48 protein-coding genes and 1 tRNA gene (1 of these 49 running past the window's edge) are annotated in these 57,671 nt (G+C 62.6%); 34 read left to right on the top strand and 15 right to left on the bottom strand.

What is annotated here, in order from left to right; translation table 11 throughout:
- Positions 1 to 1,333: the 3' portion of an FAD-binding protein gene (locus B5G03_RS15455; RefSeq protein WP_087182565.1), read on the top strand. The gene continues 680 nt to the left of window position 1, outside the view; only the last 1,333 of its 2,013 coding nucleotides appear in the window; its start codon lies beyond the left edge, outside the window; the stop codon is at positions 1,331 to 1,333.
- 70 nt (positions 1,334 to 1,403) lie between these two features.
- Here B5G03_RS15455 and B5G03_RS15450 read toward each other — a convergent pair whose 3' ends face one another.
- On the bottom strand, positions 1,404 to 1,973 hold the full coding sequence (locus tag B5G03_RS15450; RefSeq protein ID WP_087182564.1) for a hypothetical protein: 570 nt from the start codon (positions 1,971 to 1,973) through the stop codon (positions 1,404 to 1,406).
- Between the two features lie 23 nt (positions 1,974 to 1,996).
- A complete protein-coding gene (locus B5G03_RS15445; protein WP_087182563.1) occupies positions 1,997 to 2,218 on the bottom strand; it encodes a hypothetical protein in 222 nt (73 codons plus the stop codon).
- A gap of 158 nt (positions 2,219 to 2,376) precedes the next feature.
- On the opposite strand from B5G03_RS15445, the gene B5G03_RS15440 reads away from it, so the two are divergent.
- The 21 genes from B5G03_RS15440 to B5G03_RS15340 all read left to right on the top strand — a co-directional run bounded on the left by B5G03_RS15440 (position 2,377) and on the right by B5G03_RS15340 (position 28,096).
- Positions 2,377 to 3,675, top strand: coding sequence for a M18 family aminopeptidase (locus B5G03_RS15440; RefSeq protein ID WP_087182562.1), 1,299 nt, complete (start codon positions 2,377 to 2,379; stop codon positions 3,673 to 3,675).
- Positions 3,672 to 4,376, top strand: a complete 705-nt coding sequence (locus tag B5G03_RS15435) for a DNA alkylation repair protein (RefSeq protein WP_162613433.1) — start codon at positions 3,672 to 3,674, stop codon at positions 4,374 to 4,376. The genes B5G03_RS15440 and B5G03_RS15435 overlap by 4 nt, the downstream gene beginning before the upstream one ends.
- Entirely contained in the window at positions 4,369 to 5,310 is a 942-nt protein-coding gene (gene gluQRS, locus B5G03_RS15430) for a tRNA glutamyl-Q(34) synthetase GluQRS (RefSeq protein WP_164496676.1), read from the top strand. The genes B5G03_RS15435 and gluQRS overlap by 8 nt, the downstream gene beginning before the upstream one ends.
- A gap of 276 nt (positions 5,311 to 5,586) precedes the next feature.
- Positions 5,587 to 6,372: an ABC transporter permease gene (locus B5G03_RS15425; RefSeq protein WP_087182559.1), complete on the top strand. Its 786-nt coding sequence runs from the start codon at positions 5,587 to 5,589 to the stop codon at positions 6,370 to 6,372.
- A complete protein-coding gene (locus B5G03_RS15420; protein ID WP_087182558.1) occupies positions 6,348 to 7,139 on the top strand; it encodes an ABC transporter ATP-binding protein in 792 nt (263 codons plus the stop codon). Before B5G03_RS15425 ends, B5G03_RS15420 begins: the two co-directional genes overlap by 25 nt.
- A 106-nt stretch (positions 7,140 to 7,245) precedes the next feature.
- Positions 7,246 to 8,310 carry an ABC transporter substrate-binding protein gene (locus B5G03_RS15415; RefSeq protein ID WP_087182557.1) on the top strand — a complete coding sequence of 355 codons (1,065 nt, stop codon included), beginning with the start codon at positions 7,246 to 7,248 and terminating at the stop codon, positions 8,308 to 8,310.
- A gap of 133 nt (positions 8,311 to 8,443) precedes the next feature.
- The gene (locus B5G03_RS15410) at positions 8,444 to 10,021 is read left to right on the top strand and encodes a sensor histidine kinase (protein WP_087182556.1); all 1,578 of its coding nucleotides are present in this window, start codon (positions 8,444 to 8,446) and stop codon (positions 10,019 to 10,021) included.
- Entirely contained in the window at positions 10,018 to 10,689 is a 672-nt protein-coding gene (locus tag B5G03_RS15405; RefSeq protein ID WP_087182555.1) for a response regulator transcription factor, read from the top strand. The genes B5G03_RS15410 and B5G03_RS15405 overlap by 4 nt, the downstream gene beginning before the upstream one ends.
- Before the next feature lie 27 nt (positions 10,690 to 10,716).
- Positions 10,717 to 11,535 (top strand): sugar phosphate isomerase family, encoded by an 819-nt coding sequence (locus B5G03_RS15400; protein ID WP_087182554.1) that lies wholly within the window; start codon positions 10,717 to 10,719, stop codon positions 11,533 to 11,535.
- Positions 11,536 to 11,566: 31 nt separating this feature from the next.
- A complete protein-coding gene (gene nagA, locus B5G03_RS15395) occupies positions 11,567 to 12,721 on the top strand; it encodes an N-acetylglucosamine-6-phosphate deacetylase (RefSeq protein WP_087182553.1) in 1,155 nt (384 codons plus the stop codon).
- Positions 12,722 to 12,924: 203 nt separating this feature from the next.
- A complete protein-coding gene (locus B5G03_RS15390) occupies positions 12,925 to 13,980 on the top strand; it encodes a LacI family DNA-binding transcriptional regulator (protein WP_087182552.1) in 1,056 nt (351 codons plus the stop codon).
- Between the two features lie 191 nt (positions 13,981 to 14,171).
- On the top strand, positions 14,172 to 16,613 hold the full coding sequence (locus B5G03_RS15385; protein ID WP_087182551.1) for a glycoside hydrolase family 3 N-terminal domain-containing protein: 2,442 nt from the start codon (positions 14,172 to 14,174) through the stop codon (positions 16,611 to 16,613).
- A gap of 84 nt (positions 16,614 to 16,697) precedes the next feature.
- Positions 16,698 to 18,113: an MFS transporter gene (locus tag B5G03_RS15380; protein WP_087182550.1), complete on the top strand. Its 1,416-nt coding sequence runs from the start codon at positions 16,698 to 16,700 to the stop codon at positions 18,111 to 18,113.
- A gap of 144 nt (positions 18,114 to 18,257) precedes the next feature.
- Entirely contained in the window at positions 18,258 to 19,874 is a 1,617-nt protein-coding gene (locus B5G03_RS15375; RefSeq protein WP_087182549.1) for a sulfatase family protein, read from the top strand.
- Between the two features lie 67 nt (positions 19,875 to 19,941).
- Entirely contained in the window at positions 19,942 to 21,210 is a 1,269-nt protein-coding gene (locus tag B5G03_RS15370; protein WP_087182548.1) for a glucose-6-phosphate isomerase, read from the top strand.
- 225 nt (positions 21,211 to 21,435) lie between these two features.
- The gene (locus B5G03_RS15365; protein WP_363315485.1) at positions 21,436 to 22,590 is read left to right on the top strand and encodes a class II fructose-bisphosphate aldolase; all 1,155 of its coding nucleotides are present in this window, start codon (positions 21,436 to 21,438) and stop codon (positions 22,588 to 22,590) included.
- A gap of 87 nt (positions 22,591 to 22,677) precedes the next feature.
- Positions 22,678 to 23,514: a triose-phosphate isomerase family protein gene (locus B5G03_RS15360; RefSeq protein WP_087182546.1), complete on the top strand. Its 837-nt coding sequence runs from the start codon at positions 22,678 to 22,680 to the stop codon at positions 23,512 to 23,514.
- Between the two features lie 20 nt (positions 23,515 to 23,534).
- A complete protein-coding gene (locus tag B5G03_RS15355) occupies positions 23,535 to 25,019 on the top strand; it encodes a lactate racemase domain-containing protein (protein WP_087182545.1) in 1,485 nt (494 codons plus the stop codon).
- Positions 25,020 to 25,109: 90 nt separating this feature from the next.
- On the top strand, positions 25,110 to 25,898 hold the full coding sequence (locus B5G03_RS15350; RefSeq protein WP_087182544.1) for a sulfite exporter TauE/SafE family protein: 789 nt from the start codon (positions 25,110 to 25,112) through the stop codon (positions 25,896 to 25,898).
- 131 nt (positions 25,899 to 26,029) lie between these two features.
- Complete coding sequence (locus tag B5G03_RS15345) at positions 26,030 to 27,643, top strand: tetratricopeptide repeat protein (protein ID WP_087182543.1); 1,614 nt, start codon at positions 26,030 to 26,032, stop codon at positions 27,641 to 27,643.
- 33 nt (positions 27,644 to 27,676) lie between these two features.
- A complete protein-coding gene (locus B5G03_RS15340) occupies positions 27,677 to 28,096 on the top strand; it encodes a PaaI family thioesterase (RefSeq protein ID WP_087182542.1) in 420 nt (139 codons plus the stop codon).
- Between the two features lie 63 nt (positions 28,097 to 28,159).
- Here the strand turns inward: B5G03_RS15340 and fliB are convergent, their stop codons facing one another.
- From fliB to B5G03_RS15290, 10 genes are all read right to left on the bottom strand, one after another.
- Positions 28,160 to 29,317: a flagellin lysine-N-methylase gene (gene fliB / locus B5G03_RS15335; protein WP_087182541.1), complete on the bottom strand. Its 1,158-nt coding sequence runs from the start codon at positions 29,315 to 29,317 to the stop codon at positions 28,160 to 28,162.
- 6 nt (positions 29,318 to 29,323) lie between these two features.
- Positions 29,324 to 30,865: a RecQ family ATP-dependent DNA helicase gene (locus B5G03_RS15330; protein WP_087182540.1), complete on the bottom strand. Its 1,542-nt coding sequence runs from the start codon at positions 30,863 to 30,865 to the stop codon at positions 29,324 to 29,326.
- Positions 30,866 to 31,021: 156 nt separating this feature from the next.
- Positions 31,022 to 31,348, bottom strand: a complete 327-nt coding sequence (locus tag B5G03_RS15325; RefSeq protein WP_087182539.1) for a hypothetical protein — start codon at positions 31,346 to 31,348, stop codon at positions 31,022 to 31,024.
- Between the two features lie 233 nt (positions 31,349 to 31,581).
- Positions 31,582 to 32,652 carry a type IV pilus twitching motility protein PilT gene (locus B5G03_RS15320; RefSeq protein WP_087182538.1) on the bottom strand — a complete coding sequence of 357 codons (1,071 nt, stop codon included), beginning with the start codon at positions 32,650 to 32,652 and terminating at the stop codon, positions 31,582 to 31,584.
- Between the two features lie 55 nt (positions 32,653 to 32,707).
- Complete coding sequence (locus tag B5G03_RS15315) at positions 32,708 to 33,130, bottom strand: hypothetical protein (protein ID WP_087182537.1); 423 nt, start codon at positions 33,128 to 33,130, stop codon at positions 32,708 to 32,710.
- A 25-nt stretch (positions 33,131 to 33,155) separates the two neighbouring features.
- Positions 33,156 to 33,584: a hypothetical protein gene (locus B5G03_RS15310; protein WP_087182536.1), complete on the bottom strand. Its 429-nt coding sequence runs from the start codon at positions 33,582 to 33,584 to the stop codon at positions 33,156 to 33,158.
- A gap of 3 nt (positions 33,585 to 33,587) precedes the next feature.
- Positions 33,588 to 34,049, bottom strand: a complete 462-nt coding sequence (locus tag B5G03_RS15305; RefSeq protein WP_087182535.1) for a DUF4860 domain-containing protein — start codon at positions 34,047 to 34,049, stop codon at positions 33,588 to 33,590.
- A 27-nt stretch (positions 34,050 to 34,076) separates the two neighbouring features.
- The gene (locus B5G03_RS15300; protein WP_087182534.1) at positions 34,077 to 34,406 is read right to left on the bottom strand and encodes a hypothetical protein; all 330 of its coding nucleotides are present in this window, start codon (positions 34,404 to 34,406) and stop codon (positions 34,077 to 34,079) included.
- A gap of 12 nt (positions 34,407 to 34,418) precedes the next feature.
- Entirely contained in the window at positions 34,419 to 35,462 is a 1,044-nt protein-coding gene (locus tag B5G03_RS15295; RefSeq protein ID WP_087182533.1) for a type II secretion system F family protein, read from the bottom strand.
- 15 nt (positions 35,463 to 35,477) lie between these two features.
- Positions 35,478 to 36,455 carry a transglutaminase-like domain-containing protein gene (locus B5G03_RS15290; RefSeq protein WP_162613432.1) on the bottom strand — a complete coding sequence of 326 codons (978 nt, stop codon included), beginning with the start codon at positions 36,453 to 36,455 and terminating at the stop codon, positions 35,478 to 35,480.
- Positions 36,456 to 36,790: 335 nt separating this feature from the next.
- Between B5G03_RS15290 and B5G03_RS15285 the strand changes: the two genes are divergently transcribed.
- The 5 genes from B5G03_RS15285 to B5G03_RS15265 all read left to right on the top strand — a co-directional run bounded on the left by B5G03_RS15285 (position 36,791) and on the right by B5G03_RS15265 (position 43,186).
- Positions 36,791 to 38,536 (top strand): ABC transporter ATP-binding protein, encoded by a 1,746-nt coding sequence (locus B5G03_RS15285; RefSeq protein ID WP_087182531.1) that lies wholly within the window; start codon positions 36,791 to 36,793, stop codon positions 38,534 to 38,536.
- Positions 38,529 to 40,427 (top strand): ABC transporter ATP-binding protein, encoded by a 1,899-nt coding sequence (locus B5G03_RS15280; protein WP_087182530.1) that lies wholly within the window; start codon positions 38,529 to 38,531, stop codon positions 40,425 to 40,427. The genes B5G03_RS15285 and B5G03_RS15280 overlap by 8 nt, the downstream gene beginning before the upstream one ends.
- 173 nt (positions 40,428 to 40,600) lie before the next feature.
- Positions 40,601 to 41,992: a Sapep family Mn(2+)-dependent dipeptidase gene (locus B5G03_RS15275; protein WP_087182529.1), complete on the top strand. Its 1,392-nt coding sequence runs from the start codon at positions 40,601 to 40,603 to the stop codon at positions 41,990 to 41,992.
- 106 nt (positions 41,993 to 42,098) lie between these two features.
- Positions 42,099 to 42,656, top strand: a complete 558-nt coding sequence (locus B5G03_RS15270) for a TetR/AcrR family transcriptional regulator (RefSeq protein ID WP_162613431.1) — start codon at positions 42,099 to 42,101, stop codon at positions 42,654 to 42,656.
- 110 nt (positions 42,657 to 42,766) lie between these two features.
- Complete coding sequence (locus tag B5G03_RS15265) at positions 42,767 to 43,186, top strand: DUF2871 domain-containing protein (RefSeq protein WP_087182527.1); 420 nt, start codon at positions 42,767 to 42,769, stop codon at positions 43,184 to 43,186.
- 60 nt (positions 43,187 to 43,246) lie between these two features.
- On the opposite strand, the gene B5G03_RS15260 is transcribed toward B5G03_RS15265, so the two are convergent.
- Together B5G03_RS15260 and B5G03_RS15255 are read right to left on the bottom strand one after the other, a co-directional pair.
- Positions 43,247 to 44,446: a coenzyme F420-0:L-glutamate ligase gene (locus B5G03_RS15260; protein WP_087182526.1), complete on the bottom strand. Its 1,200-nt coding sequence runs from the start codon at positions 44,444 to 44,446 to the stop codon at positions 43,247 to 43,249.
- 247 nt (positions 44,447 to 44,693) lie between these two features.
- Positions 44,694 to 46,175: a DUF1846 domain-containing protein gene (locus tag B5G03_RS15255; protein WP_087182525.1), complete on the bottom strand. Its 1,482-nt coding sequence runs from the start codon at positions 46,173 to 46,175 to the stop codon at positions 44,694 to 44,696.
- 217 nt (positions 46,176 to 46,392) lie between these two features.
- Here B5G03_RS15255 and B5G03_RS15250 point away from each other — a divergent pair.
- A tRNA-Val gene (locus tag B5G03_RS15250) sits at positions 46,393 to 46,469 on the top strand.
- Positions 46,470 to 46,553: 84 nt separating this feature from the next.
- Here B5G03_RS15250 and B5G03_RS15245 read toward each other — a convergent pair.
- The gene (locus B5G03_RS15245) at positions 46,554 to 47,483 is read right to left on the bottom strand and encodes an AraC family transcriptional regulator (protein ID WP_087182524.1); all 930 of its coding nucleotides are present in this window, start codon (positions 47,481 to 47,483) and stop codon (positions 46,554 to 46,556) included.
- A gap of 302 nt (positions 47,484 to 47,785) precedes the next feature.
- Here B5G03_RS15245 and B5G03_RS15240 point away from each other — a divergent pair, with 302 nt between their 5' ends.
- From B5G03_RS15240 to B5G03_RS15215, 6 genes are all read left to right on the top strand, one after another.
- Entirely contained in the window at positions 47,786 to 49,306 is a 1,521-nt protein-coding gene (locus B5G03_RS15240; RefSeq protein WP_087182523.1) for a DUF4127 family protein, read from the top strand.
- A gap of 117 nt (positions 49,307 to 49,423) precedes the next feature.
- Positions 49,424 to 50,713, top strand: coding sequence for a transporter (locus B5G03_RS15235; protein ID WP_206423638.1), 1,290 nt, complete (start codon positions 49,424 to 49,426; stop codon positions 50,711 to 50,713).
- A 102-nt stretch (positions 50,714 to 50,815) separates the two neighbouring features.
- Positions 50,816 to 52,960: a hydantoinase/oxoprolinase family protein gene (locus B5G03_RS15230; protein ID WP_087182522.1), complete on the top strand. Its 2,145-nt coding sequence runs from the start codon at positions 50,816 to 50,818 to the stop codon at positions 52,958 to 52,960.
- Complete coding sequence (locus B5G03_RS15225; RefSeq protein ID WP_087182521.1) at positions 52,953 to 53,606, top strand: hypothetical protein; 654 nt, start codon at positions 52,953 to 52,955, stop codon at positions 53,604 to 53,606. The genes B5G03_RS15230 and B5G03_RS15225 overlap by 8 nt, the downstream gene beginning before the upstream one ends.
- 3 nt (positions 53,607 to 53,609) lie before the next feature.
- Positions 53,610 to 54,944, top strand: a complete 1,335-nt coding sequence (locus tag B5G03_RS15220; protein WP_087182520.1) for an FAD-dependent oxidoreductase — start codon at positions 53,610 to 53,612, stop codon at positions 54,942 to 54,944.
- A gap of 12 nt (positions 54,945 to 54,956) precedes the next feature.
- Positions 54,957 to 57,476 (top strand): glycoside hydrolase family 38 N-terminal domain-containing protein, encoded by a 2,520-nt coding sequence (locus tag B5G03_RS15215; protein WP_087182519.1) that lies wholly within the window; start codon positions 54,957 to 54,959, stop codon positions 57,474 to 57,476.
- The last annotated feature ends 195 nt before the right edge of the window (positions 57,477 to 57,671 follow it).

Here is a 57,671-nt window from a genome sequence, read left to right as displayed (position 1 = left end):
GCTGCTGGCCAATGAGCAGGGCCAGGTGCTCAGCGTGGTGGGCGAGGACCAGAACACTGGTGACCTGACCCGCTTCGATGCTTCCAAGGGCATCATCGTGGCCACCGGCGGCTACTCCGCCAACTCCAAGCTGATGGGCAAGTACGCCGAGAACGGCGCCGACTACCTGATCGGCGGCCCCGCCACCGCGGACGGCAACGGCCTGCTGCTGATGCAGAAGGTGGGCGCTGCCCTGAATGAGGAGAGCATGAGCTACATCCCCACCTTCCCCATGGGCCTGGAAAGCGCCGACAACCCCACCACCGGCACCATCGCCTCCACCTACACCTGGAAAGCCGGCGGCATCGTGGTGAACCAGAACGGCGAGCGCTTCGTGAACGAGTGCGAGGCTAACCCCTCCGTGCGTGAGGTCGCTCTGGAGGAGCAGCCCGGCGCGGTACAGTACGACATCTACACCGACAAGATCCTGGAGGATCTGCGGGCCAACAAGGGCTCAGGCATGTACGATCTGATGTTCGGCAGTGAGGATTCCATGGGCCACCATGTGCTGCAGGAGGCCTCCAGCCTGGAAGAGCTGGCCGAGAAGATCGGCGTGCCCGCCGAGAACCTGATCGCCACCGTGGATGCCTACAACCAGAGCGTGGAAGAGGGCGGCACCGACGAGTTCGGCCGCAGCTACGACGACAGCCGCGATACCTACAAGCTGGCCGTGAACAAGATCGAGGGTGACCACTTCTACGCCGTGCCCCTGCACGCGCTGTGCGTCATGACCCTGGGCGGTATCACCACCAACGAGCAGATGCAGGTGCTGGACGAGAGCGGCAACGCCATTCCCGGCCTGTACGCTGCCGGTGAGGTCGTGGGCGGCATCTGGGGCAAGTTCGTGTCCGGCGGTACCGGTGTGATGGGCCCCATCACCTTCGGCCGCATCGCTGCCCAGAATGTGATGAAGGGCGAGCTGGCCACCGGCTACACCGTGAAGGCTGCTTCCAACCTGCTGGATGAGGAGCTGTTCGTGAAGGAGAAGCCCGCCAGCGAGAGTCTGTTCGACATGAGCAGCGCCACCCTGACCGACGGCGACTACACCGCCACTGTGGACGGCCAGGAAGGCCCCATGACCGTGGCCGTGACCATCGCGGACGGCAAGATCGCCTCCGTGGAAGTGACCGAGAACAAGGAGACCGAGGCCATTGCCGGTCCCGCCCTGGAGAAGGTGCCCGCCGCCATCGTGGAGAGCAACTCCCTGGATGTGGACGGCGTTGCCGGTGCGACCCTGTCCTCCAACCGCATCAAGAAGGCGGTTGCCCAGTGCCTGGAGCAGGCCGCGGGCTGATTCGCCATTCCATAGATTGCACAAACAACAACAAAGGAGCCGCCCAGACGGGCGGCTCCTTTGTTGTTTGTTAGGCTGCGGCTTCTTCGGTAAAGATGACGGTCACGGCCACGCCGGTGTCGCAGCCGCTGTCCTGAAAGTTTTGCCAGTCGGTGGGCACCGGGTCGGTGGAGTTGTCCCAGCCCAGCCGGGCAAGCAGCGGAATCTCCGCCCCGGAGGAGATGGTGGAGCCGGAGGTCAGCGAGGAATAGCTGCACACGCCGGACTCGCTGGTCACGTCCACAGGGCAGGGGATGGCGTAGCGCGTTGTGCCGGTTTCCTCCAGGATGATCAGCTCCGCCTGACTGGCGGTGAGCCGCATTGCAAACTCTGCCTGCCCGGCGGCTGGGCCGGTGAGCAGATTGGTCTTTTCCCAGCGGCCGTCCTGGCAGACCCAGAGATCCACCACCATGGTGTAGGTGCCATCGTTCAGCCGGTACTCCCAGAGGGTGAGTTCATTGTCAATGAGGTCCAGCACCTGCCGGGTCTCCTCGCTCACCGGAGCGGCCTGCAGCTGCATGGGTTCCAGGCCCTTTTCGCAGCCGCACAGCCCGGCGGCAAGGGCGAGGGTCAGCACAAGCAGAAGAAGTTTTTTGGGCATAACGGAGTCCTTTCCGGCGCGGCTCAGGTTTTGTCTTTTGCCCAGAAGCGGAAGAAGCTGGTCATAAGGGGGATATAGGTAACTGCGAACACTGCCCCGGCTGCGCAAATGGCGGGCCGCTGCCAGCGGCGGGGCAGCAGAATGCCGCAGATGAGCCCCACGGAGAACAGGCAGAATTTCACCAGCGCCAGCATCTTCCAGTTGGAAGCGCGGCAGTAGTCGTCGGCAACACGGAACAGTTTCATACAAGGCACCTCCCAAAGGCTTGTGTAAAAACAGGCGGTCTTTCTACCTTGATTGTACCCAATTTACTCAGGCCTGGCAAGGCTGCATTGACGGGCAGCGGGCTGCCGCCGTATAATCGAAGGCAGACAAAACGCTTTTTCAGAGAGGAATGATTGTTATGGCAATCCATCAGGATCTGTTTGCTTACATCGAAAAGAGTCCCACCCCCTTCCACGCGGTGGCCGAAAGCGCCCGGCGGCTGGAGCAGGCGGGCTTTGCTGCCTTGAACGAGACCGAGAATTGGAGCCTTGTGCCCGGCGGCAAATATTACGTGACCCGCAACCAGTCCAGCCTGATCGCCTTTGTGATGCCCCAGGCGGCGGGCGAGGGCTGGCGGATGAGCGCCGCCCACAGCGACAGCCCCTCCTTCAAGGTGAAGGGCACCGGTCAGCAGGCGGGCTTCACCATGCTGAACACCGAGGGCTACGGCGGCATGATCCGCTCCGCCTGGCTGGACCGTCCTCTGGGCATCGCGGGCCGCGTGCTGGTGAAGACCGAGAGCGGGGTGGAGAGCCGTCTGGTGGACCTGGGGGGCGTGAGCGCGGTGATCCCGCACCTGGCCATCCACTTCGACCGCACCGTGAACGACGGCCACAAGTATGACCTGAAAAAGGACATGCAGGCCATCTTCGCCGGAGCGGATAAAAATGCCTGCTACAACGATCTTCTGGCCAAGGCTGCGGGCTGCGCCGCCGAGGATATTCTGGGCGCGGACGTGCAGCTTTATTGCAAGGACAAGGGCCAGGCCGTGGGCGGCGAAGAGGAGTTTCTGCTCTGCCCCCGTCTGGACGACCTGGGCTGCGCCTGGGCCACTTTGTGGGGCTTTTTGAGCGCCCCGGCGGCACGGCAGGGCCGGGTCTGGTGCCTGTTCGACAATGAGGAAGTGGGCAGCGGTACCCGGCAGGGCGCCTGCGGCAGCTTTTTGCCGGACGTGCTGGCCCGGGCCGGGCAGGCCCTGGGCGAGAGCGAGCAGGACCGCCGCCGTGCGCTGGCGAACAGCCTGCTGCTCAGTGCCGACAACGGCCACGCCATCCACCCGAATTTTGCCGAGATGAGCGACCCGGCCAGCCCGGTGAAGCTGAACGGCGGCGTGGTGCTCAAGTTCAACGCCAGCCAGAAATACACCACCAACGGCGTGACCGGCGCGGTGTTCCACAGCCTGTGCGATGTTTCCAAGGTGCCGGTGCAGGAATACTACAACCGGCCCGACCTGCCCGGCGGCTCCACCCTGGGCAACCTGCTGGGTGCTCAGGTGAGCGTGCCCATGGCGGACATCGGCCTGCCCCAGCTGGCCATGCACTCCTGCGTGGAGATGACCGGTGCGAAAGACGTTCAGTGGCTGGCGGACGCCTGCGCCGCCTGGTTCGGTGCGGCCATCCGCTGCACCGGCGACGGCTGCTATCAGGTGGCCCTGTGACCGGCGAGACCCGGGCCTGGCTCGCCGCCCAGGCGGACCCGGCCTACCGGGACTTTCAACACAAGCTGATGCCCGGTGTGGAAAACTACCTGGGCGTGCGGCTGCCGCTGCTGCGCAAGGCTGCCGCCGAGCTGGCAAAAGGGGATTGGTCCGCTGAGCTGGCTGCGCCGGACGAGACCTTTGAGGAGGTCCTGCTGCGGGGCATGCTCATCGGCAAGGCCAAAATGGACTCGGCCGCCCGGCTGGAGCTGGTCCGGCAGTTTGTGCCCTGCATCGACAACTGGGCGGTGTGTGACAGCTTCTGCGCCGGACTGCGGGATGCAAGAATATACAAAGAGGAATATTTTGAACTGATTCAACAGTGTGCCGGTTCGGACCGGGAGTTTGAGGCCCGGTTCGCGGCGGTGCTGCTGCTGACCCACTTCAACCGGCCCGAAGAGTTGGACCGCTGCTTTGAAGCGTACCGGCTTATCCGCCAGCCGGATTACTACGCCTGGATGGGCGTGGCCTGGGGCTACTCGGTGTTCGCGGTCACAGATTTTGAGAAGACCATCGCCGCCATGGAAACGGCACAGCTGCCGGATGTGGTGTGGAACAAAGCTTTGCAGAAGATGCGGGAAAGCTACCGCATCGCGCCGGAGCAGAAGAACTGGGCAGCGCAGCATGGGCGCGGCCAAAGGGGGAGAAAGCAGCATGAGTGAGACCGGGCGGTTTGCCCCCAGCCCCTCCGGGCGGATGCATCTGGGCAACCTGATGTGCAGCCTGCTGGCCTGGCTGAGCGCCAAGCAGGCGGATGGCCGGGTGGTGCTGCGCATTGAAGACCTGGACAAGGCCCGCTGTCCCCGAATCTATGCGGACCAGCTGGAGGCGGATCTTTCCTGGCTGGGCCTTGTGTGGGACGAGGGCGGCTCCAAGGGCGGGCCGGACGGCCCCTACTACCAGAGTCAGCGGGATGAGATTTATCATTCCTACTATCAAAAGCTGGCTGAGCAGGGGCTTGTGTATCCCTGCTTTTGCAGCCGTGCCCAGCTGCATGCGGCCAGTGCCCCCCACCGGGAGGACGGCACCCCCGTTTATCCGGGCACCTGCCGCCGGCTGACGGAGGAGCAGCGCCGGGAGCTGGAAGCCCGGCGCAAGCCCGCCATGCGCCTGATCGTGCCGGACAAAACGGTGGAATTCACCGACGGCCATCTGGGGCCGTACCGGGAAAACCTGAAAACCGATTGCGGCGATTTTGTGCTGCGCCGGTCGGACGGAGTGTACGCCTACCAGCTGGCAGTGGTGGCGGACGACGCGCTGATGGGGGTGACCCAGGTGGTGCGGGGAGCCGACCTGTTGGAAAGCACCCCTCGCCAGCTGTACCTCTACCGGCTGCTGGGCCTGCCTGCGCCCCGGTTTTACCACCTGCCGCTGCTGCTGGCGGAGGACGGGCGGCGGCTCTCGAAACGGGACGGGGACGTGAGCCTGGAGCAGCTGCAGAGCCGCTACACCGCGCCCGAGATCATCGGGCGGCTGGCCTTTCTGGCGGGGCTGCTGGACAAGCCCGAGCCCGCCCGCCCCGAGGAGCTGCTGGCGGTATTCGACTGGGACAAGGTACCCTGCACCGACGTGCGTTTGCCCCGGAATTTGTTCTGAAAAGCTTGATAAACTTTTCCCGGCTTACAAAAGAATAACACAGCCCATTGGCCCACCTGCGCAAAGCAAGATGGGCCTTTTTGTTGCATCTGCCCAAAAGGGCTGATAAAATGGGAAGAAAAACCAAGAAAAGGTATCAAAGAATTTCATACTTGTGGAAAGCTCGGCCGCATCCTACAATAAAAGCAGAAAAACCGGTCCCATGCCAGCGGTGAGGTGCACGGCCACAGGGCGGGGCAGCGAAAATGAATCTTGAGAAAAAGGAGCTTGTCCGCAATGAAGAAAAGCAAATTGCAGTCGGATGCAAAGTGGATGAACCGGTTGTGGCTGTTCATCTCCTTCGCAACGGCGATGGTCCTGTGGTACATACTTTCCATTCTGCCCAGCACCGCCCGATGCTTCCCCAATGTGGTGGTCGTGCTGCAGCAGATCCAGGTCATGATCGACCGTGGCTGCCTGTTCACCGATATCGGCAGCAGCTTGATTTCGGTGTTCGCCGGTTACGCGCTGGGCTTTGTGATCGCCCTTCCGGTGGCCATCCTGATGGCCTGGTACAAGCCGGTGCGCAACATCCTGGAGCCCTGGATCCAGTTTGTGCGCAACATCCCGCCCCTGGCCTACGTTCCCCTGGTGGTCATCGGCGCGGGCGTTGGCCGCAAACCTCAGATCATCGTGATCACCCTGGCCACCTTCCTCATTATGTGCGTGACCATCTACCAGGGCGTTATCAACATCGACGAGACCCTGATCAAAGCCGCCCGCATCCTGGGCGCATCGGATAAGGACATCTTCATCCGGGTCATTGCCCCGGCCACCCTGCCCTTCATCCTCACCGCCGTCCGTCTGGGCGCCGGCGTTGCCCTGACCACCCTGGTGGCTGCCGAATCCACCGGCGCTTCCGCAGGCTTGGGCATGCGAATTCGTACCCTGAACAACAGCTTCGAGACCGCTCCCATGCTGCTGTACATCATTATCATCGGCATCATTGGCATCACCATCGAGAAAATCATCAAAACTTTGGAAAGGAAGCTGACGGGATGGCAGGAAAAGAGAGAGATATAAAGGTCAAGATTGAGAATGTGGTCAAGAAATTCAATGGCCGCAACGGCGAAATGGTCGCCCTCAATGGTGTGAACCTGGATATCCATGAAAACGAATTTATCACGGTCGTCGGCCCTTCCGGCTGCGGCAAATCCACCCTTTTGAACATCATCGCCGGCCTGCACGAGCCCACCAGCGGCCGGGTGATCTGCAACGGCAAGGAAGTCCATGGCACCGGCACCGACCGGGGCGTGGTGTTCCAGCAGTACGCCTTGTTCCCCTGGCTCACCGTAAAGAAAAACATCAAGTTCGCGCTGGATATGCGCGGCGTGAAGGGCGAGCAGGCGGAGGCCGAGATCCAGAAATACCTGAAGATGGTGGACCTGGAGAAGTTTGCGGACCACTACCCGAAGGAGCTGTCCGGCGGCATGAAGCAGCGCGTGGCCATCGCCCGTGCCTACGCCGCCAACCCCCAGGTGCTGCTGATGGACGAACCCTTCGGCGCTCTGGACGCCCAGACCCGTACCCAGCTGCAGACCGAGCTGCTGGACACCTGGGAAAAGGAGCAGAAGACCTGCTTCTTCATCACCCATGACGTGGAAGAGGCCATCATCCTGGGCCAGCGCGTGGTCATCATGAGCGCACGCCCCGGCCGCATCAAGGATATCGTGGACATCGACATCCCTTATCCCCGCACCCAGGAGACCAAGATGAGCCCCCGCTTTTTGGAGCTGAAGAACTACATCTGGAGCCAGGTGTATCAGGAGTACCTGGCAGTGCGCAAGTAACGGCAAAACGGTACCCATCCGGGCCGTGGGCACGAAACAGCCGGCCCGGATCAAATATTCCGGCGCGCCCCCAGGGCCGCCGAAACCACAACAGGAGGAAACAATCATGAAAAAAGCGTTATCCCTGCTCATCGCGGGCTGCATGGCTCTGAGCATGGCCGCCTGCGGCGGCTCCGGCGCATCCACTGCCACCAGCACCGGCGGCGCTTCTTCCGGCAGCGCCCCCGCTTCCACCGCCTCTGAGGCTTCCACCGGCGAGAAGACCAAGGTTGTTGTGGGCTACATGCCCAACTACGGCAGCCTGGCCGAGGTGGTTTCCGCCCAGCACAACGGCTACTTTGAGGAGCAGGGCCTGGAAGTGGAACTGATGGAGTTCGCCGACGGTCCCACCATCATCGCCGCCATGGAATCCGGCAGCGTTCAGGTGGGCTACATCGGCTCCGGCGCTCATAAGCTGGCCATCCAGGGTCAGGCCAAGATCTTCTGCATGGCCCATGTGGGCAACGCCGACGCAGTGGTCACCGACGCCTCCAAGGGCATCGAGACCATCGAGGACCTGAAGGGCAAGATCGTTGGTTACTCCTCCGGTACTTCCAGCGAGCAGATCCTGAAGTACGCTCTGGAAGCCCACGGCATGACCATGGACGACATCAAGGCTCAGGAGATGGACGCCTCCGCTCTGGTGACCGCCATGCTGAGCGGCAGCCTGGACGCCTGTGCCGCCTGGAGCCCCATGACCTTCACCATCCAGGAGCAGATGGGCGACAACTACAAGGTCCTGGCCGACAACATGATGTTCTCCGACCAGTCCGCCGCTGTTTCCAGCTGGATCGTGACTCCCAAGTATGCTGAGGAAAACGCCGACACCATCCTGGCCTTCACCAAGGCCCTGATGAAGGCGAAAGACTTCCGCGCCGACGAAGCCAACTACGAGCAGATCGCCCAGTGGGTGGCCGACCAGACCAAGACCGATTACGAGACCTGCTACCAGCAGCGCGGCGACGCCGAGTGGCAGACCAGCGCCGAGTTGATCGAGTCCATCAACGACGGCAGCATGGAGAAGATGTATAAGGTCCAGCAGGACGACTTCCTGAAGAATGGCCAGATCGAGGCGGAGGTACCGGTATCCGACTATGTCATGTTCGACAACATGCTGGCCGCTGCCGAATAAAGCCTTTACAAAACGCCCTGCGCGCTTTACACTGAAATAGGAAAAGCGCCCGGATTCCTCCGCGGGACCCGGGCGCTTTTTGGTATGATTACTGAAAACGTGTTCGGGTAAAAGGAAAGGGGGAGAGCGGCGCATGGTCCTGATCCTGATGGTTCTGCTGCTGGCGGGCAGCGGTGTGCTGCTTGCGGTGCGCCGCTCCAAGGAAAGCTGGCTGGTGCTGGGGCTGGTGCTCTCGCTGGATGTATTCCTGCTGGGCATCCTTACCTACATCGCCAAAAAGGGCGGCATCGGCAACCAGATCGAGACGCTGTTTTATCTGACCAGCGATGTGCGCCGCTTTTTCCAGTATCGGGTGATGACGCTGGGCCAGCTGGGCTTTTTTGTGGCGGTGGGGCGGTATACCTTTCCGCCGCTGCTGGTGTCCCTGGCGCTGCACTACAGCCTGAGCCCCTGGCTGCGGCCGCTGCGCAAAAAGGCCTGGGCATTCTTCCTTTTGCCGGCGCTCACTTTGTTTGTGTATCTGCCGCCGGTGTTCAAGCAGCTGACCCACAACCGGCTGGAGCTGCAGAAGTTTCTGGTGCAGGCGAGCCTTGCCTGGATTTGGGTCTATCTGCTGCTGGCAGCGGTGCTGCTGGTCTATGAGTATTTCAGTGTCTGCATCTCGTTCTTGAAAAAACGGTACCTGGCCAAGGCGCTGCTGCCGCTGAGCATGGGGCTGCTGTTCGCCATGTACTGCCCCCAGGACCCGGCACAGATCTATCTGTTCTACAGCAACGACTACATGTGGCTTTTGGGCATCTGGTACCTGAACCCGATCCTTTCGCCCAGCCGTTATATCGCGGTGATTGCCACCACCGCCGCGGCGGGGGTGCTGTGCTTTTACACCCTGCTGCGCAACACCCACACCTATATCTCGGAAAACCAGCAGGAGCTGGTGCTGCAGCGCAAGTTCGACGCGGCCAACATGGGCGTGAGCGTGTTCGTGCACAGCATGAAAAACCAGCTGCTGGCCAACCGGGTGCTGCACAAGCGCATCAAGTCCGCTCTGGCCGAGCCGGAGCCGGACCTGGAAAGGCTGCGGCAATACAGCGCCATGCTGGACGAGACCAACGAGGCGCTTTTGCAGCGGATGGAGGAGCTGTATCAGAGCGTGAAGGCCAAGAGCCTTTATCTGAGTGTGGTGCCTGCTGCCCGGGTTGCCGAAAAGGCTGCCGAGCGGTTCCGGCACAAGTATCCGGAGGGCCGGATCGAAGTGCAGGCACCGGAAGATGTGAAGATTCTGGCGGATACCGTGCACCTGGCGGAGGCGCTGTACAACCTGCTCACCAACGGCTGGGAGGCCATAGTGATGGCGGGCTGCACCGGGCCGGACCGGACAGTGCGGCTGCGCATCTACAACGAGCGGCTGTATACCGTGATCGAGGTGGCGGACCAGGGGCCCGGCATCTTGCAGGAGGAGCAGAAACGCATCTTTGAACCCTTCTACTCCAGCAAAAACTCCAATCAGAACTGGGGCATGGGTCTTTACTATGTGCGCCAGATCGTGAAGAGCCACCTGGGCCATCTGCGGGTGGAGAGCAAAAAAGGGCATGGGACGCGCTTTTTGATCCTGCTGCCCCGCTATGCCGCCCGCTCCACCGGCGCGGACGTGCTGCTGGAGAGCGGTGAACATGAGGAAGTGGTGCTGAACCGGGAAGGAGAAGGGGAATGATCTCGATTTTGATCGCGGAGGATCTGGATCTTCTGCGGGAGGATATGACCGAGCTGCTGAACGCCCAGCCGGATATGCAGGTGGTGGGCACAGCGTCCACCGGTGCAAAAATCCTGGAGCTGGCCAAAAGTGTGAAGAGCGACGTGGTGCTCATGGACATCGAGATGGAGAGTCTCTCCGCCGGAATTATGGCGGCGGAGGCCATCCGGGATGCGGGCATTGATACCCGTGTGGTTTATCTGACCGCCCACGAGACCGAAAAGACCATCCTCACCGCCATGGCCACCGGCGCGGCGGATTACATCGTGAAGGGCTGCCCGGACGCCGAGCTGCTGGAGCACATCCGCAGCGTGTACGCGGGGCACCCCATGATGGATTCCCGCATCCAGGAGGTGGTGCTGGAGGAATACAACCGGCTGCGCCGCTCGGAAAAGAGCCTGCTCTTTTTTATCAACAATGTATCCCAGCTCACCGCCGCCGAGCGGGAGCTGGTCAAGCTGCTTTTGCAGGACAAAAAAGTCAAGGAGATCGCCGCCATCCGCTGCGTGGAGGTGGTGACCGTGAAGACCCAGATCAAGGGCCTTCTGCACAAGTTCGGATGTTCCCGGACCAAGGAGATCGTTCAGATGATCCGGGAGCTGAATATATCGCATCTGTTTTTGAATTGAGTGATTCTCGGAAAGGGGTCAACAGTCATGTACGAATATTATCAGATCAGCGCCCAGGATCTGGGCAAGGACGCAAAAGTACCTGTGCTCAAGCTGGGGGATTCCGGCGAGGTGTTCTATGAGCTGGCACTGGAGATGGTGAACACCATCAAGGAGCACAACGCCAAGGGCGAGAAGACCGTGTTCATCTGCCCGGTGGGCCCGGTGGGTCAGTATCCCATCTTCGTGCGCCTGGTCAATCGGGACCGGGTGAGCCTGAAAAACTGCTGGTTTATCAATATGGACGAATACCTCACCGACGAGGGTGAGTGGATCGACAAGGAGAGCCCCCTGAGCTTCCGGGGCTTCATGGAGCGCACCGTTTACAGCAAGGTGGGCCCCGAGCTGCTGATGCCCGAGGAGCAGCGGGTCTTCCCGGACCCCCACGATACCGAGAAGGTGCAGCGGGTCATCGAGCAGCTGGGCGGGGTGGACATCACCTTTGGAGGCATCGGCATCAACGGCCATCTGGCCTTCAATGAGCCCCAGGACGAGCTGACCGCCGAGGAGTTTGCCGCCCTGAACACCCGTGTGCTGACCATCAGCCGGGAGACCCGCACCACCAACGCCATTGGCGATCTGAACGGCGCCATCGACGCCATGCCCAAGAAGTGCATCACCATCGGCATGGCCCAGATTCTGGGCGCCCGCAAGATTCGTCTGGGCGTTTTCCGCGACTGGCACCGCAGCGTGGTGCGCCAGGCAGCCTACGGCGAGGTGAGTGCCCACTTCCCGGCAACCCTGATCCAGAACCATCCGGACGCCATGATCATCACCAACGCCAACGCGGCCAAGCAGCCCTTCTGAGCGGCGGGAGAACACAGAAAGGAAACCAGTCATGGAACTTGTGATCAAAAACGCACGGGTCTACCACAATCACCGCTTTGAGGACCGGGAGGTCCTGATCCAGAACGGAACCATCGCCCAGGTGGCGCCCCGGGTGGACGCCCCGGCGGGCTGCCAGGTGCTGGATCTGGGCGGCAAGCGCCTGGTGCCCGGCTTCATCGACGTACATACCCACGGCGGCGCCGGGGTGGACGTGAACGCGGCCACCGCCGACCAGCTGAACAACACCATCGGCAAATTCTTTGCCAGCCAGGGCACCACCGGCTGGCTGGCCAGCGTGCTCACCGACACGCCGGAGCAGACCCTGTGGTGCATCGAGCAGATCAAGCAGGCCAAGGCCCAGACCGGCGACCATGCCCAGCTGCTGGGCGTGCATCTGGAAGGACCCTTCCTGGCCAGCGAGTACAAGGGCGCCATGCCCGAGCATCTTTTGCAGAAGGGCAACGCCGAACTGTTCCGCCGCTACGCGAAGGCGGCCGAGGGCAGCATCAAATACATGACCGTGAGCCCCGAGGTGGAGGGCGTGCCGGATATGATCCGGCAGATTGCCGGTGAGGTGGTGGTGGCCATCGGTCACTCCGGTGCGGACTACGACACCGCCATGGCCTGCATCGATGCGGGCGCGGCTTCCGCCACCCACACCTTCAACGCCATGAAGCTGCTGCACCAGCATTTCCCCGCCATCATGGGCGCGGTGCTGGAGACTGACGTATACTGCGAAGCCATCTGCGACGGACGGCACCTGCACCCGGGCACTGTGCGCTTTTTGATCAAGTGCAAGGGTCTGGACCGGGTGGTGGCCATCACCGACAGCATCATGGCCGCCGGTCTGCCGGACGGCAACTATAAGCTGGGCGTGAACGACGTGGTGGTGGAAGACGGCGACGCCAAGCTGGCCAGCAACGGCACCCGTGCGGGCAGCACTCTGACCACCGGCCAGGCGCTGAAAAACCTGGTCAAGTTCACCGGCCGCCCGGTGGAAGAGGTCCTGCCTCTGCTCACCGAGAACCCGGCGGACCTTTTGAAGATGGGCAACCAGAAGGGCCGCATTCGTCCCGGCTGGGATGCCGATCTGGTGGTGCTGGACGAGGACCTCACCGTGGTCCGTACCCTGGTGGGCGGCCGCACCGTCTTTGAAAAGGCCTGAAAACACCCATGAAATACGCTCCCCGAAGCTTTCGCTTCGGGGAGCTTTTTGTTCAAACGCTACTGAATCGTGTAAGCTGTTTCGCACAAAGAAACGGGGCGCTTGTTGTGGAAGTGTACGAAATGACCAAAAGAAGCTTTACAGTGGAAAAATCTTTGGTATAATGGGGTTGACTTAAACGAAAAAGTGCAGGAGGGATCGCCATGAAGTCCGGGCCGACCATCAAGGATATTGCCCGTGCGGTGGGTGTCACGCCCGCGACGGTCTCGTATGTGCTGAACCAGAACCCCAAGCAGTCCATTTCGGCCCAGACCCGGGAGCGGGTAATGAAGGCCGCGCAGGAGATGGGCTATGTGCCCAGCAGCGCCGCCAAGGTGGTGCGCGGGTCCCCCAGCTACTGCGTGGGCGTGGCCATTGAGAAGGACCTGAACACCAACCGGTTCAACCTGGTGCTCCAGGGCATCCGGGACAAAATGGAGCAGCAGGGCTACAACCTGATGCTCTGCGGCTTTGAACGCCGCCATGGCATCTATGCCGACTATGTGAACAACGCGCTGGAGCGCCGGGTGGACGGCGTGATCTTCATCGGGCGCGACAACGAGGGCCCCACCCCGGAGGCGGAGGAGCTGATCCTGCACCATCAGATCCCCTTTGTGGTGTACGACTGCGGGCTGGAGGGACGCCCCTATTCCACCGTGGAGCTGGAATACGAGAAAAGCAGCTTCGAAATGACCTGCCGCCTGCTGGCGGAGGGGGCAAAAACCATCTTTTACATCCGCCCGGACCTGGACAATTACCAGGAAACCCAGCGTGAAGCGGGGGTGCACCGGGCCATGAGCTTGTACAAGAACAGCCGCCTCATCGTGGAGCGGGCCCCCATCACCAAGGAAACCATGTACCATCCCGATTCCAACCCCAACCAGAGCGAGGATCTTTACACCGCCCGTCGGCTGTGGCCCTATGTGTCCCAGCGGGTGATGCCGGTGCTGGAGGATTTCACTGAGCGGGACGCAGTGCTGCTCAGCTGGGGTATGTTCATCAATCCCGTGTGGGAGCTGCTGAACAAGGTGGGCCGCCGGGTTCGGCTGGCCACACTGTCCAACGTGTTCGTGTCTCCCATCCTGCGGGATGAGGTGGTCAGCTGCCGGTTTTTGGGCTACGCGGCGGGCGCGGAATGCGCCCGGCTGCTGCTCAAGCAGCTGGACGGCGACCGGACTCCGGAGCAGGTGCTCGTTCCCATGCCGGTGGGCAGGGAATGAACCTTCCAAACAGAAAAACGGTGGAAAACGCCGTTTTTTATAGGCACTTAAACGATTAAGCAAAGAAGCGCTTTCCAATAAGCGGAAAGCCGGGATGCGAAAACTTAAACATGTAAGTAGATTGCGAAGAAAAATGCCGATGTATAAAAGCATTTTACGATAAAGATTCAGGAAAACAGGAGGAACAAGCAATGGAACTGTACAAAGATCCTTCCCAGCCCGTGGAAAAACGAGTGGAAGACCTGCTGAGCCGGATGACCCTGGAGGAAAAGGCCGCCCAGCTGTGCGGCCATCTGATGCCCAGCTGCGTGGAGAACGGTGAGTTAAAGGCAGAAAAGCTGCGGGAGCTGTTCCCCAACGGGCACGGCCGCTTCACTCAGTATTCCATGGCCGGCCTGACCGACCCGGAGATGATTGCCAAGATCGCCAACGACATCCAGCGTTATTTTGTGGAGGAGACCCGGCTGGGCATCCCGGTGGCGATGCAGACCGAGAACCTGTGCGGCTGGCCCGGCGCGGGCGGCACCCTGTTCCCCTCCATGGCGAACGTGGGCAGCACCTGGCAGCCGGAGCTGGCAAAGGAGATGAGCCAGGTCATCGGTCAGGAGAGCCGGGCCGCGGGCGCGAACAGCGCCATGAGCCCGGTGATCGACGTGTCCCGCGATCCCCGCTGGGGCCGCACCTACGAGACCTTCGGCGAGGACCCCTACCTGATCAGCCAGATGGGCGTTGCCTACATCCAGGGCATGCAGGGCGACAAGGAGAACGGCGTGGCCTGCATCGCCAAGCACTTCCTGGGCTATGCGGAGACCCAGTCCGGCCTGAACTGCGCCGCGGCCCGCATCAATGACCGGGAGCTGTACGAGACCTTTGCCACCCCCTTTGAGGCGGCGGACAAGCTGGCCAACGTGAGCGGCATGATGGCCAACTACGGCGAGATCGACGGCATGCCGGTGGGCGCGAACAAGCACATTGCCCGGGAGCTTCTGCGGGATAAGATGGGCTTCAAGGGTATGCTTACCAGCGACGGCGCAGCCATCATGAAGATGTGGAACTTCTACCACATTGCCGACACCTACAAGGAAGCCGGCCTGCTGGCCCGCAAGGGCGGTCTGGACACCGAGATCCCGGTGGGCGCTGCCTTTGCCCAGCTGCCGGACTACGTGCGGGACGGCCAGCTGGACGAGGCGCTGCTGGATGAATCGGTGCGGCGCATCCTGACCATCAAGTTTGAATATGGCCTGTTCGAGCATCCCTATGTGGATGTGAGCAAGGTGAAGGAGGCCATGACCAACAGTGACAAGCAGGCCCTGGGCCGCCGGATTGCCGAGCGGAGCCTGATCCTGCTGAAAAACGACGGCACCCTGCCCCTGCAGAAGGGTGCGAAGGTGGCGGTGATCGGCCCCCATGCGGACAACCTGCGCTACCCGGTGAGTGGCTACACCTACCCGGCCTACATCGAGATGGTGGAAGCGGCCCTCACCCAGCCCAATGCGGTGAGCTTCAACGGCATGGCCGACGAGGCGGCCAACCAGAAAAAAGAAGAGAAGGCAAAGAGTCCCTTTGCTGCGGCCTTTGACATGTACAAGCAGGGCGAACTGGAGGCGCTGGGCGGCATGAACCAGGTGCTGCGCGGCATGGGCGCCACCAGCCTGAAGGAGGAGCTGGCCGGGCGCTATGAAGTGCGCTACGCCCAGGGCTGCTCCATCACCGGTCAGGAGACCGACGGCTTTGAGGAAGCGGTGCAGGCTGCGAAGGAAAGCGATGTGGCGGTGCTGGCACTGGGCGGCAACTGCGGCTGGGTCAACGTGACCGGCGGCGAGGGCAAGGACCGTCAGAGCCTGGCGCTGCCCGGCGTGCAGCAGCAGCTTCTGGAGGCAGTAGCCGCCACCGGCAAGCCGGTTGTAGTGGTGCTCTATGGCCCCGGCTGCTTCGCGGTAAACTGGGCGGCAGAGCACGCGGCAGCCATCCTGCAGGCCTGGATGCCCGGCCCCAGCGCCGGCAAGGCGGTGGCGGACGTGCTGGACGGCACCGTGAACCCGGGCGGCAAGCTCACCGTGACCATCCCCCGCAGCGAGGGACAGATCCCTCTGTATTACAACCACAAGGTGGGCAGCGGCTACACCGACGGCGCCGACAGCTTTGCCAGCGCCATCTTCTCCGGCGGCTATGTGGATGGCTCCAACCAGCCCCTGTACCCCTTCGGCTACGGCCTTTCCTACACCAGCTTCGCGGTGGAGGGACTGGAGGCGGACAAGACCGCAGCCACCGATGGCACAATCACTGTGCGCTGCACTGTGAAAAACACCGGCGAGCGGGAGGGCAGCGAGGTGGTGCAGCTGTACACCCACTTCAACGGCGCCCATGTGACCCGGCCCAACAAGCAGCTCCAGGGCTTCGCCCGGGTGGATCTGGCCCCCGGTGAAGAAAAGACTGTTACCTTCCGGCTGGCCTGCGCCCAGCTGGGCTACTACAACGAAGAGATGGAATTCGTGGTGGAGCCCGGCATGCTGGATGTGCTGGTGGGCACCAGCAGCGAGCAGCTGCCCCTGCGCACCCGGATGCAGCTGACCGGCCCGGCGGTGAACGTGATGGGCAAGCGGGCCTACACCTGCCCGGTCACGGTGGAATAAACAGGCGTTCCCGGCCGTCTCGCGGGACGGCCGGAATCCAGATAGATCAACAACGAAGCGCAAAGAAAAAAGGGAGGAACTACCATGGCAAAAACACTTGCACGGGGCGAAGCCAAAGAAAAAGATATTTGGCTGTACAGCCTCGGAAACATCGCCAACAACCTGATTTTCCTGTTCGTTGGCACCTATGTGATGTACTTCTTCACCAACCTGCTCAAAATCAGCCCCTTCCAGGCGGGCCTGATTTTGATGGTGGCCCGTCTGGTGGACGCAGTCACCGACCCGCTGATGGGCATGATCGTGGACCGCACCAATACCAAACACTGGGGTAAATACCGGCCCTTCATCGTGTTCGGCGCGCCTTTCCTGGGCATCATTTTCGTGCTGCTGTTCACCTGCCCCCAGTTCGGCCCGGTGATGAATCTGGTCTATGCCTACGTGATCTATATCATGTACAGCCTGGCCTGGACGGTGGTGCAGATCCCCCAGCTGGCGCTGCCCATCATGCTTTCCAATGACGTGGCCCGCCGCACCCGCATCCAGTCCATCTTCCAGGCCCTGGGCACCATTGCCAGCCTGGCGGTCACCAGCTTCGCGCTGCCCCTGCTGAACCACTTCGGCGGCCAGGACGATCCCCACGCCTGGACCGTGGTGGTCATCGGCATCGCCGTGGTAGCGACCATCCTGTTCATTCTGTCCGCCCAGTCGGTGCGCAAGCTGGATGTTTACAATCCGGCCCAGGCCGAGAAAAAAGACAGCGGCGCCAAGATGAGCTTTGCCCAGAGCATGGCGGCCGTATTCAAGAACCGGGCGCTGGTCTGCGTGCTGATCGCCTACGGCACCGACATGTTCGCCATGCAGATCTCCAACGCCGCCCGCCTGTATTTCTTTACCTACAACCTGGGCGGCCGCACCGACCTGATCAGCTACATCGGCTACGTGGGCACCATCGTGTCCTTCCTGATGATCTTCTTCGTGCAGCCCCTGGTGGCCAAGACCGGCAAAAAGTGGAGCATCATCGTGGTGGAGGCGCTGGCCATCCTGCTCACCCTGCCCATGATGCTCATGGGCAAGAGCGTGACCGCCGTCATGTTCACCCTGCTCACCATTGCCTTCACCCAGAACCTGAACAACATGCTCAGCCGTGCCGCTGTGCTGGATGCCGCCAACTACTCCGAGTGGAAGACCGGCATGAACAACTCGGCGCTGGTATCCTCCACCTTCACCTTCATCAACAAGTGCTGCCAGGCCTTCAGCGCCTTCTTCATGGGTTCCATCATGACCGCGGTGGGCTACGATGAAGCGCTGGCCGTACAGAGCGAAGGCACCCAGACCGCCTTTCTGCTGATGATGACCCTGATCCCCATCATTGGTTACGTGTGCAGCCTGGTGGGCATGTGGTTCTACCCCATGAGCCGGAAGGACGAGATCGAAATGCAGGAAGCCCTGCGGGCAAAGCGTGCTGCCGAGCGGCAGGATGAGCCCCAGATCGATTTCTGACAAATGGTCATACAGACGGCGCGGACCCCGCGGCAGACAAATGGGTCTTCGCCAACGCTGTGAATCAACTCAGCAAACAGAGCCTTGCCGCGGCCAGGCTCTGTTTGCTGTTTCTTGCGAAAACCATGAAGCGGGGGAATCGCCATGACAAAACGACCGAACATCGTCATCTTCAACCCGGACCAGATGCGGGCGGATGCCCTGGGCCATCTGGGCAACCCGGCGGCGCACACGCCCTTTCTGGACGCCTTCGCCGCCCGGGAAGCGGTGAGCTTTTCCAACGCCTACTGCCAGAATCCGGTGTGCGTGCCCAGCCGGTGCAGCTTCTTCACCGGGCTGTATCCCCACGTGCGGGGGCACCGCACCATGCAGCATCTGCTGCGCCCGGGCGAGAGCAGCCTGTTCAGCGAGCTGAAGGACGCGGGGTACTATATGTGGATGAACGCCCGCAACGATCTGGTGGCCGGGCAGTATCCCGGCCTGATGGAGCGCCACGCCACCGAGATCTATTACGGCGGCTGCCGCCCCAAAGAGCCGGGACTGGAAAACCCGAACCCCAGAGGCGGCCCGGGAGACAAAAACTACTACTCCCACTATGAGGGCCGCCTGCAGCTGGACGAAACCGGACGTCATTACACCGCCGACGACGAGGACGTGGACGCAGCCATCCGCCGCATCCTGAACCCGGCGGACGACCGGCCCCTGTGCCTGTTTCTGGGGCTGATGTATCCCCATCCGCCCTATCAGGCGGAGGAGCCCTATTTTTCCGCCATTGACCGGACGCAGCTGCCCCGGCGCATCCGGGCGCAGGAGTGCAGTGGGAAGCCGAAGATGGAGGAATTGATCCGACGGAACATGGCCATGGAGGAATACACAGAGCAGGACTGGGACGAGCTGCGGGCCTGCTATCTGGCCATGTGCATGAAGGTGGATGAGCAGTTCCGGCGGCTGTGCCAGGCGCTGAAGGATGCGGGCATCTACGACGATACCGCCATCTTCTTTTTCAGCGATCACGGGGACTACACCGGCGACTACGATCTGCCGGAAAAAAGCCAGAACACCTTTGAGGACTGTCTGGTGCGGGTGCCGCTGCTCGTCAAGCCCCCGAAGGACTGCTCGGTGGACCCGGGCGTGACCGGCAGCATGGCGGAGCTGGTGGACTTTTACGCCACCGCCATGGACTTTGCGGGCGTGGAGCCGGGGCAGGACCAGTTCGGCCGAAGCCTGCGGCCCATCCTGGCGGACCGGAGCACACCGGGCAGGCAGTATGTGTTCTGCGAGGGCGGCAGGCTGCCCGGCGAAACCCAGTGCGACGAGTTCCATGCGGTGAGCAGCGGGACCCCGGCGGACAAGGCACGCCCCTACTGGCCCCGCCAGCAGGCTCAGACCGACGGCGAGGCCCACGCAAAGGCCACCATGATCCGGGATGAGCGGTACAAATACATCCGGCGGCAGGCGGGCGGCGACGAGTTCTACGACCTGCTGGAAGACCCGGGCGAGCGTATCAACCGGGCAGAGGACCCGGCGTACCGGCAGCAGATCACTGCCATGCGCCTGGCCATGCTGGACTGGTATCAGGCCACCTGCGACGTGGTGCCTCGGGATTACGACGCGCGCTTCACCCCCGAGATGATGTGGGCGAAGGTGCGGCCGGAATGTCCGCCCGACCGGCAGGAGGAAATGCGGCAAAGGCTGCGGGATGGGGTGCCCATGTTTGAGATCGTGCGCCAGTGCCGTGAAATGAGCAAGAAAAAAGTATGAGGGATTTTCATACTGGCCCGCCGAAAACCGGCGGCCTATAATGAAATATAAGGAGAAGTGAGCGGTTATGAAGCTTTATCTGAACACTGACCTTGCCCAGCGTTATGCAGACGCCGGGCTGTTGGAGCAGGAGCGCCTGCGTGCAAAGGATATTTACCGGGAGCTGGCGGCCACCGCCAAAGAAAGCCCGGACTGGGGCGTGACCGGCTGGCTGCACTGTGACCAGGCGGCCATGCAGCGGGCACAGATCGCCGAAAAGGCGAAGGAGATCCGGGAAAATGCCGACGTGTTCGTGCTGGTGGGCGTGGGCGGCTCCAACCAGGCGGCCCGGGCCATGCTCGAGGCGCTGGACACCACCGGTCCCCAGCTCATTTACGCGGGCAACACCCTCTCGGCCTGGGAGCTGGCCCGCACCCTGCAAAAGCTGGAAGGCAAGAGTGTTTACATCAACGTGATCGCCAAAAACTTCGAGACCCTGGAGCCGGGCAGCCACTTCCGGGTGCTGCGCCGCTGGATGAGCGAGCGCTATACCCCCGAAGAGATGGCCCGGCGGGTGGTGCTCACCGGTACTTACGGCAGCCGCCTGGAGGAAATCGCCAAGGAGAACGGCTATCTGTTCCTCAGCTTCCCCGAGCGCATCGGCGGGCGGTATTCCGCCTTCAGCCCGGTGTCGCTGCTGGCATTGGCGGTGGCCGGGCTGGACGTGGAAGCCTTTGTGGCGGGCGGCTCGGCCATGGAAGCGGAGCTGGCTGCGGAACAGGGCGGCATCGCCGCCGAATACGCCGCAGTGCGCAGTGCGCTGGGCCAAAAGGACTACGCCATCGAGATGCTGGCCGCCTTTGAGCCCCGGCTGTTCTGGGCCCAGAGCTGGTGGAAGCAGCTGTTCGGCGAGAGCGAGGGCAAGGACCACAAGGGCCTGTTCCCGGCCACCATGACCAATTCCGAGGACCTGCACAGCATGGGCCAGTACATGCAGGAGGGCAAGCGCGTCCTGATCGAGACCTTCCTGATGGTGGACGACCCGGGCGCCGAGCTGATCGTGCAGCCGGACAAGGATTTCGGCGACCGGTTCGATTATCTGGACGGCATGGACTTCGCCAACATCAACCGGGCGGCCGAAAAGGCCACCATCCAGGCCCACGATGCCGGGGGCGTGCCCTGCATCCAGCTGCGGCTGCCCCGGCTGGACGAGGAGACCTACGGCCGGATGTATTATTTCTTCATGATGGCCTGCGCCATCTCCGGCAAGCTGCTGGGCGTGGACCCCTTCGACCAGAACGGCGTGGAGGAGTACAAGCGCAGCATGTTCAGCGCCCTGGGCAAGCCCAAAAACTGAGCACACGCACCTTTGCGGCAGGCAGACAAAGGTCAGGGCTATTTTTCACAGAAAAACGGCCCTGGACTGCTGCATCTGCCAAAAAATGTACACACGTGTAAATATTTTGCCCAAACCCCTTGTAACCCCTGCGGTTTTGTTTTATGATGAAGCTGTAGCAAAAGCAAACGCCGCAGTTTAACCCGCCGCCTTCGGCGGCTGATCCATACGAAAAGGAGTATCATTATGTTAGTACCTCTGCGCGCGATTTTGGAAGCCACTGAAAAAGAACACTACGCCCAGGGCGCGTTCAACGTGAACGCCGTGGCCCAGGCCAAGGCCGCCATCCAGGTGCACGAGATGTTCCGCAGCCCCGCCATTCTGCAGGGCGCGGACCTGGCCAACGGCTTTATGGGCGGGCGTACCGATTTCATGAACGCCACCCTGGAGGACAAAAAGGTGGGCGCGCAGAACATCGGCAACGCGGTGAAGAAATACGGTGAGGACAGCCCCATCCCCGTGGCTCTGCATCTGGACCACGGCCGGGACTTCGACTCCTGCAAGGCAGCCATTGCCGGCGGCTACACCAGCGTGATGATCGACGGCTCGTCCCTGCCCTTTGAAGAGAACATCGAGCTCACCCGCGAGGTGGTAAAATACGCCCACGAGCGGGGCGTTTCGGTGGAGGCTGAGCTGGGCGTGCTGGCCGGTGTGGAGGACCATGTGTTCAGCGCCGGTTCCACCTACACCAACCCTCTGGACGCGGTGGAGTTCATCAAGAAGACCAAGGTGGACGCGCTGGCCATCAGCTACGGCACCATGCACGGCGCCAACAAGGGCAAGGGCGCGAAGCTGCGCAAGGAGATCGCCATCGCCACCAAGGAGTGCCTGCTGCATGAGGGCATCTTCTGTGCCCTGGTGAGCCACGGCTCTTCCACCGTGCCCCAGTACATCGTGAAGGAGATCAACGAGCTGGGCGGCGACATCCAGAACGCCTACGGCATCGAGCTGGCCCAGCTGAAGGAAGCGGCCCGCTGCGGCATCGCCAAGATCAATGTGGATACCGACATCCGCCTGGCGGTGACCCGCAACATGAAGGAGCTGTTCCACTACCGCCCCGAGCTGCAAAACAGCGCCAGCATCGGCGAAATTTACCGCCTGCTGGAAGAAAAGAAGACCGCCTTCGATCCCCGCGCCTTCTTGCCGCCCATCATGAACACCGTGATGTACGGCGACGTGCCCGACGAGGATGTGGCCGCCATTGTGGACTGCATCGAGCGGGGCGTGAAGGAAGTGGTCGGCACCCTGATCGTTGAGTTCGGCAGCGTGGGCAAGGCCCCCGCAGTGGAGCGGGTGACCCTGGACGAGATGGCCGAGCGCTACCGCAAGGAAGGCATCTGATCAAATACGTTTCCGGCCGCCGGCCGCTCCCCTGGGGGCAGCCGGCGCTGGCCGGTTTATCAAACAGGACCAAAAGGAGAAGTGCCCATGAAATACATCTTTTTGAATCTGAAACGCTTCGACGTGCCCACCGAGTTCGGCGGTGTGAACCGCATCGCGCCGGTGGGGGACTGGGGCCGCTACATCGTGGAGAATACCCAGGAACAGCTGAAAAAGTATGACCCGGCGAAGGTGGAGTTCGTGCAGTACTTCCCCGAGGCCCACATTCTGGGCGCGGCGGCGGCCCGCTGCGAGAACAGCCCGGTGAAGATCGGCTGTCAGAGCATCTACCGGGACGACACCGCCGTGGGCGGCAACTTCGGCGCCTTTACCACCAACCGTCCCGCTTCCATCGCCAAGGCCATGGGCTGCGGCGGGGTGATCATCGGCCACTGTGAGGAGCGCAACGACAAGAACGGTGTTCTGGCCGAGGCCGGCGTGACCGACACCGCCGCCACCAACCGTCTGCTGAACAAGGAGATCAAGGCGGCCATTGCCCGGGGAATGAAGGTGCTGTACTGCATCGGCGAAAAGAGCGAGGAACAGGACCGCTGGCAGGAGGTTCTGGGCGAGCAGCTGGACATCGGCCTGGACGGCGTGGACAAGAGCCAGGTGGTCATTGCCTACGAGCCCATCTGGTCCATTGGCCCCGGCAAGACCCCGGCGGACAAGCCCTACATCGAAAAGATCGCCCGCTTCGTGAAGGAGCGCACCGGCGGCATTCCCGTGGTATACGGCGGCGGCCTGAAGAAGGACAACGCCGAAATGCTGGCCAGCATCGAGGAGATCGACGGCGGCCTGATCGCTCTGACCCGCTTCTCCGGTGAGATCGGCTTCTACCCGGACGAGTATCTCGAGATCATCCGCACCTACCTGGGCGAGTAAGAAAAAGGAGGACTGACCCCATGAAACTGGATTTTGAATACGGCCACGGCCTGATGAGCGCCGAGCTGCCCGACAACACCGACGTGTTTATCCCCGGCACCACCGTGCCCGACCCGGACTACATCCCCGAGGACAAGCTGGAGGCCGCCTATCTGGAGAGCCTGCGCAATCCCATCGGCATGAAGCCCCTGAGCGAGCTGGCCTTCCCCGGCGCAAAGGTCGTCTTCATTGTGCCTGACCGGGTCAAGGGCGGCGAGCAGCCCACCAGCCACCGCAAGGTCAGCATCAAGCTGATTTTGAAGGAGCTGTATGCGGCCGGCGTGAAGAAGGAGGATATCCAGTTCATCATCTCCAACGGCCTGCATCCCCGTGCCAAGCCCGAGGATTACAAGGCCATCTTCGGCGAGGAGCTGTTCAATGAGTTCTGGTACACCCATCAGATGACCAGCCACGACTCCGAGGACCCGGACAACATGGTCGACCTGGGCACCACCAAGCGGGGCGACCCGGTGTGCATGAACAAGACCGTGTTCGAGTGCGACCTGCCCATCCTGATCGGCCACGTGCAGGGCAACCCCTACGGCGGCTACTCCGGCGGCTACAAGCACTGCGCCACCGGCATCACCAACTGGCGCAGCATCGCCAGCCACCATGTGCCTGAGGTCATGCACCGGGACGACTTCACCCCCGTGAACGGCGGCAGCCTGATGCGCCACAAGTTCAATGAGATCGGCATGCACATGGAGGAGAAGATGGGCCATCCCTTCTTCTGCTGCGACGCCGTGCTGGATACCAAGAGCCGCCAGATCGCCATCTACTCCGGCTATGCCAAGGAGATGATGCCCGAGAGCTGGAAGCTGGCCGACAAGCGTACTTATGTGCACTGGGCCGAAAAGAAATACGACGTGCTGGTCTTCGGTATGCCCCAGAAGTTCCACTACGGCGACGGCATGGGCACCAACCCCATCATGATGATGCAGGCGCTGAGCGCCCAGGTGCTGCGCTTCAAGCGCGTTATGAGCGACCACTGCGTGATCATCTGCTCTTCTATCTGCAACGGCTACTTCCACGACGAGCTGTGGCCCTACCTGCGCGAGGAGTGGGAGGCCTTCCAGCATGACCACATGAACGTGCTGCCGGATATGAACCGTCTGGGCGAGTACTACGCCACCAACGAGGAATACATCCGCAAGTACCGCTTCACCAACGCCTTCCATCCCTTCCACGGCTTCTCCATGATGAGCTGCGGCCATATCGCCGAGATGAACACCAGCGCCATCTACATCGTGGGCGCCGAGGAGCCGGGCATCGCCCGCAGCATGGGCCTGAAGACCCGCGCCACCTTCGAGGAGGCGCTGGCCGACGCCAAGAAGAAGTTTGTGGGCGAGAACCCCAACATTCTGGCTCTGCCCCAGACCTTCAAGGTTGCCGCTGTGCACCTGTGCATGAAGGACCCCAGCCAGGACTGCATGGACGAGTACGGCCATCATCCCTGCTGCGGCTGAACCGCGGAAAACGCACTGTAAAATGAACCATGCCGGGCCCCCGAAATGAAGGGGGCCCGGCCTTGCTCTTTGGAGAGAGGGAGGAAACGAATGCAGGTTTTTGCATATCTCATCATCAGTTTGCTGGCCAGCATCGCCGGAGCCATCTGCGGCATCGGCGGCGGGGTCATCATCAAGCCCACCCTGGACTTGTTCCATCTGGACAGCGTGGCCACCGTGAGTTTTCTGTCCGGCTGCACGGTGCTGGCCATGAGCTGCTATTCCGTGACCAAGGCCATGCGCGCGGGTGACAGCAAGGTGGATCTGAAGATCGGCACCCCGCTGGCCATCGGCGCGGCCATCGGCGGCGTGGCGGGCAAGCAGATGTTCAGCGTGATCAGCGCCCAGTTCCAGGAGACCGCGGGCGCGGTGCAGGCCGCCTGTCTGTTTCTGATCACCCTGGGCACCATGGTGTACACGCTGTGCAAGGCGCGCATCCGCACCAGACAGGTGGACAGCACGGTGGTCTGCCTGATCATCGGCCTGTTGCTGGGCATCATGTCCAGCTTTTTGGGCATCGGCGGCGGCCCCATCAACCTGGTGGTGTTCTACTTCTTCTTCTCCATGGACACCAAGACTGCGGCCCAGAACAGCCTGTATGTGATCCTGGTCAGCCAGATCACCAGCCTGCTGGCCACTCTGGTCACCGGCAGCGTGCCGCCCTTCGGCTGGCTCAGCCTGGTGCTGATGGTCGCCGGCGGCATCGGCGGCGGCATGATCGGCCGTGCCTTCAACAAGCGGATGGACAACAAGGCGGTGGACAAGCTGTTCATCGGCCTGATGGTCGTCATCATGGGCATCAGCCTTTACAATGTGTATCAGTACACCTTCGCGGTGTGAGTACGCTCCAAGGAGCGGGCGGCCGGTTTTGCGGCCGCCCGCTTTGCTTTTGTGAGCCAAACAGTGTACAATAAAACCATATCGCATAAAATAGCGGGGCCAGGCCCCGCGTACCAATAAGGAGAACCCAAATGATTTTGGATGCAAACGAACGGGAGCGGCTGGCCCGCCAGGCCCAGGAGCTGTTTTTGGCCGAGCCCGCCGACTACACCACGGCAGTGCCCGCACTGCGCCAGGCGGCGGCGCTGGGCGACGTGTGGTGCCTGTGCACCCTGGGCTGGTGCTGCGAATTCGGCAAGGGCACCGAGCTGGACCTGCCCCAGGCGGCCTGGCTCTACCGGCAGGCGGCGGACAAGGGCTATCCGCCCGCCCAGTGCAATCTGGCGGTGCTGCACATCACCGGCAAGGGAATGGCGCCGGACCCGGCGCAGGGCGCCTACTGGCTGGAAAAGGCTGCAGCCCAGGGCTTTGCCCGGGCTCAGTACCTGCTGGGCACCCTGTATCAAGATGGCCGGGGCGTGGAAAAGGACCAGAAGCGTGCCGCTCGGCTGTTTGGCGACGCGGCCTTCCAGGGCTACGCCGCCGCCCAGTTCAGCCTGGGCGTGTGCTACGAGCGGGGCCGGGGTGTGGAGCGCAATTTTGAGACCGCTCTGCACCAGTATCAGCTGGCCGCGGCACAGGGCCACATTGCAGCAGTGTACAACGCGGGCTATTTTTACGAGATGGGCCTCGGCACCGAGCGGGACCCGGTGAAGGCCGCCCAGCTGTATGCCCGGGCCGCCGAGGCCGGGGATTCCGATGGCCAGTGCAGCCTGGCCTGGTGCTACGACACCGGCACCGGCGTGGAGAAGGACCCCCGCAAGGCGGTGGAGCTGTATCAGAAGGCGGTGGACCAGGGCCATCTGCGGGCCATGCACAATCTGGCCTGGTGCTACCGGATGGGCCAGCCCGGCGCGGACGGGCCGGACCGGAAGGAAAAGGCAGTGGAGCTGTTCCGCCGCGCGGCCAGTCAGGGCTATATGAGCTCGGTGTGCGATCTGGGCATCTGCTACCAGGAGGGCTGGGGCGTGCCCCAGGACCTGGACAAGGCGCTGGAGCTTTACCGGCAGGCGGCGGAGCGGGGCCTGGCCAAGGCCATGAACTGCCTGGGCGAGTGCCACTGGCGGGGCGAAGGCGTGGAGCTGAATCTGCAAACAGCCCTGGAATGGTTTGAAAAGGGCGCGGCGGGCGGAAACCCGGAGGCCCAGTTCAATGCGGCATGGTTTTTGGACGAGGGTCTGGCCGGGGAGGCAGACCACGCCCGGGCGGTGCACTGGTACGAGGCGCTGCTCAAGCAGGCGCTGCCCGAGCGGGAGTGCTGGCGCAACGGGGTGAACAACCTGGGCGAGTGCTACCGCTACGGCCGGGGCGTGGAGAAGAATCTGGAAACGGCGGAAACCCTTTACCGGATGGCGGGCCAGAGCGGCAACGATATGGCCTGGTTCAATCTGGGCGAGATGTACCATCAGGAAAAGGGCGACCCGGTGGCCGCGGCGGGCTATTACCGCACCGGTGTGGAGACCTGCACCGAGGGCGGCGACTGTGCGTTGGCGCTGGCGCTGCTGTATGAGAGCGGCCAGGGCGTGGAGCAAAATGAGGACAAGGCGGTGGAACTGGCCCGGCTGGCGCTGAAGCGGGCCGGGGGTGACGAGCAGGTCATCCGTGACGCCACCGCTCTGCTGGACCGGCAGGGCGCGCAGCACTGAGCGCCCGTGCCATCAAATGAGGAGGAACGAGCCATGGACAAGGAGAAGCTGCTGGAATTTGCCCGTGCCCGGCTGAGGCCGGTGACCTGCCTGGATGAGATCGAGGTTTTGGCCTGTGAGCCGGGTCTGGCCCGACTGCGGGCGCCGGTGGGCGAGCAGGCGAAAAACGCCTTCGGCAACGCCCACGGGGGCTGGCTGTACACCCTGTGCGACAGCTGCAGCGGTCTGGCCGCCTGCGCGGGCGGCAATGCCCATGTGACCTTGCAGGCCAGCATGAACTATCTGGCGGCGGGCCGCCCCGGCGACCTGCTCACGGTGGAAGCGGTGAGCGAGCATTCCGGCCGCCATACCTGTGTGAACCGGGTGACCATCACCAACCAGGAGGGCAAACTGGTGGCCACCGCCAGCTTTACCATGTACCGGCTGGACGACAAGATCCCCGGGCTGGGCTGAATTTGCCATAAGAAAAAGAGCATCCGCTTGCCGGAACCGGCAGGCAGATGCTCTTTTGTTTTTTTAAGGATGCAGGCCCAGCAGGCCGCCGGTCACAAGGCCGGGCGCGGCCCAGTCCGCCTGCCAGAAGGCTTCGTTCACCGCCCGCAGGTTGTCCGGGGCGTATTCCACCTCCCGGGAATAGGCCTTGGCGGCGTTGACCAGCGCAGCCGGTGTTTCGCCGTTCTTCTGTTCCGCCAGAAGGGGCAGCAGCAGCGCCGCGGCGATGGCGTGCATCGCACCGCACAGCGCGTCGCCCTCACAGGCCTCTGACACAAAATACCGGTAAAGCATGTAGTGGGCCACATTCGCCGCCGCCCGCTCCTGCTCCGGGCTTTCCCAAAGAGGGCGGGTCAGCCGTTGGGGCAGCGCCTGCCGCAATGCGGCCAGCCGCCCGGGCCAGCCGGCATGATTGGCCGGGAGGGTTTCCAGCAGCGCCAGCAGCGGGTCGAGAAAAGCGGCGAGTTCACGTTCCGGAATGGCGGCGGCCAGCTGCCGGGCCAGGTCCGGCCAGCGATTCCGGTCGCCGTAAAATTCCGCCAGGGCAAAGGCCGCGTCGGCGGTCAGCTGCTCGGCGGTGCAGCCCTGGGCTTCGGCCTGCTCCGGCGCACCGTCCATCCAGCTTTGCAGGTCCTGGGCCAGGCTGGCCAGCAGGGCAAGCCTTACCGCCAGAGGAAGTACTTCCTCCCGCAGCAGGGCGAAGGCGGATTCGCGCACCGCCCGCAGACCGGCCAGCAGTTCCGGGTCCGGTCCGATGGTGTCCGGTACTTCCTCAATTTCCCGGGCCGTCAGCTGGGGCGGGGGAGAGAAGAGGATCAGCCGGGCGGCCTCCTCACAGCAAAGCCCTAAGCCGCTCTCCTTTTCCTCTCCGAACCAGTTGTGAAAGCGGGGGTGCTGGTCGCAGATGGCACAAAGATGGTTTTCTCCCAGCTGACGGTAGATGTCGCACAGATTTTCGCCGTTCAAAAAAGGGCAGCGCCCCGCACCGGTCAGGGCGAAATAGGGCGGGTCGCCGGGCTGGATGGCCGCCCGCAGCCGGTCACCGAAGGCTCCGGGCTGGGATTGGTAATCCGCCAGCGCGGCCGGGTCGATGCCGATCTCCCAGCCGATGCAGCAGTTGTCGGTGCAGCGGGAGGCGATGCACCGGAACCGGTCGTAATAGTCAGGTACGGTGAGCCGCATGTCCGGTCACTCCTTTTCAAAGGTGTTGAGCAGGGCCAGGAACTCCTCGCCGTACTGCTCGCACTTGCGCACGCCCACGCCGGGCACTTCCAGCAGCTGCTCCCGGGTTTGGGGCAAATGGGCGCACATAGCCCGCAGGGTGGCGTCGGTGAAGACCACGAAGGCGGGCACGCCCGCCTGCCGGGCCAGCTTGAGCCGCAGGTCCTTGAGCTGCTGCAGATGGTCCGCGTTCAGGTCCTTTTCCTCGAAGGCCTTCAGCTTGGCCGCGTTCTTGGCCGCCAGCTTCACCACCGAGGCCCGCTGCAGCTCCGGGTGGCAGACCGAGCAGGCGCCGCAGCCGTCCCGGCCGGTGCGCTGCCCGAAGTATTTTAAAATCTCGCCCCGCAGACAGTAGCGGCTGTGGCAGTAAAAGGTCATCTGACGCAGCCGGTCCTTCTGGCGCAGGATCTGAGTTTCTACCTCCTCCGGGCTGGCCCCGGCGGCGGGCTCGCTGTTGTCGATGAGAAAGTTGCCGGTGCGCACGTCTCCGGCGGAGTAGAGCAGGATGCAGTCCGCGTCCTGACCGTCCCGTCCGGCACGGCCCGCCTCCTGGTAGTAGCTCTCCAGATCCAGCGGCATGTTGTAGTGGATGACGAAGTTCACGTTGGATTTGTCGATGCCCATGCCGAAGGCGTTGGTGGCCACCATCACCCGTACCTGATCGAACAGAAAGGCCTCCTGGCTGCGCTGGCGCTCCTCCGGGGGCATGCCTGCGTGGTAGCGGGCGGCGGCGATGTTCTGGCCGGTGAGCTTTTCGTATACCTCGTCCACCTTTTTGCGGGTGGAGCAGTACACGATGCCGGTGGCCTGGGGCCGGTCGTTCAGATAGGCCAGCAGACAGGGGAATTTTTCCCGCTCCTCCATCCGCTGCACCTCAAAGAACAGGTTGGGCCGGTCGAAGCCGGTGGTCAGCTCCAGCGGCTGGCGCAGCGCCAGAAGCTGGCGGATGTCGTCCTTTACCCGCTGGGTGGCAGTGGCGGTGAAAGCCCCCAGCGGCGGGCGCTGGTTCAGCTGGTCCGCAAACTGGCGGATCTGCAGGTAGCTGGGCCGGAAGTCCTGCCCCCACTGGGATACACAGTGGGCCTCGTCCACGCAGAGCAGCGAGATCTGTACGCTGTGGGAAAAGCGCAGAAAGCCCGGGGTCAGCAGCCGCTCCGGGGCCACATACACGATCTTGTACATGCCGTCGCAGGCGTTGGCCAGGGCCTTGCGGCACTGGTTTTCGGTGAGGGAGGAGTTGATGTAGGCCGCCCGCACGCCCATCTGGATCAGCGCCTGCACCTGGTCCTGCATCAGGCTGATCAGCGGGCTGACCACCACAGTGATGCCGGGCAGCAGCAGTGCCGGGAGCTGATAGCAGATGGATTTGCCTGCGCCGGTGGGCATGACCGCCAGCACGTCCTGCCCGGCGAGCAGGGCGTCCACCACCTCCTGCTGGCCGGGGCGGAAGGCGTCGTAGCCGAAAATATCCTTCAATGTCCGGTGGACCCGGACCTGATCCTGGTTCATGAAAACACCTCAGTCGGGGATGAGATAAAACGTTCGGAATCTATTATAGCAGATTTTGCGCAGAAGCGGGCACAGGCAAAAGGGCCGCTGAAGCTTCAGCGGCCCTTTTGCCTGTGGTTTGTATGAAAATGGGGAGAAAAAGGTCAGGTCAGCGCCTTAGTTCAGGCTGTCCCAGTCCCGGCGCAGGAACAGCCAGGTGATCACGGGCACCAGCAGGCTGCCCACCAGGGACATGAGGATGGACACCAGCAGACCCGGCTGGCCCAGGCTGCCCAGCACGGCCACAAAGAAGGAAACCACATAGCAGCAGCACATCAGGGTGAAGCCCGCCTTCTTTTTGGCAAACAGCACCATGCACAGGCCGACCAGAGAAACGATGGCCACGATCACAGAGGGCCAGCGGCCGAAGCAGGCGTTCATCACGGTGGTGGCGGCGCAGAGCACCAGAGCAAACCAGAGCCAAATCTTGGTGGAAGTTTTCATGTTACATTCTCCTTTTCTTATGCATGGCCCCGGTGCGGGGCCGGTATCGGGCACGGCGTGGGGAAAGATCGCTGTGCGGTTGATTTATCTGACGTAGTCAGTATATTCAGAATACTTGATAAAGTCAACTAATTTTCATAAAAAGAGCCGATGGGACCACCTGCGCGGACGATGGTGCAAAAATAACGCAAAAAAGCCCCATTCCCGAAGGAATGGGGCAAAAAGAACGAAGCTTACAGCATGGACAAAGCCGCCAGCCGTTTTTCCATGGTCTCATAGTAGATGGAATGGGTGAGGGCGGTGTCCCGGGTGATGCGGCCCTGCTGGTACAGGCGCAGAAGGCTGGTGTCCATGGTGCACATGCCCTCGGCGGCGCCCGCCTGAATGGCCGCGTCCAGCTGGTGGGATTTGGCCTCGCGAATCATGGTGCGGATGGCGGGGTTGGTGTACATCACCTCAAAGGCCACGGTCTGGCCGCCGTCCACCGTGGGCACCAGCTGCTGGCTGATGACCGCCTGCAATACCATGGACAGCTGAATGCGCACCTGATGCTGCTGGCTGGCGGGGAAGGAGTCCACAATGCGGTCCACGGTGCTGGCCGCGCCGGTGGTGTGCAGGGTGGAGAAGAGCAGCTGGCCAGTCTCGGCGGCGGTCATGGCCACCTCGATGGTCTCGTGGTCCCGCATCTCGCCCAGCAGAATCACGTCCGGGCTTTCCCGCAGGGCGCTGCGCAGCGCCCGCACATAGCTGGGGCTGTCGCTGCCGATCTCCCGCTGGGTCACGATGCACTTCTGGTGCCGGTGGATGTATTCAATGGGGTCCTCCATGGTGATGATGTGGGCTTCCCGGCTGCGGTTGATGGAGTCGATCAGGCAGGCCAGGGTGGTGGATTTGCCGCTGCCCGCAGGCCCGGTGACCAGCACCAGCCCCTTGAGCTTTTTGGCTGCGTCCATCACCTGGGAAGGGATGCCCAGGGCCTGGGGGTCAGGCAGGCCGAACTGGATCACCCGCAGCACCACCGCAAGGCTGCCGCGCTGGTGCAGCACGTTGGCCCGGAAGCGGCCCAGATGGGGAATGGCAAAGGAGAAGTCATCGTCCGCGTCCTCGGCGGCGCAGCGGCCCATGTTGCGGCCGCACAAGGCGTAGATGCCCTCCACCAGGCGGGCGGTGTCGGCGGGGGTGAGCATCTCGCCCTCCCGCAGCTGGCGGCCGTTGACTTTATAGGTCAGCGGCAGGCCGGCAATGATAAAAATATCCGATGCACGCACATCAATGGCGCGGTGCAGAACGGCTTCCATCTCCATAAACATAAACCTCCTGTTTCAGCCGGAGTATTCAACAAAACAACAAAGGGATAGGTCAGAAGCTGCCGTCCCACAGCTGGGGTCCCTGGTCAAAATCCCATTCCTGGCCATACTGCCAGCGGGTCAGGGTGTAGCGGCCGGGGACCTGGGGTGTGGGCAGGGCGGCGATGGTCAGGGTGCGGCCGGCTTCGCCGGTGAGGGTCACGGTGACCGCGCCGTCCTCGCCGGTCTGACCGAGGGCGGCAGTATCCTGCCCGGCGGCAAGGGCTGCGTCCAGTTCGGCCAGCCACTGCTGGCCCTCATTTTCCAGCGCCGCGTCCTGAGAAAAGCGGTCCAGAGCCTTTTCGGCCAGCGACAGGTCCGCCTGGGCGGTGGTGAGGGAAAGCACTGCCAGCACGGCCAGGCAGATCGCGGCCAGCGCCAGCAGCAGGGTGAGCGCCCCGGTGCGGATGGGCGGGATGTTATGGCGTTCCATCATGGCAGTCGCCTCCTTTCACAAAACCTCAGGCTCCGGGCAGATAACGGTCGAAGGTGCCCTCGAACAGCGATTGCCCGCCGCTGCCGGAAAGCTGCAGGGTCAGCCGGGCCGTCTGCCCGGCCTGGGCGGATTCGTGCTCCAGGGTCAGTTCCAGCGCATAGGCCCCGATGGGGTCCGGGCGGCCCTGGCTGTCCACGGCAAGGGTCAGCGCCTCGCCCTCGGCGGGCGGATTCGAGGCTCCCAGCAGCTGCCAGAACTGCTCTTCGGAAGCGCTGGCATAAAAGCTCTCGCTCACATTCTGGGCGATCTGCTGGGCTGCGGTCAGCTCCTGAGCCTGGGCCGAGCGCAGGCGGGCGGCGGCGAACAGGCGCACCAGCACGGTGCAGAGCGCCAGCACGAACAGGGTCAGCAGCAGCGCCTCAATGAAAAACGCGGTGTTTTTGCGGTGCTTCATGGTTCATTCTCCCTCTGCGCAGCGCAGGGCCACCCGCGCGGTGCCCTGGTCTGTGGTCAGCTCCAGCAGCGGGCCGGAGCGCTTCGCCTCAAAGCGGGTGCAGGCGCACACCGGCTGGGCGTTCTCCGGGGCGGGGTCGCTTCCGGCGGCGGTGTATTCCTCCACCAGTTGACCCTCCCACAGATAGATTCGGGTCTCGTAGCCGGTGGAAGGCTCTTCCAGCACCAGCATCACGCCCTCGGGGCCGTCCTCCAGCCGCAGGCCGGAGGCGGTGTCGGCGGCGCGCACGCTGGTGGTCAGATAGCGCAGGCTGGCCCGGGCGGCGTTGTTGGCGGTCATGGACCGGGTCACGCTGCCGTAAAGGCCGCTGCCCAGCGCCATCAGGCCCAGCACGCAGGCCAGCATCAGGCCGAACAGGGCCATGGCCAGCAGGGGCGCCAGGCGCCCGGGCTCCTTATGTTCCATCGCTCAACTCTCCTTCCGCGGGGTTGTTCAGGCCCGCTCCAGCACGTTCACCTGAGGCATCAGGTTGGAGGCAAAGGCCTCATAGGTCACGATAAAACGGTCGTGGTTCACCAAAAGACCGTAGTTTTCTTCCAGATAATCCAGGCTGGCGGGGTAGCTGCCCTCCACCGCGTAGCATTGCACCGCGGCCTGCAGCACCGCCTGGCGCAGAGCCTGGGCGCTGGCGCTGTCCAGATCGCGGCCCACCTGCCGGGAGCCCAGCGCAAAGGCTGCAATGAGCAGAACCAGCACCGCCAGCAGCCCGGCGGCCACTGCCAGCCGGATGCGCAGTGAAAGCACCCGTTTGATGTGATACATCCAAACCCCTCCTTATCCGATGGAGCCCAGAATGCCGATGAGCGGCAGCATCACGGCCAGCAGCGTCACGCCCACCGCCAGGGTCAGGAAAGCGGCCAGCAGCGGCTCGATGGAATCGATCAGCCGGTCCAGCGCGGCCTGGGCATCCTGGGTGAACAGCTGGGTCAGCCGGGCCAGCACCGTGTCGGCCTGGCCGCTGCGGGCGCCGCTGATCAGCATGCGGCCGTACAGCGGCTCGAAGACCTTGTGTTCAAACAGTGCGGTGGAAAGCCCCTTGCCCTTCTGCATCTCCTCGTGGCAGGCCTGCAGCTGAGCGCGCAGGCCCTGGTGGTCCACCATGTCGCTGGCGGCGGTGAGGGCGGTGTCCGCGTCCACGCCGCTGGCCAGGAACAGCGAAAGGGCGCTGGCCAGCCGGGCCACCGCCAGCTTGCGGGCGGCGGGGGCGGTGAAGGGAATCTTTTCAAACAGCCGGGCCAGCCGGTGGGAACCGGCGCTGCTGCCGCTGAGTACCAGTCCCGCGGCCAGAACCGCCGCCAGCAGCAGGGTGATGGCCAAAGCGGCCCAGCCCACGATATAGGCGAAATTTATGTAGCCGTAGGAGGAGGCGGCCAGGCTGCCCGCCAGGCTCTGGTACACGCCGGTGAACACCGGCAGCACCTTGGCCACCAGCACCGCCAGGATCACGGCGGTGAGCCCCAGCAGCACGCCGGGGTAGAACACCGCGCTTTTTAATTTTTTTTGCAGCTGGTCCTGGCTGGCGTAGTGCCGGGCCAGACTGCGCAGCACGCTGTCGGTGCGGCCGCTCACCTCGCCCGCGGCGATCATGCGCACCGCGTAGTCCGGGAACATGCCACAAGTCTTGGCCGCCTGGGAAAGGCTTTCGCCCAGCAGCAGCGATTTCTGCATGGAAAGCGCCGCCTGCTGCAGCTGGCCCGCGCCGCTGTCCTCCGCAAGAAGGGCGGCGGCCTCGTCCGGCTGGATACCAGCCTCCAGCATCATGGCCATGGATTCACAAAAGGCGCTCACGGCCAGGCTGTTCAGTTCGTTTTTTGCCATTGCATTGCCCTCCCTTTAATAAGTGCGGAAATCGGTATAGTTGCTGCCGTCGCCGATGTACTTGCTGCCCGCGCCCCCGGCGGCGAAGGTGGTGTCCACCCGGTTCCAGACCCCGGGCTTCACCTCAAACTCCACGGTGATCCAGCCGGTCTCCTCCAGCCAGATCATGTTCCAGGCGTGGTACAGATCGTCCGGGGCCACATAGCCGGTGATCAGCTTGGTGGGGATGCCCTGACTGCGCAGCATGGCGGCGGCCAGCGCTGCGTAATCCACGCAGATGCCCTTGCCGGTGGCCAGGGTCTCGTCCGGGTCCGGGTAATAGTCGGTGCCGATGCTCTCGGCCTTGGGGGTATCGTAGGCGATGTTCTTCACGACGTAGTCGTAGATGCGGCCCACCGCGTCCACCGTGTCGGCCGCACCGGCGGTGAGTTCGCTGGCCTTTGCCACACAGGCCGAGTCCGGGGAATAGGGGATGTAGATGCTGGGCCGCAGGAAGGGGGCGAATTCGTCCTCCAGCGCCACCGAAACGGTCTGGCGGCTCAGGTAGGAGTATTTGTTGCCGGAGATGTTCTGGCAGACCGCCAGCTCGTAGTCCCCGTCGCCCAGCTGCAGCGGGATGACGGCGGGCGAGCCGTCCGAGGGCAGCAGGTAGGAATACTGATTGGGTGCGCCGCCGGTGTCGCCCTGGTAGGTGAGCAGAAATTTGATCTTGCCCGTCTGATCGGTGCGCACCGCCGCATAGCCCTGGGAGAGATGGCTGGTGTCCCAGAAAACGCCGTTGTCGGTCTGGGCGGCGGCCTCGTCGAAGGAGGCGGTGAGCGGCTCGGGCGGGGTAAAGCCCCCGCTTTCGCTCACCTGGGGCGAGGATGCGCCGGGGGCAGAAGTCTGGGCGATGCTTTCGATCTGCCGGGAGGGTGTGGGCGAGCCGCACCCTGCACAGAGGGCCAGCGCCAGTGCCGCGGCGGCCAGCCGAAACGGTTTGGGCAGCTTCAAACGGCACCCCTCCTTTTGCAAAAAATCATTCAATCTTATTATAAAAATACAGTCCCGGCTTGTAAAGAGCGGCGGGGACTGCCCGAGTGGACAATAGTGCAAAAAAGAGAAAAAATCCAGTGCAAATTGGCGAAATTTCATAAAAGCGAGCGGTTTTTCTGTTGACATCCCCTTATTGTAGTAGGTATAATAGGGGCAAGTAAGCCAAAAGCGTAAGCCCGGCAGGCCCGGACTTGCGCTCTTTTTATCGCCCGCATACTGTTTGCGTGCGCAAGCAATGTGCGGGGAGCGGTGTATGCCGCTTTGGGAAAAGGAACAGGAGGAGTGAAAAAGGTATGTACAAACAACTCGCGCGATCCATCCGGGAGTACAAGTCCGTGTCCATCAAGGCGCCGGTCTTCGTGTCGCTTGAGGTGCTCATGGAATGCATCATCCCCTTTGTGATCGCCCAGCTGGTGAACCAGATCAAGGCGGGCTGCGGCTTCGCCACCATTTTGCAGTACGGCGCCGTGCTGCTGGTTATGGCCGGTCTGTCGCTGTTTTTCGGCGTGCTGGCGGGCAAGTATGCGGCCACCGCGTCCTGCGGCTTTGCCCGCAACCTGCGCAAGGATATGTTCTATAAGATCCAGGACTATTCCTTCCAGAACATCGACAAATTTTCCACCTCGTCGCTGGTCACCCGTCTGACCACCGACATCACCAACGTACAGATGGCCTACATGATGATCGTGCGCGCCGCCATCCGCTGCCCGCTGATGCTGGTGTTCTCGTTCACCATGGCCTTTGTGATGGGCGGGCGCATGGCGCTGATCTTTTTGCTGGTGGCCCCCATTCTGGGCATCGGCCTGTTCTGCGTCATCCGCACCGTAATGCCCCTGTTCAAGCGGGTGTTCAAAAAGTACGACGCGCTGAACAACTCCATCCAGGAGAACGTGCAGGGCATGCGTGTGGTCAAGTCCTACGTGCGGGAGGATTATGAGAAAAAGAAGTTCACCGCCGCCGCCGAGGACGTCTGCCGCGACTTTACCCAGGCGGAAAAGATCCTGGCCTTCAACAACCCCCTGATGCAGTTCAGCCTGTATGTGGTGATGGTCTTCGTGCTGTCCTTCGGGTCCTACACCATCATCACCACCCGGGGTCTGGCGCTGGATGTGGGCCAGTTCTCGGCCCTGCTCACCTACAGCTTCCAGATTTTGAGCAGCCTGATGATGTTCTCCATGGTATTCGTGATGATCACCATGGCCAGCGAGTCCGCCCACCGTATTCTGGAGGTCATCCAGGAGGAGAGCACCCTGAAGAGCCCCGAGAACGGCCTCACCGAGGTGGCGGACGGCTCCATCGATTTTGACCATGTGAGCTTCAAGTATTCCGAGCATGCCGAGCGCATGGCCCTGACCGACATCGACCTGCACATCAAGAGCGGCGAGACCATCGGCATCATCGGCGGCACCGGTTCCTCCAAGTCCTCGCTGATCCAGCTGATCAGCCGCCTGTACGACGCCACCGAGGGCTGCGTGAAGGTGGGCGGCCGCGACGTGCGGGACTACGACCTGGAGGCGCTGCGCAACCAGGTGGCCGTGGTGCTGCAGAAGAACGTGCTGTTCAGCGGTACCATCAAGGAGAACCTGCGCTGGGGCAACAAGAACGCCACCGACGCCGAGCTGGAGGAGGCCTGCCGTCTGGCCCAGGCGGATGAGTTCATCCAGCGGTTCCCGGAAAAATACGATACTTACATCGAGCAGGGCGGCTCCAACGTGTCCGGCGGCCAGAAGCAGCGGCTGTGCATCGCCCGGGCTCTTTTGAAAAAGCCCAAGGTGCTGATTCTGGACGACTCCACCAGCGCGGTGGATACCAAGACCGACGCGCTGATCCGCAAGGCCTTCCGGGAATTCATCCCCGAGACCACCAAGATCATCATTGCCCAGCGTACCTCCTCGGTGGAGGACGCGGACCGCATCCTGGTGCTGGACGGCGGCGCCATCAGTGCCATCGGCACCCACAAGGAGCTGCTCGAGACCAGCGAAATCTATCGCGAGGTCTACACCTCGCAGAACAAGGCAGGAGGGCAGGAGAATGCATAACAATCCGACCATCACAAAGCAGGGCACCCTGCTGCGTATCTTCAAAACACTGTTCTCGTTCTATCCGGTCATGATGCCGGTGGTGGTGGCCTGCATTCTGTTCAGCGCCATCATCAGCTCGCTGCCTGCGGTGTTTATGCAGAAGGTCATCGCCGTGATCGAGGCCAACTGGCAGAGCGGCGACTGGGCCGCTGCCTCCGGCCAGGTTATGGGTCTGGTGAGCGTTCTGGTGGTGATGTATCTGCTGGCGCTCATCTCCGCCTTTACCTATACCCGGATGATGGCCATCATCACCCAGGGCTTTTTGAAAAAGCTGCGTGTCAAGATGTTCAGCGGCATGCAGGACCTGCCCATCCGCTACTTCGACACCAACAACCACGGCGATATCATGAGCTACTACACCAATGATATCGACACCCTGCGGCAGCTGGTGTCCCAGAGCTTCCCCCAGATCACCATCACCCTGATCACCATGACCAGCGTCACCTGCATCATGCTGTATTACAGCCTGTGGATGACCCTTGTGGTGGTGGCCGGTGTGGCGGTCATGGCCTGGCTCACCAAAAAGGTGGGCGGCAACTCCGCCCGCTTCTTCCTGCGCCAGCAGGAGGCCATCGGCGCCATGGAGGGCTACGTGGAGGAGATGATGAACGGCCAGAAGGTGGTCAAGGTCTTCTGCCACGAGGAGGAGAGCAAGGCCGACTTCGACAAGCGCAACGACGCCCTGTTCGCCGCCGCCGAAAGCGCCAACAAGTTCGCCAACATTCTGGGCCCCATCCTGAACAACATGGGCAACGTGGTCTATGTGGTGGTGGCGGTGGCCGGCGGCTTTCTGCTCATGGCAGGTGTGCCCAACGTGAGCATTTCCGGTCTGGCGCTGAGCATCAGCATTGTGGTGCCCTTCCTGAACATGACCAAGCAGTTTGCGGGCAGCATCATGCAGGTGTCCCAGCAGATCAACGCGGTGGTCATGGGCCTGGCGGGCGCCCAGCGCATCTTCACCCTGCTGGATGAAAAGCCCGAGGAGGACAACGGCTACGTGACCCTGGTGAACGCCAAGGAGAACGCGGACGGCAGCATGAGCGAGTGTGCCGAGCGTACCAACGTGTGGGCCTGGAAGCATCCCCACAGCGACGGTACCGTCACTTACACCCGGCTGCGGGGCGATGTGCGCCTGTTCGATGTGGACTTCGGCTACACCCCCAACAAGACCGTTCTGCACGATGTGACCCTGTATGCGGAGGCAGGCCAGAAGGTGGCCTTTGTGGGGGCCACCGGCGCGGGCAAAACCACCATCACCAACCTGATCAACCGCTTCTACGACATTGCCGACGGCAAGATCCGCTACGACGGCATCAACATCAACAAGATCAAGAAGGCGGACCTGCGCCGCAGCATGGGCATCGTGCTGCAGGACACCAACCTGTTCACCGGCACCGTGATGGAGAACATCCGTTACGGCAACCTGGACGCCACCGATGAGGAGTGCAAGGCCGCCGCTTTGCTGGCAGGCGCACACGACTTCATCACCCGCCTGCCGGAGGGCTACGACACCATGCTTACCAGCAACGGCGCGAACCTGTCCCAGGGACAGCGGCAGCTGCTGGCCATCGCCCGGGCCGCGGTGGCGGACCCGCCGGTTATGATCATGGACGAGGCCACCAGCAGCATCGACACCCGCACCGAGGCCATCGTGCAGCGGGGCATGGACGCTTTGATGACCGGCCGCACCGTGTTCGTGATCGCACACCGGCTTTCCACTGTAAAGAATGCCGATGTGATCATGGTGCTGGAGCAGGGCCGCATCATCGAGCGCGGCAACCACGAGCAACTGATCGCCCAGAAGGGCAAGTACTACCAGCTGTACACCGGTGCCTTCGAGCTGGAATAATTGCAGGATTGTGCGCAGTTTGGCGGAGCCGCCCCGGAAAACCGGGGCGGCTCTCTTTTTGTTGCCCGGCGGCTTTTCAAATGCCAGAATCGTGGTATAATAGCGAGTAAGAAATGACTCACCGCATGACCGCCCCTGCTGGCGGCGCTGCGGAGATAAGGAGATAGAAAGCAATGATTACAAAGGAACTGCGGGCCGCGGTGGACGCATTCGTGGCCGCCAATGAAGAAAACGTCGTGCGCGACATCAAGCGCCTGGTGGATATCAACAGCGTGGAGGGCGCCCCGGAGCCGGGCAAGCCCTTCGGCGCGGGCCCTGCCGCCGCCCTGGACGAGGCGCTGAAGATCGCCGCCGAGATGGGCCTGTCCACCAACAACTGCGAGGGCTACATGGGCTGGGCCGAGCTGCCCGGCGAGACCGATAAGCAGATCGCCACCATCACCCATCTGGACGTGGTGCCCCAGGGCAACGGCTGGACCGCCGATCCCTTCGACATGCAGGTGCGGGAGGGCTGGATCATCGGCCGCGGCGTGGCCGATGACAAGGGCCCCAGCGTGCTGTGCCTGTACGCTCTGAAATTCCTCAAGGAGCATAACGTGCCCCTGAAGTACGGCGTGCGTGCCCTGCTGGGCGCCAACGAGGAAACCGGCATGGAGGACGTGGAGTACTACCTGAAAAACTACCCCGCTCCCGATTTCTGCTTCTCCCCGGACGCCGAGTTCCCGGTGTGCAACGGCGAAAAGGGCGGCTTCAACGGCTACCTGGTTTCCAAGAAGCTGGAGAACGGCAACATTCTGGAGTTCACCGGCGGCGTGGCCCACAACGTGGTGCCCGACCGTGCCTCCTGCCTGGTGAAGGCAGACTTCGCCGCTCTCAGTGAGCGGGAGGGCATCACTCTGGAAGAAGAGAATGGCGCGGTGCGCATCCGCGGCTGGGGCAAGGGCGGCCATGCGGCCATGCCTCAGAACACCGTGAACTCCATCGGCCTGATCGTGGATTACCTGCTGGACAATCATCTGGTCACCGCCGAAGAGGAGGAGTTCCTGACCTACCTGCGCAAGCTGCACAGCAACACCGACGGCAGCGGCGTGGGCATCGCCGCCAGCGATGACGCCTTCGACCCCCTGACCATCATCGGCGGTATGATCGAGCTGAAGGACGGCCGCCTGTGGCAGGATGTGGACAGCCGCTTCCCCACCAGCATCACCGGCGAGGAGATCAAAGCCCGGCTGGAGGCTGCCTCCGAGGGCTGCGCCACTGTGGAACAGGCCACCTGGCGGGTGCCCTTCTACATCAGCGCCGACGCCGCGCCCATCCAGGCTCTGATCGAGACCTACAACGAGGTCACCGGCGAGAACGCCAAGCCCTTCACCATGGGCGGCGGCACCTACGCCCGTCACTTCCCCAAGGCGGTGAGCTTCGGCCCCGAGCGGCTGGACACCGTGCTGCCCGAGTTCGGCGGCCCCATGCACGGCGCCAACGAGGCGGCCAACATCGCTCAGCTGATGCAGGCACTCAAGATCTACATTCTGGCGATCCTGAAGCTGGAGACCATCGAACTATAATTGTTTTTCGGGGCGCAGGCGAAAAGCCTGCGCCCCGGTTTTTGCTTGACAAAGCAGGGAAAACCCTGTATGATGAACAGTGTTCAAGATGAAAGGCAGGAGCGCCATGAATAAAGTGATCACATCCCGCGAGGAGCTGCTGGCCGCCAGCAAGAGCATTGCCGCCAGCCAGGGTCTGGCCGCGCTGAACATGCGGGCAGTGGCCGCCGCCGCCAATGTGGCGGTGGGTTCGGTATACAATTATTTCCCCAGCAAGGCAGAGCTGGTCACCGCCACGGTGCAGGACATCTGGCGGGGCATCTTCCATGCAGCGGGCGGTTATGCCCAGGCAGGGGACTTCTGCGCCTGCGTGGAGTGGCTGTTTGTCAGCATCCGGGCCGGGGCGGCGGAATATCCGGATTTTCTGCGGGCGCATATGAGCGGCTTTGCCGCCCAGGACCGGAAAAAGGCCCGGCAGGCCATGGAAGAGGCCTTCGGTCACATGCGTGTCAGCCTGGAGCAGGTGCTGGAGCGGGATGAAAAGGTCCGGCCGGATGCCTTCGGCGAGGAGCTTACCCGGCAGCAGTTTGTGGCCTTTGTGTTTTCCAGCCTGATGGCGGGGCTTGCCCGGGAGGATGCCGACTGCGCGGTGCTGCTGGCAGTGATCCGGCGGGTGCTGTACTGACCAAATATTCTGCGCCGCCCCGGCGGGAGCGGCGCGGCTTTTTCATAAATTCTGAACCGTGTTCAAACCCAACTGAAATGGGCCAATGGCCCGGAAAGAGAGAAACCCTTATGAAAAAACTCATCAATACCGCGTTCGGCTACGCCATCGCCTCCATGGCCTTCGGCGTGTTCTACCGGGAGTTCACCAAGTGGAACGGCTTTGCCGGCAAGACCACCCTGGCGGTGAACCACCTGCACCTGTTCGCACTGGGCACCCTGCTGTTCCTGGTGCTGGCGCTGTTTGCCAAGACCACCAGCCTGACTGCTCAGCCCATGTTCCGCCGTTTTTACGGCCTCTACAACGTGGCGCTGCCCTTCATGACCGTGATGTTCACGGTGCGGGGCGTGCTGCAGGTGCTGGGCACCCCGCTGAGCAGCGGGGCCGACGCAGCCATCAGCGGCATCGCGGGCATCGGCCATCTTCTGATGGGCGCGTCCATCGTGATGCTGTTCCTGGCGCTGAAGGCCGTGGCCAAGACCGAGGAATAAGAAAACAAAAAAGCGGGCGGTTCCGAACTTCGGAACCGCCCGCTTTGCTGTACGGGGAAATTACTTGGTGTAGTTGTCGAAGTAGCCCTGCACCAGAATGATGGGGGTGCCCTTGTCACCGCTGCCGCTGGTCAGATCGCACAGGCTGCCGATCAGGTCGGTCAGGCGGCGGGGAGTGGTGCCCTGGCTGGCCATGTTGCCGGTCAGGCTCTCGGCCTTCTCGTCCTTCTCACGGATGGCCTGGGAGATGGCTTCCTTCAGTTCCTGGCCGGAGAGGTTGGCGAAGTCGTTGTCGGCCAGATATTTCAGCTTCAGCTCGTTGGGGGTGCCCTCCAGACCGGCGGTGTAGCCGGGGGAGACCACGGGGTCGGCAAGCTCCCAGATCTTGCCCATGGGGTCCTTGAAGGCGCCGTCGCCGTAGACCATCACCTCAACGTGCTTGCCGGTGGCGTCCAGAATCTTCTGCTGGATGTCGTCCACCAGCTCCTGGCAGTGGATGGGGAACAGCTTCACGGTATCCTCGGTGGCCTTGTTGGAGCCCAGCAGGCCGTAGGCGTCGTTGTAGCCGCTGCCGTTCACAGGCGCGTTCATCAGCTCGTCCAGGGTGAGAACCTTCTCGGCGCCGGCGGCGAGAAGAAGCCGCTTGGTGCGCTTGCGGGTGTGAATGTCGCAGGCGAGCACGTTTTTGGTGTAGTCCAGAATGGCCCGGGGGTTGTTGGCGAAGATGATCTCGGCCTTTGCGCCCGCACCCTCGATCACGCTGCGGTAGTACTCCACGTAGTCCACGCCGGTGAAGGTGTGCTTCTTGTAGCCGAACAGCTCACGGTAGCGCTCCTCGCTGAGCACGTCGCTCCAGGGGTTCACGCCGGAGGCATCCAGATCGTCCTCACTGATCAGATGGTTGCCCACCTCGTCGGAGGGGTAGCTGAGCATCAGCACAACCTTCTCGCAGCCTGCGGCGATGCCCTTCAGGCAGATGGCGAAACGGTTGCGGCTCATGATGGGGAAGATCACGCCCAGCGTGCCGCCGCCGAATTTCTCCTTCACATCCTGAGCGATGTTCTCCACCGAGGCGTAGTTGCCCTGGCTGCGGGCCACAACGGCCTCGGTCACGGCGATCACGTCACGGTCGCGCAGGCTGAAGCCCTCGCTGTTCGCGGCGGCCAGAACGGAGTCCACCACGATGTTGGCCAGGTCGTCGCCCTGGCGGATGATCGGGGCGCGGATGCCCCGGGATACAGTACCAACCAAACGTTCCATAAAAGCTGTCTCCTTTTGTGTTTCGTTTCAGCGCGCAGGACCGATGTCCGCACGCGGGGAAGTCCTCTTCCATTATAAGGTCCGGGCGAGGGCTTGTAAATCATTTTGGTGCAAAAAGCGGCGCGGCGGAAAAGAGGGCGGCCGGGTTTTCCACAGGGAGGGGACAAAACGGTGGAAAACCCGGAAAGAAAAAGCGCCCGCGGGGCCGGGTCGGCCTCACGGGCGCTTGCGCTGTGTTTATAAAAAGTCAGAAGAACAGGTCCTTGCCGGGGTACTTGGGCTCCATGGTGATGCGCAGGCCCAGCTTGCGCAGGGTACCCTGGTCGCCGGAGTGGAGCATCTGGGTGGAGTGCATATCGCAGTCCCGCAGCAGGGGCAGGGCGGACATGGCCTTGGCGGCCACAGGCTCGGTGGCGGCGCTCACTGCCAGACCGGTCAGCACGTCGTCCACCTTCAGCACGCTGGAGCGGCTGCCCAAGTAGTCGATCTTCAGCCGCAGAATGGGCTCCAGCACCTCGGGCCGGATCAGCATCACGGAATCCTGAATACCGGTCAGAGCCTTCAGGCTGTTCAGCACGGTGGCGCTGCAGGCGCTCATCAAATCGCTGGCCTTGCCGGTCACGATGCGGCCGTCTGGCAGCTCGATGGCGGCGGCGGGCTGTTCGGTCTGGCGCATCTTGGCCAGAGCGGGAGCCACCACGGCGCGGCTTTCGGCGTTCACGTCCAGCTGCTGCATGATGTTCTCGATCTTGTGCAGGCTGGCCTCGGTGGCCTTGCCCTGCTTCACGTCGCACAGGGCGGTGTAGTAGCGGCGGAAGATCTCCTCGGTGGCGGCCTTGCGCACCACCTCGTCATCAAAGATGGCATAGCCCGCCATGTTCACGCCCATGTCGGTGGGGCTGCGGTAGAACTCCTTGTCGCCGGTGATGCGAGCCAGGATGTTCTGCACGATGGGGAAGGCTTCCACGTCGCGGTTGTAGTTGACGGTGGTCTCGCCGTAGGCTTCCAGGTGGAAGGGGTCGATCATGTTCACGTCGTTCAGGTCGGCGGTGGCGGCCTCATAGGCCAGGTTGACCGGGTGCTTCAGAGGAATGTTCCAGATGGGGAAGGTCTCGAACTTGGCGTAGCCGGCCATCACGCCGCGCTTGTACTCGTGGTACACCTGGCTCAGGCAGGTGGCCAGCTTTCCGCTGCCGGGGCCGGGAGCGGTGACCACCACCAGAGGCTTGGTGGTTTCCACATAGGGGTTGGAGCCGTAGCCCTCGTCGCTGCAGATGTAGTCCACAGCCAGAGGATACCCTTCGATGGGGCGATGGATGTAGTTCTTCACGCCGCGGCTGGTGAGCTTCTTGGCGAAGGCGTCGGCGGCACGCTGGCCGGTGTACTGGGTGATGACCACGCTGTTCACCGCGATGTCCATGGCGGTGATGTCGTCGATCAGGCGCAGCACCTCCATGTCGTAGCTGATGCCCAGGTCGGCGCGCATCTTGGTCTTTTCAATGTCGCCTGCGCTGATGCAGAAGATGATCTCGGCCTTGTCGCGCAGCTCGTGCAGCAGACGGATCTTGCCGTTCACATCAAAGCCGGGCAGCACCCGGGCGGCGTGGTAGTCGTCGAACAGCTTGCCGCCGAACTCCAGATACAGCTTGCCCTGGAACTTTTCGATCCGGGCGAGAATGTTCTCGGTCTGCTTTTGAATATAAAGGTTGTTGTCGAATCCGATCTGCATAAATTAGCCTCCTTCTCAGCGCGTGAACGCCTGATGCGGCCGCCGGAACCCCGGCGGACCAGTCCTTGTTCTTAGGATGTCTTCAACTAAAAAATGATACCATGCACCCGCGCTGAATGCAATAAAAAGCCGCCGCCAGCGGGCAAAAAAATAGCGAAAATTTTTTTGAAAAACCGTTGACTTTACCCCGGTGGGGTGATATAATAATTTTCGTCGCGGAGGATTAGCTCAGCTGGTTAGAGTGCCTGCATCACACGCAGGAAGTCTGGGGTTCGAGTCCCTAATTCTCCACCAAAAGCTCACAGGTTATGCCTGTGGGCTTTCTTTTTGCGTTCAGCGCCCCGGCCCGTGCTTTTTGCACGGGGCCGGGGCGCTTTTTTATTCTGCTTCAAGGTCCAGCGCGGGCGCTGCGTCGGCGGCCAGGCCGCGCCGCTTGAATTCGCTGGGCGACATGCCAACTTCTTTTTTGAAGGCCTTGCTGAAGGATTGCAGGGATTCGTAGTTCAGCATGTTGGCGATCTCGGAAAGGGTCCAGCGGTCGTCCAGGATCAGCTCCTTGCTCTTGTCGATCTTCACCTGCAGAATGTACCGCTGCAGGGTCATGCCGGTCTTCTGCTTGAATACGTGGGAAATATAGGTATAGCTGAAGTGCATCTCCTGGGCCAGGGTGCGGATGTCCGGAATGGAGAAGATGTGGTCCTCGATGTATTTGATGAGGGTGTACACCGTGGTGCCCACCACCCGGGGGTTGGGCGCGTCCGCTCCCGGCTCGGTGCGCAGATTGTGTTGGGAAAAGGTGCGCCAGGTGAGGATCATGATATTTTCCAGGCAGTTGGTTAGATATTCAAAGGAATAGGGCAGCTGCTGGTTGAACTCCGCCAGCATGTTTTTCAGCACACCGCCCACCCCGTAATGGTCGCTGGAGCACTGGTTGGTGCGCAGCGATTGCAGATACATCTGCAAAACGCTCAGATATTCGAACTCGCAGTCCGGCGCGAAGTCGAAGCCCAGGTACAAAAAGCGGAACTTGTTGTCCGAGGAGGTCACGGTGTGGGTGCCCTGCTTGGGGGTGAGGATGATGTCGTTCTTCTTCACCGGGATGGTCTTGCCGTTCAGCGAAAACTCCCCGCACCCGGCAAGGATCACGCTGAGCTCGTAGCACCACTGCTGATGCACGTCGTCCACGCCCTGCTCATAGCGCAGTTCGCCGATCTGGTACAAAAGGATATTTTTGTAGCGCATGGGCGCGTCGTGGTCGGATTCCATATTGAACTGGAAAATCCGTCCGGCGGTGGTTTTGTTCAGCATCGTTGGCACCTCCTTTGGGCGGAAAAAGCTCCCGCCTACCGCTTATTATATCGGATTTTTGGCCGGAATGCCGGTTTTTGCCGCAAATGAGAGCAAGATCAATAAAAATAGCATGGTGCACAAAGGAAGATGGCGACGTTCGTACATAATGATAACAATGACGGGAAAGTGGAAAATAGGGGCCACAGGGACCGCAGATTAGGACAAGCGCGAACCGCAAACTTTTGCTATGATGTGGGTGACGAAACGAGAGGCCGGCCGAGGGGATAGCCCGGGGACCGGCCTGCCTATGGAGAGGACTGATGCCGTTGAAAACGATGCTGTATCTGCCGCTGGATGAACGCCCCTGCAACTGGCTGTTTCCCCAGATGATGACCCGCGGGGTGGCAGAGCTGGAGCTGCTCGCGCCGCCGAAGGAGCTGCTGGGCCGCAAAAAGACCCCGGCGGATCTGGAAGGGCTGTGGGCTTTTGTGGAGGAGAATTTTTCCCGCAGCAGCTGCGCGGTCCTCTCGGCGGAGATGCTGTTTTTGGGCGGGCTGCTGCCCTCCCGGCTGCACCACATGAGCGCGGCCTGGATTGCCCGTTGCATGGAGCGGCTGCGGGCGCTGAAAGAGAGCAGCCCCGAGACGCGGCTGTATCTGTTCGAGCTGATCATGCGCACTCCCCGCTACAGCAGCAGCGACGAGGAGCCGGACTACTACCAGGAATACGGCGAGCGGATCTTCCGCTACGGCTACCTGAAGGATAAGCAGGCCCGCCAGGGGCTGGATGCCCGGGAGCAGGAGGACCTGCACAGCCTGGCCAACCAGATTCCCCCCGAGCACCGTGCGGACTATGAGGCCCGCCGGAACTTCAACGCGGCCCTGCTGGAGAACGTGCTGGAGCTGGTGCAGGACGGCGTGGTGGAGCTGCTGTACATCCCGCAGGACGATTCCTGCGAGTTCGGCTACACCGCCATCGACCAGAAGCGCATCCACCAGGCCATCCGCCGCATGGGCGTGGAGGACAAGGTCTACATGCACCCCGGCGCGGACGAGGCGGGCGCGGAGCTGGTGGCCCGGGCCTGGCTGGAGCTGACCGGACACAGCCCCCGGGTATATGTGGAGTACGGCAGTCCGCTGGCGGCTCAGATCATCCCGCTGTATGAGGACCGCATCCTGGGCGCGAGCGTGGAGCAGCATCTGCTGGCCTGCGGCTGCGAGCGGTGGGACGATCCCTGGACGGCGGACCTGATCCTGGCGGTGAACGCCCCGGGACGGGTGATGCAGGAGAGCGCGGACCAGCAGGAGGCAGACGTGACCTACCAGTCCTTCCGCTGCCTGCGGGCCTTCGTGAAGCGGATCGGCCGCTTTGTGGAGGCGGGCAAGCCGGTGGCGGTGGCGGACTGCGCCTATGCCAACGGCGGCGATCTGGAATTCCTTCGCCTGATGGACAAGGCGGGCCTGCTGGAAAAGCTGGTCTCCTACAAGGGCTGGAACACCAACTGCAACACGCTGGGCACCACCCTGGCGCAGGGCGTGTTCGCATTGGCCGGGCAGGACGCGGCACAGCTGCGGCGTAATCTGCTGTATCATCTGCTGGACGACGGCCTTTACCAGGCGCTGGTACGCGCCGAGGTGCTGTGCCGGGTGCGGCAGGACGGCCTGAGCTATTTTGATCTGGGCGGCGGCGCACAGGAATATGGCGCTTACGCCGAACAGCGGCTGCTGGAGCACTGGCGTGAGCGGCTGCCGTCGAGTTTTTCGGACCTTGCTTCGGCGGGGGTTGAGATATGGTTCCCCTGGAATCGATTGTTCGAGATCGGGATAACCTGGCGTACATAACGCCATGTGAGGAGAAACGTCCACAAAGGAGGGATGCGGCAGGCACACAGGGGGAAAGGCGACTGCAAAAGCGGGAGCCTTTGGTATGGATTCATATTGAAAGGAGAAACATTTAAAATGGGTGAAATTTTAAGCATTCGGGTCATTCTGATCCTGGTAGCCTTTGCGGTATTCGTAGGCCTGATGGTGGCCAAAAAGCTGCCCACCATCCTGGCGCTGCCTCTGCTGGGCGTTCTGACCGCGGTCATCGCGGGTGTTCCCTTCATGACTCCCGCCGAGGAGGGCGGCCAGACCATCATGAACTACGTGATCGGTCAGGGCGCTTCCCGTCTGGCAGGCACCATCATTGCCACCATCTTCGGCGGCATGTTCGCAAAAGTGATTCAGAAGCAGGGCATTTCCGACGCCATCATCCGCAAGGCTGCGGAGCTGGCCGGTGACAAGCCCTACGCCATCGCCTTCGTGCTCACCGCCGCCACCGCGCTGATCTTCTCCGCCATCGGCGGCGCGGGCCCCGTTATCATGGTGTCCACCATCGTGATCCCCCTCATGCTGTCCGCTGGCATCCAGCCTGTGGTCGCAGCTGGCCTGGTGCTGTTCGGCATCAGCACCGGCGGCCTGTTCAACGTGGCCAACTACCAGTTCTATGTGGATACCATCGGCATGGATATGGCCATGATCAAGAGCGCTTCCGTGGTTCTGGGCGTTGCCAGCGTGGTTGCCATCGTGGTTTACGTGCTGCTGAACGTAAAGCGCACCGGCGGCAAGAGCTTCTGGGCCAAGCCCGCCGCAGCCGACACCAAGGAAGTGAACATCTTCGCTCTGCTGGCTCCTCTGGTGCCCATCCTGCTGGTATTCGTGTTCCAGTTCACCGCTGAGCTGAGCCTGATCATCGCCGTGATCTACACCATTCTGGTGACCAATCCCCGTCAGATCATCCAGGTTGCTTCCTCCTCTCTGGTGGAGGGCATCCAGGACGTGGCCGGTGTAACCGCTCTGATGATCGGCATCGGCATCCTGCTGAACGGCGTTTCCGCCGAGGCCACCGTGGCCCTGATGCAGCCCCTGATCGGCGCCATCATGCCCCGTTCCGCCGTGGTTTACGTGATTGCCTTCACCATCCTGTCGCCCCTGGCTCTGTACCGCGGACCTCTGAACTCCTACGGCCTGGGCTCCGGCCTGGCCAACATCATGCTGGCTGCCGGTACCATGAGCCCCGCCGCTGTTGGTAACGCGCTGCGCGCTACCGGCGTGGTTCAGGGCGTTTCCGACCCCACCAACACCCAGAACGTAATCGTGGCCGATTACGCCAAGGTGGATGTGAACGCGATCCTGAAGTCCACCCTGCCCTACACCATCTTCGTGACCTTTGTGGCTCTGGTGTACACCGGCGTGTTCTACTTCTAATCAGATCATCAGACCGACCAGTTGTTTGGGAGAAATCGGGGCGCCGGTTTCTCCCAAACGCATATCAGAAACCATTTTACAGATACAGAAAGGAAAACTATCATGGGCAATAAAGTTCGGATCGGAATCGACGTTGGCGGCACCTTCACCGATGCCGTTGTGATCGACAACAGCAGCTATGAGGTGATTGCCAAGGCCAAGATCCCCACCACTCACCACGCGGAAAAAGGCGTGGCGGAGGGCATCGTACAGGTCATCCGCAAGGTGCTGGCGGAGAATCACATCGATCCGGACGATGTGGTGTTCATCGCCCACGGCACCACCCAGGCCACCAACGCTCTGCTGGAGGGCGACGTGGCCCAGGTGGGCATCGTGGGCATGGGCACCGGCCTGGAGGGTGAGCGCGCCAAGGGTGAGACCAAGGTGGGCCGCATCGAGCTGGCTCCCGGCAAGTTTTTGAACACCGTGCACACCTATCTGGACACCGCCAAGCTCACCGATGAATCCATCGACGCCGCCATCCAGACTCTGCTGGACGGCCAGTCTCAGGTGATCGTTGCTTCCAAGTCCTACTCGGTGGACAACCCGGAGAATGAGATTCGGGTGATCCGCCGCGCGCAGGAAAAGGAGCTGATGGCCACCGGCGGCTACGAGATCTCCCAGCTGTACGGCCTGCAGGCCCGCACCCGCACCGCCGTGGTGAACGCGGCCCTGATTCCCAAGATGATGGAAGCGGCCAACATGACCGAGTCCTCGGTGAAGCAGACCGGCATCAAAAAGCCCCTGATGATCATGCGCTGCGACGGCGGCGTGATGAGCGTGGACGAGGTGCGCAAGCGCCCCATCCTGACCATGCTGTCCGGCCTGGCCGCGGGCGTTGCCGGTGCGCTGATGTATGAAAAGATCACCGACGGCATCTTCTTCGAGGTGGGCGGCACCTCCACCGACATCTCGGTCATCAAGGACGGCAAGGTAATGATCCAGAACGCCCAGGTGGGCGGCCGCAAGCTGTATCTGAATTCTCTGGACGTGCGCACCCTGGGCATCGCGGGCGGCTCCATGATCGTGGTGGAGAACGGCAAGATCACCGATGTTGGCCCCCGTTCCGCGCACATTGCCCAGAAGGAATACGAGGTGTTCACCGCGCCGGAAAACCTGAAGGACGCCAAGGTCAAGCTGGTGGCTCCCCGCCCGGAGGACCTGCCCCACTACGCGGTGGTAAGCTGCGCCGAGGGCAAGGAGTACGCGCTGACTCTGGCGGGCGCGGCCAACCTGCTGGGCTATGTGCCCGAAGGCGACTACGCCCGGGGCAACCTGGAATCTGCCCGTCTGGCCTGGGAGGCGCTGGGCCGTGAGGTGGGCATGACCGCCGAGGAAGCCTGCCGCCGCGCCATGGATATCGCCTCCGAGAAGGTGAAGGCCATCGTGGACAGCCTGATCGAGGACTACCAGCTGAACAAGCAGCTGATCCGCTTTGTGGGCGGCGGCGGTTCCGCCTGCGTGGTGCCCCCCTACCTGGGCGAGAAGATGGGCGTGCGCTGGCAGGTGGCCAAGAACGCGCCTTACATCTCCACCATCGGTGTGGCCCTGGCGCTGGTACGCGAGCAGCTGGAGCGCAACGTGAGCAACCCCACCCAGGAGGACATCAAGAAGATCCGCGCCGACATCATGGACGAGGTGGTCAAGGCGGGCGCGAACCCCGAGACCGTGGAGATCACCATTGAGATCGACGCCCAGAAGAACATTCTGCGGGCCATTGCCACCGGCGCCACCGAGCTGCGCACCAAGGACCTGAGCGAAAAGGCCAAGAGCCGCGAGGAGCTGGCCCAGATCGTGCGGGAGTCGGTGAGCGGCGGGGCCGAGATCGCCAGCGAGGCCCACACCGGCCGCTGGCACGCCTACCGGCTGGAGACCGTGAGCAGCAAGCTGTGGGGCCTTTTGAAGATGCGCAAGCCCTCGCTGCGCGTGGCGGACGACGAGGGCGTGGTGCGCCTGCAGAAGGGCGCGGGCGAGATCCTGGAGTTTGAAAAGAGCGAGATGGACGGCCGCTTTGTGCGGTTCGTCGAAGCCAACACCCGCTTCTCGGACGCGGGCGCGACCCTGCCCAAGACCTACCTGTACTTCGGGCAGAAATCCGCCGACCTGAGCGGCGTGACCAACAAGGAGCAGCTGCTGTCGCTGGCGAAGATGGAGTGCGAGACCCTGCCTGAGGACGCCTGCATCATCGCGGTGGCCGCTCATGAATGATTGGGAGCAGCTGGAACGTCTTTCCGGCGAGGCCTTTGCTCTGGTGCTGCTGCGGCAGGACCCGGTGTTCGGCCGCATCCCGCCGAAAAAATACGGCTACTACATCCGGCAGGGCATCCGGTCCGGGCAGCAGGCGGCGGAACGCTGGACCCTGCCCGGGCTTGCCCGGCGGCTGGAAGAAGACGGAGCGGAGGTGTGCCGGAGCGGGGAGACTCCGCCCATGGACATCCACTCCGAATACTGCCCGGCGGAAAACGGCCGGGCGCCGGTGATCCGCCTTTACATCCCCACGCTGGAAAAGATTTGCGCGGCGGCCCAAAGGCGGGGCATTCCGGTGACCATGGAGCAGCTGGAGCAGCTGCACCTGGCCCATGAGTTTTATCATCATCTGGAACATTGCGGCGGGGGCGACGTGAGCCTGACCAGCAAGCCGGTGGAGATCCGGCTGCTGGGGGTGATCCGCCGCACCCGGGCGGTGCGCAGCCTGCGGGAGATCGCGGCCCACACCTTTGCCCAGTCGGTGTGCGCCAGCCCCTGCCACCCCCTTGTTTGGGACTGGCTTTTGCTGAACGAGGAAGACGAGGACCAGGCGAAAGCCTTTTTGAACCTCTGCCGGCAGGCGGAGCAAAGCGTGAAAGGAGCATGAACGATGGATAGCATTTTACACCGGGGCATACCGCTGGAGGTCTATGGCCGGTATGACGTGGCCGTGATCGGCGGCGGCACCGCGGGCGCTGCCGCGGCGATTCGGGCGGCCCAGCTGGGCTGCTCCACCCTGGTGGTGGAAAAGGCCACCGCTCTGGGCGGCACGGCAGTGAACGCGCTGGTCATGCCCATGATGAACTCCAACGTGGAGCACATGGAGGTCCTGGCCCAGATCGACGAGCGGCTGCAGGCCATGGGCGTGCAGACCCACCACCGTTACAACAAGGGCATCTGGTTCGGCGGCGAGGACATGAGCTACTGCCTGGAGCAGATGCTGCTGGAAAACGGCGGCGAGATTCTGTACGACGCCTGCCTCACCGGCGTGTGCCTGGAGGACGGGCGCATCCGCTATACGGTGGTGTTTGCCGAGGGGCGGGCCATGGCCATTGTGGCCGACCACTTCGTGGACGCCAGCGGCGACGCGGTGCTGGCCCGGCTGAGCGGCGTGCCCTGCGCCAGCGGCGATGAGGAAGGCAACAACCAGTGCGTGACCATGCGCTTTGAGATGGGCGGCATCGACGTGGAACAATACCGCGCCTACTGCACTTCCATCCACGACACCTTCTGCCCCATGCAGCCCGGTGAGTTCTTTGAATCCGCCATGGTGGGCGGCAAGGGCTTTGCCCTGGAGCCTCTGTTCCAGAAGGGCGTGGAGGAGGGCGTGCTGCAGCCCATGGACCTGCGCTACTACCAGTGCTTCACCGTGCCCGGCAAGCCCGGCTGCATGAGCTTTAACTGCCCTCACATCGTGGGCGTGACCAAGAATACCTCGGCCCGGGCCCGTTCTGAGGCCTTCCAGCAGGGACGGCAGATGATCCGCCGCCTGGTGCGCTTTTTGCAGAAGTACATGCCCGGCTTCGAGCAGGCCTTCCTGCTGCGGGAGGCCTCCATGCTGGGCATCCGGGAGTCCTACCGCATCCAGGGCCAGTACCTGCTGGACGAGCAGGACTACATGAACCGGGCCCGCTTTGCGGACGGCGTGGTGAAGGGCGACTGGTACATGGACGTGCACGCCGCTGCGGGCAAGGCCGCCGACTGGAAGGAATACACCCCCGGCGAATACTACGAAATTCCCTACCGCAGCCTGGTCACCAACCAGGCCGAGAACCTGATCGTGGCGGGGCGCTGCATCTCCACCAGCTTTTTGATGCAGGCCAGCATCCGCATCCAGCCCACCCTCACCGATATGGGCCAGATCGCGGGCGAGGCCTGCGCCCTGGCCAAGCAGACCGGCACCCCGCTGGCCAAGCTGGACGGCGCGCGGCTGCGGCACTTCTAAGGAGAAACCATTATGGAGCAAACCACCATCCATATGCTGCATCACACCCACTGGGACCGGGAATGGTACCAGCCCTTTGAGGCCATGCAGATTCGCCTGCGGGACGCGCTGCGCCACGTGGTGGATCTGGTGGAGCGGGGCGTGATCGACTGCTTTTATCTGGACGGCCAGACCAGCGTGCTGGACGACTACCGCCGCATCGTGACCGACGAGGAATACCAGCGGCTGTGCGCCCTGATCCGGGCGGGAAAGATCGAGGTGGGCCCCTGGTTCGTGCTGGCGGATGAATTCCTCTGCCCGGCCGAGGCGGTCATCCAGAACCTGCGCATTGGCCGGTCCATGGCCGGGGAGCTGGGCAGCTTCTGCGGCATGGGCTACCTGCCGGACACCTTTGGCCACATCGGCTCCATGCCCATGGTGTTGCGCCAGTTCGGCATCGACAAGGCCATCATCTGGCGCGGCGCGGACCCGGAGCACTGCGAGGTGAACTGGGCCAGCGCCGACGGCTCGGCGGTGAAAACGCTGGTGCTTTCCACCCGGGACGGCTACTTCCAGGTGGGCCTGAAAAACCCAAATTACAAAGAGCATTTACAGCGGTTCGTGGAATTCCACCGCACCCAGAAAAAGGCGGGCCTGCTGGTCTACACCGACGGCGCAGATCACACGGTCTGCAGTGCGGACGGCATGGATCGGGTGCGAAGCTTTGAAGCCGAGAGCGGCGTGAAGGTGGAGCAGGTGACCATGGAGCGGCTGTGCCGATTGCTGGACGGCTGCCCCGCCGAAGAGACCATCAAAGGCGAGCTGCGGGATAATCGGAAGATCTTCGTGCTCAGCGGCACCTGGAGCACCCGCACCTATCTGAAGCGGATGAACCAGATCATCGCCGCAAGGCTGGTGCACGAGCTGGAGTTTTTGTGCGCCTGGGAGCAGAATGCCTCCCGCAGCGAGGCGCTGCGCCGTCGCCTGTGGAAGGATTTTCTGGTGAACCAGGCTCACGACAGCATCTGCGGATGCAGCGTGGACGAGGTGCACCGGGAGATGATGAGCCGCTACGCCCGCATTGCCCAGAGCATCGGCGAGCAGACCGAGAGCGTGCTGGAACGGCAATATCCCTTTGTGTACGGCGAGCCGGGGGCGAAAAACCACTGGCTCCATGTGATCAACAGCCTGCCCTATCCGGGCAGACGGCTGGTGAAGGCCCGCATCCTGCTGCCGCTGGATCAGGACAAGGGCGGCGTCGCCCTCTGGCAGGGCGAGCGGCCGGTGCCCCTGAGCCGGGCCGAGCGCCGGGTACAGGAGGAGTTCTTCCACAACAGCCTGACCCAGCCCTGGTACGAGGACATGGCGGTGTACGAGCTGGAGTTCTTTCTGGACTTCGCGGGCATGGAGGAGATCTGCCTGCGCATCGAGCCCACCGAACCCCAGACGACCGCCGTGGAACAGGGCAGTCCGGCGGAGAACCGCTTCTACCGGCTGGAGATTCGGGACGGCCAGCTCTGCGTGCTGGAGAAAAGCACCGGCACCTGGCACACCGGCCAGAACGTGTACCGCTCCAGCCTGGACGCGGGCGACACCTACAACTACTCGCCCCCGGAGCAGGATGCCTGCGCCGAGGCCCATGTAGTGGCCTGGCGGACCGAGTCCCGCCCGGGTCAGCGGACCCTGCATACCGAAAGCGTGCTGGAGCTGCCGGAGGGCCTTTCGCTGGACCGGAAGGGCCCCGCAGAGCACACGGTGACCCTGACCATCCATACCGAATACACCCTGTACGAGGAGGACCCGGTGATTCACGTGCGCACCCGGCTGGACAACCGGGCCAGGGACCACCGGCTCACCGCGGACTTCGAGGTACCTGGCTGCGAGAGCCATTGCAGCGACACCGCTTTTGACTGGGTGGAGCGCCCGGTCAACGGCCCGGTGGACCCCCAGGTGGGTCCCGGGCAGGAGGTCATCCCCGGCCAGCATCCCACCGGCACCCAGCTGGTGGCAGGGGGATTGCAGCTGGTCCATCTGGGCCTGCACGAGTATCAGGTCTGCCGCACGGAAGGCGGCGAGCGCTGCATGCTCACCCTGCTGCGCTGTGTGGGCGATCTCTCCCGGCGCGACCTGCGCAGCCGCGGCGGCGGCGCGGGCCCGGGCTATCCCACGCCGGAAGCCCAGTGCCAGGGCGAAATGGAATTTGAGTATGGCCTGATCTATGGCCGGGCCAACCATTCGCCGGTCCACCCGCTGGCGCTGCGCGCGCCGGTGTTCGCCCGCCAGAGCACGGCGGAAAGCGACGGCCGCCTGCTGCTGAGCCTTGCGGGACCGGTGCAGTTCTCCGGCCTGGAATACGAGGACGGCGCCTATCTGCTGCGGGTGTACAATCCCTTGACGGAGCCGCAGCAGGTGCAGCTGCACACCGGCTTTGCGGCCCGCATCTGCCCGGAAGACCTGGCAGCAAACCCCGCCGGAGCGGAACAGCAGGGCATGCAGACCCTTCTGACCGTGGGCGGGCGGCAGCTGGCAAGCTATCGCATCCGGCCGATCTAACGCTATCCCCATCTCTCACGTTTCCTCATAACAGAAAACGCCCGCGGGCACCGGAGGTTCCGGAGCCCGCGGGCATTTTCTTTTTCTCATATAAAGAACCACAAGCTATGCTTGTGGGCGAATCTAGCACGAGCGTCGAACAGAAAAAATGCCCGTTTTAACTAAAGGAACATCAGACAACAAAGAAGAGCGTAA

The organism is Gemmiger sp. An50 (assembly GCF_002161595.1).
Lineage (GTDB): Bacteria > Bacillota > Clostridia > Oscillospirales > Ruminococcaceae > Allofournierella.
This window is presented reverse-complemented; position numbering and strand designations above follow the sequence as displayed.

Excerpts from the sequence above, each read along its gene's own strand:
- B5G03_RS15280 (WP_087182530.1), top strand. The coding sequence starts at position 38,529 with ATGCATAACAATCCGACCATCACAAAGCAGGGCACCCTGCTGCGTATC.
- nagA (WP_087182553.1), top strand. The coding sequence starts at position 11,567 with ATGGAACTTGTGATCAAAAACGCACGGGTCTACCACAATCACCGCTTT.
- B5G03_RS15415 (WP_087182557.1), top strand. The coding sequence starts at position 7,246 with ATGAAAAAAGCGTTATCCCTGCTCATCGCGGGCTGCATGGCTCTGAGC.
- B5G03_RS15445 (WP_087182563.1), bottom strand. The coding sequence starts at position 2,218 with ATGAAACTGTTCCGTGTTGCCGACGACTACTGCCGCGCTTCCAACTGG.
- B5G03_RS15310 (WP_087182536.1), bottom strand. The coding sequence starts at position 33,584 with ATGAAGCACCGCAAAAACACCGCGTTTTTCATTGAGGCGCTGCTGCTG.
- B5G03_RS15360 (WP_087182546.1), top strand. The coding sequence starts at position 22,678 with ATGAAATACATCTTTTTGAATCTGAAACGCTTCGACGTGCCCACCGAG.
- B5G03_RS15240 (WP_087182523.1), top strand. The coding sequence starts at position 47,786 with ATGCCGTTGAAAACGATGCTGTATCTGCCGCTGGATGAACGCCCCTGC.
- B5G03_RS15315 (WP_087182537.1), bottom strand. The coding sequence starts at position 33,130 with ATGATGGAACGCCATAACATCCCGCCCATCCGCACCGGGGCGCTCACC.
- B5G03_RS15230 (WP_087182522.1), top strand. The coding sequence starts at position 50,816 with ATGGGCAATAAAGTTCGGATCGGAATCGACGTTGGCGGCACCTTCACC.
- B5G03_RS15275 (WP_087182529.1), top strand. The coding sequence starts at position 40,601 with ATGATTACAAAGGAACTGCGGGCCGCGGTGGACGCATTCGTGGCCGCC.
- B5G03_RS15365 (WP_363315485.1), top strand. The coding sequence starts at position 21,436 with ATGTTAGTACCTCTGCGCGCGATTTTGGAAGCCACTGAAAAAGAACAC.
- B5G03_RS15220 (WP_087182520.1), top strand. The coding sequence starts at position 53,610 with ATGGATAGCATTTTACACCGGGGCATACCGCTGGAGGTCTATGGCCGG.
- B5G03_RS15400 (WP_087182554.1), top strand. The coding sequence starts at position 10,717 with ATGTACGAATATTATCAGATCAGCGCCCAGGATCTGGGCAAGGACGCA.
- B5G03_RS15350 (WP_087182544.1), top strand. The coding sequence starts at position 25,110 with ATGCAGGTTTTTGCATATCTCATCATCAGTTTGCTGGCCAGCATCGCC.
- B5G03_RS15390 (WP_087182552.1), top strand. The coding sequence starts at position 12,925 with ATGAAGTCCGGGCCGACCATCAAGGATATTGCCCGTGCGGTGGGTGTC.
- B5G03_RS15340 (WP_087182542.1), top strand. The coding sequence starts at position 27,677 with ATGGACAAGGAGAAGCTGCTGGAATTTGCCCGTGCCCGGCTGAGGCCG.
- B5G03_RS15285 (WP_087182531.1), top strand. The coding sequence starts at position 36,791 with ATGTACAAACAACTCGCGCGATCCATCCGGGAGTACAAGTCCGTGTCC.
- fliB (WP_087182541.1), bottom strand. The coding sequence starts at position 29,317 with ATGCGGCTCACCGTACCTGACTATTACGACCGGTTCCGGTGCATCGCC.
- B5G03_RS15265 (WP_087182527.1), top strand. The coding sequence starts at position 42,767 with ATGAAAAAACTCATCAATACCGCGTTCGGCTACGCCATCGCCTCCATG.
- B5G03_RS15420 (WP_087182558.1), top strand. The coding sequence starts at position 6,348 with ATGGCAGGAAAAGAGAGAGATATAAAGGTCAAGATTGAGAATGTGGTC.
- B5G03_RS15450 (WP_087182564.1), bottom strand. The coding sequence starts at position 1,973 with ATGCCCAAAAAACTTCTTCTGCTTGTGCTGACCCTCGCCCTTGCCGCC.
- B5G03_RS15440 (WP_087182562.1), top strand. The coding sequence starts at position 2,377 with ATGGCAATCCATCAGGATCTGTTTGCTTACATCGAAAAGAGTCCCACC.
- B5G03_RS15425 (WP_087182559.1), top strand. The coding sequence starts at position 5,587 with ATGAAGAAAAGCAAATTGCAGTCGGATGCAAAGTGGATGAACCGGTTG.
- B5G03_RS15300 (WP_087182534.1), bottom strand. The coding sequence starts at position 34,406 with ATGTATCACATCAAACGGGTGCTTTCACTGCGCATCCGGCTGGCAGTG.
- B5G03_RS15260 (WP_087182526.1), bottom strand. The coding sequence starts at position 44,446 with ATGGAACGTTTGGTTGGTACTGTATCCCGGGGCATCCGCGCCCCGATC.
- B5G03_RS15215 (WP_087182519.1), top strand. The coding sequence starts at position 54,957 with ATGGAGCAAACCACCATCCATATGCTGCATCACACCCACTGGGACCGG.
- B5G03_RS15320 (WP_087182538.1), bottom strand. The coding sequence starts at position 32,652 with ATGGAGATGGAAGCCGTTCTGCACCGCGCCATTGATGTGCGTGCATCG.
- B5G03_RS15305 (WP_087182535.1), bottom strand. The coding sequence starts at position 34,049 with ATGGAACATAAGGAGCCCGGGCGCCTGGCGCCCCTGCTGGCCATGGCC.
- B5G03_RS15405 (WP_087182555.1), top strand. The coding sequence starts at position 10,018 with ATGATCTCGATTTTGATCGCGGAGGATCTGGATCTTCTGCGGGAGGAT.
- B5G03_RS15355 (WP_087182545.1), top strand. The coding sequence starts at position 23,535 with ATGAAACTGGATTTTGAATACGGCCACGGCCTGATGAGCGCCGAGCTG.
- B5G03_RS15330 (WP_087182540.1), bottom strand. The coding sequence starts at position 30,865 with ATGAACCAGGATCAGGTCCGGGTCCACCGGACATTGAAGGATATTTTC.
- B5G03_RS15325 (WP_087182539.1), bottom strand. The coding sequence starts at position 31,348 with ATGAAAACTTCCACCAAGATTTGGCTCTGGTTTGCTCTGGTGCTCTGC.
- B5G03_RS15235 (WP_206423638.1), top strand. The coding sequence starts at position 49,424 with ATGGGTGAAATTTTAAGCATTCGGGTCATTCTGATCCTGGTAGCCTTT.
- B5G03_RS15295 (WP_087182533.1), bottom strand. The coding sequence starts at position 35,462 with ATGGCAAAAAACGAACTGAACAGCCTGGCCGTGAGCGCCTTTTGTGAA.
- B5G03_RS15380 (WP_087182550.1), top strand. The coding sequence starts at position 16,698 with ATGGCAAAAACACTTGCACGGGGCGAAGCCAAAGAAAAAGATATTTGG.
- B5G03_RS15255 (WP_087182525.1), bottom strand. The coding sequence starts at position 46,175 with ATGCAGATCGGATTCGACAACAACCTTTATATTCAAAAGCAGACCGAG.
- B5G03_RS15225 (WP_087182521.1), top strand. The coding sequence starts at position 52,953 with ATGAATGATTGGGAGCAGCTGGAACGTCTTTCCGGCGAGGCCTTTGCT.
- B5G03_RS15375 (WP_087182549.1), top strand. The coding sequence starts at position 18,258 with ATGACAAAACGACCGAACATCGTCATCTTCAACCCGGACCAGATGCGG.
- B5G03_RS15410 (WP_087182556.1), top strand. The coding sequence starts at position 8,444 with ATGGTCCTGATCCTGATGGTTCTGCTGCTGGCGGGCAGCGGTGTGCTG.
- B5G03_RS15370 (WP_087182548.1), top strand. The coding sequence starts at position 19,942 with ATGAAGCTTTATCTGAACACTGACCTTGCCCAGCGTTATGCAGACGCC.
- gluQRS (WP_164496676.1), top strand. The coding sequence starts at position 4,369 with ATGAGTGAGACCGGGCGGTTTGCCCCCAGCCCCTCCGGGCGGATGCAT.
- B5G03_RS15270 (WP_162613431.1), top strand. The coding sequence starts at position 42,099 with ATGAATAAAGTGATCACATCCCGCGAGGAGCTGCTGGCCGCCAGCAAG.
- B5G03_RS15385 (WP_087182551.1), top strand. The coding sequence starts at position 14,172 with ATGGAACTGTACAAAGATCCTTCCCAGCCCGTGGAAAAACGAGTGGAA.
- B5G03_RS15245 (WP_087182524.1), bottom strand. The coding sequence starts at position 47,483 with ATGCTGAACAAAACCACCGCCGGACGGATTTTCCAGTTCAATATGGAA.
- B5G03_RS15345 (WP_087182543.1), top strand. The coding sequence starts at position 26,030 with ATGATTTTGGATGCAAACGAACGGGAGCGGCTGGCCCGCCAGGCCCAG.